Source organism: Pseudoalteromonas sp. S1650 (genome assembly GCF_005887195.1).
GTDB lineage: Bacteria > Pseudomonadota > Gammaproteobacteria > Enterobacterales > Alteromonadaceae > Pseudoalteromonas > Pseudoalteromonas simplex.
Genome location: NZ_PNDF01000049.1, coordinates 1 through 41,160, shown reverse-complemented (window position 1 = coordinate 41,160; position 41,160 = coordinate 1). Strand labels below are relative to the sequence as shown.

At 41.6% G+C, this 41,160-nt stretch carries 33 protein-coding genes and 1 pseudogene; 18 read left to right on the top strand and 16 right to left on the bottom strand.

What is annotated here, in order from left to right; genetic code table 11:
* Positions 1 to 92: 92 nt before the first annotated feature.
* The 4 genes from CWB80_RS15560 to fabR form a co-directional block, all read right to left on the bottom strand.
* Positions 93 to 1,805 carry a T6SS phospholipase effector Tle1-like catalytic domain-containing protein gene (locus CWB80_RS15560; protein ID WP_138600983.1) on the bottom strand — a complete coding sequence of 571 codons (1,713 nt, stop codon included), beginning with the start codon at positions 1,803 to 1,805 and terminating at the stop codon, positions 93 to 95.
* A gap of 3 nt (positions 1,806 to 1,808) precedes the next feature.
* The gene (locus CWB80_RS15555; protein WP_138600981.1) at positions 1,809 to 2,465 is read right to left on the bottom strand and encodes a PGRP and LysM peptidoglycan-binding domain-containing protein; all 657 of its coding nucleotides are present in this window, start codon (positions 2,463 to 2,465) and stop codon (positions 1,809 to 1,811) included.
* Positions 2,466 to 2,484: 19 nt separating this feature from the next.
* Positions 2,485 to 3,633, bottom strand: coding sequence for a hypothetical protein (locus tag CWB80_RS15550; protein WP_138600979.1), 1,149 nt, complete (start codon positions 3,631 to 3,633; stop codon positions 2,485 to 2,487).
* Positions 3,634 to 3,738: 105 nt separating this feature from the next.
* The gene (fabR, locus tag CWB80_RS15545; protein WP_055198593.1) at positions 3,739 to 4,371 is read right to left on the bottom strand and encodes an HTH-type transcriptional repressor FabR; all 633 of its coding nucleotides are present in this window, start codon (positions 4,369 to 4,371) and stop codon (positions 3,739 to 3,741) included.
* A gap of 116 nt (positions 4,372 to 4,487) precedes the next feature.
* Here fabR and CWB80_RS15540 point away from each other — a divergent pair, with 116 nt between their 5' ends.
* Positions 4,488 to 5,621 (top strand): acyl-CoA desaturase, encoded by a 1,134-nt coding sequence (locus tag CWB80_RS15540; protein WP_058586121.1) that lies wholly within the window; start codon positions 4,488 to 4,490, stop codon positions 5,619 to 5,621.
* A 13-nt stretch (positions 5,622 to 5,634) separates the two neighbouring features.
* Entirely contained in the window at positions 5,635 to 7,065 is a 1,431-nt protein-coding gene (gene sthA, locus CWB80_RS15535; protein ID WP_138600977.1) for a Si-specific NAD(P)(+) transhydrogenase, read from the top strand.
* Between the two features lie 46 nt (positions 7,066 to 7,111).
* On the opposite strand, the gene hemE is transcribed toward sthA, so the two are convergent.
* Complete coding sequence (hemE, locus tag CWB80_RS15530) at positions 7,112 to 8,176, bottom strand: uroporphyrinogen decarboxylase (protein ID WP_054554485.1); 1,065 nt, start codon at positions 8,174 to 8,176, stop codon at positions 7,112 to 7,114.
* 612 nt (positions 8,177 to 8,788) lie between these two features.
* On the opposite strand from hemE, the gene CWB80_RS15525 reads away from it, so the two are divergent.
* Both CWB80_RS15525 and CWB80_RS15520 read left to right on the top strand, forming a co-directional pair.
* The gene (locus tag CWB80_RS15525) at positions 8,789 to 9,259 is read left to right on the top strand and encodes an Rsd/AlgQ family anti-sigma factor (protein ID WP_054554486.1); all 471 of its coding nucleotides are present in this window, start codon (positions 8,789 to 8,791) and stop codon (positions 9,257 to 9,259) included.
* Positions 9,260 to 9,405: 146 nt separating this feature from the next.
* Complete coding sequence (locus CWB80_RS15520; protein ID WP_171041544.1) at positions 9,406 to 10,452, top strand: S66 peptidase family protein; 1,047 nt, start codon at positions 9,406 to 9,408, stop codon at positions 10,450 to 10,452.
* A 55-nt stretch (positions 10,453 to 10,507) separates the two neighbouring features.
* Here the strand turns inward: CWB80_RS15520 and fkpA are convergent, their stop codons facing one another.
* The gene (gene fkpA, locus CWB80_RS15515) at positions 10,508 to 11,263 is read right to left on the bottom strand and encodes an FKBP-type peptidyl-prolyl cis-trans isomerase (RefSeq protein ID WP_054554488.1); all 756 of its coding nucleotides are present in this window, start codon (positions 11,261 to 11,263) and stop codon (positions 10,508 to 10,510) included.
* A 200-nt stretch (positions 11,264 to 11,463) separates the two neighbouring features.
* On the opposite strand from fkpA, the gene CWB80_RS15510 reads away from it, so the two are divergent.
* Together CWB80_RS15510 and CWB80_RS15505 are read left to right on the top strand one after the other, a co-directional pair.
* Complete coding sequence (locus CWB80_RS15510; protein WP_054554489.1) at positions 11,464 to 12,462, top strand: WD40 repeat domain-containing protein; 999 nt, start codon at positions 11,464 to 11,466, stop codon at positions 12,460 to 12,462.
* On the top strand, positions 12,449 to 12,661 hold the full coding sequence (locus CWB80_RS15505) for a SlyX family protein (protein ID WP_054554490.1): 213 nt from the start codon (positions 12,449 to 12,451) through the stop codon (positions 12,659 to 12,661). Before CWB80_RS15510 ends, CWB80_RS15505 begins: the two co-directional genes overlap by 14 nt.
* A gap of 23 nt (positions 12,662 to 12,684) precedes the next feature.
* On the opposite strand, the gene CWB80_RS15500 is transcribed toward CWB80_RS15505, so the two are convergent.
* Entirely contained in the window at positions 12,685 to 12,888 is a 204-nt protein-coding gene (locus CWB80_RS15500; RefSeq protein WP_054554491.1) for a YheV family putative zinc ribbon protein, read from the bottom strand.
* Positions 12,889 to 13,017: 129 nt separating this feature from the next.
* On the opposite strand from CWB80_RS15500, the gene CWB80_RS15495 reads away from it, so the two are divergent.
* The 7 genes from CWB80_RS15495 to CWB80_RS15465 all read left to right on the top strand — a co-directional run bounded on the left by CWB80_RS15495 (position 13,018) and on the right by CWB80_RS15465 (position 19,355).
* Positions 13,018 to 14,937, top strand: coding sequence for an ATP-binding cassette domain-containing protein (locus CWB80_RS15495; protein WP_138600975.1), 1,920 nt, complete (start codon positions 13,018 to 13,020; stop codon positions 14,935 to 14,937).
* A complete protein-coding gene (locus CWB80_RS15490) occupies positions 14,924 to 15,349 on the top strand; it encodes a TIGR02444 family protein (RefSeq protein ID WP_138600973.1) in 426 nt (141 codons plus the stop codon). Before CWB80_RS15495 ends, CWB80_RS15490 begins: the two co-directional genes overlap by 14 nt.
* A gap of 220 nt (positions 15,350 to 15,569) precedes the next feature.
* Positions 15,570 to 15,710 (top strand): DUF3149 domain-containing protein, encoded by a 141-nt coding sequence (locus CWB80_RS15485; protein WP_074989877.1) that lies wholly within the window; start codon positions 15,570 to 15,572, stop codon positions 15,708 to 15,710.
* Between the two features lie 142 nt (positions 15,711 to 15,852).
* On the top strand, positions 15,853 to 16,833 hold the full coding sequence (locus CWB80_RS15480) for a hydrolase (RefSeq protein ID WP_138600971.1): 981 nt from the start codon (positions 15,853 to 15,855) through the stop codon (positions 16,831 to 16,833).
* On the top strand, positions 16,830 to 17,087 hold the full coding sequence (locus tag CWB80_RS15475) for a YheU family protein (protein ID WP_138600969.1): 258 nt from the start codon (positions 16,830 to 16,832) through the stop codon (positions 17,085 to 17,087). The genes CWB80_RS15480 and CWB80_RS15475 overlap by 4 nt, the downstream gene beginning before the upstream one ends.
* A 60-nt stretch (positions 17,088 to 17,147) precedes the next feature.
* Entirely contained in the window at positions 17,148 to 18,341 is a 1,194-nt protein-coding gene (locus CWB80_RS15470) for a dipeptidase (RefSeq protein WP_138600967.1), read from the top strand.
* Positions 18,342 to 18,470: 129 nt separating this feature from the next.
* Positions 18,471 to 19,355 (top strand): hypothetical protein, encoded by an 885-nt coding sequence (locus CWB80_RS15465; RefSeq protein ID WP_138600965.1) that lies wholly within the window; start codon positions 18,471 to 18,473, stop codon positions 19,353 to 19,355.
* Between the two features lie 30 nt (positions 19,356 to 19,385).
* Here CWB80_RS15465 and CWB80_RS15460 read toward each other — a convergent pair whose 3' ends face one another.
* Entirely contained in the window at positions 19,386 to 19,598 is a 213-nt protein-coding gene (locus CWB80_RS15460; protein ID WP_054554498.1) for a hypothetical protein, read from the bottom strand.
* A 43-nt stretch (positions 19,599 to 19,641) separates the two neighbouring features.
* The gene (locus CWB80_RS15455; protein ID WP_138600963.1) at positions 19,642 to 20,706 is read right to left on the bottom strand and encodes a potassium channel family protein; all 1,065 of its coding nucleotides are present in this window, start codon (positions 20,704 to 20,706) and stop codon (positions 19,642 to 19,644) included.
* 145 nt (positions 20,707 to 20,851) lie between these two features.
* Between CWB80_RS15455 and CWB80_RS15450 the strand changes: the two genes are divergently transcribed.
* Together CWB80_RS15450 and CWB80_RS15445 are read left to right on the top strand one after the other, a co-directional pair.
* A complete protein-coding gene (locus CWB80_RS15450; RefSeq protein WP_054554500.1) occupies positions 20,852 to 21,805 on the top strand; it encodes a chemotaxis protein CheV in 954 nt (317 codons plus the stop codon).
* 115 nt (positions 21,806 to 21,920) lie between these two features.
* Positions 21,921 to 23,234, top strand: coding sequence for a short-chain fatty acid transporter (locus tag CWB80_RS15445; protein ID WP_054554501.1), 1,314 nt, complete (start codon positions 21,921 to 21,923; stop codon positions 23,232 to 23,234).
* A 50-nt stretch (positions 23,235 to 23,284) separates the two neighbouring features.
* On the opposite strand, the gene CWB80_RS15440 is transcribed toward CWB80_RS15445, so the two are convergent.
* On the bottom strand, positions 23,285 to 24,301 hold the full coding sequence (locus CWB80_RS15440) for a metalloprotease (protein ID WP_138600961.1): 1,017 nt from the start codon (positions 24,299 to 24,301) through the stop codon (positions 23,285 to 23,287).
* 173 nt (positions 24,302 to 24,474) lie between these two features.
* On the opposite strand from CWB80_RS15440, the gene CWB80_RS15435 reads away from it, so the two are divergent.
* Positions 24,475 to 25,695 (top strand): EAL domain-containing response regulator, encoded by a 1,221-nt coding sequence (locus CWB80_RS15435; protein WP_138600959.1) that lies wholly within the window; start codon positions 24,475 to 24,477, stop codon positions 25,693 to 25,695.
* Here CWB80_RS15435 and CWB80_RS15430 read toward each other — a convergent pair.
* On the bottom strand, positions 25,692 to 26,756 hold the full coding sequence (locus tag CWB80_RS15430; RefSeq protein ID WP_138600957.1) for a hemolysin family protein: 1,065 nt from the start codon (positions 26,754 to 26,756) through the stop codon (positions 25,692 to 25,694). The genes CWB80_RS15435 and CWB80_RS15430 overlap by 4 nt on opposite strands.
* Before the next feature lie 144 nt (positions 26,757 to 26,900).
* Here CWB80_RS15430 and CWB80_RS15425 point away from each other — a divergent pair, with 144 nt between their 5' ends.
* The gene (locus CWB80_RS15425) at positions 26,901 to 29,396 is read left to right on the top strand and encodes an alpha/beta hydrolase family protein (RefSeq protein ID WP_138600955.1); all 2,496 of its coding nucleotides are present in this window, start codon (positions 26,901 to 26,903) and stop codon (positions 29,394 to 29,396) included.
* A gap of 165 nt (positions 29,397 to 29,561) precedes the next feature.
* On the top strand, positions 29,562 to 30,266 hold the full coding sequence (locus CWB80_RS15420; RefSeq protein WP_054563933.1) for a response regulator transcription factor: 705 nt from the start codon (positions 29,562 to 29,564) through the stop codon (positions 30,264 to 30,266).
* A 7-nt stretch (positions 30,267 to 30,273) separates the two neighbouring features.
* On the opposite strand, the gene CWB80_RS15415 is transcribed toward CWB80_RS15420, so the two are convergent.
* The 5 genes and pseudogenes from CWB80_RS15415 to CWB80_RS15390 all read right to left on the bottom strand — a co-directional run.
* Positions 30,274 to 31,785 (bottom strand): YifB family Mg chelatase-like AAA ATPase, encoded by a 1,512-nt coding sequence (locus tag CWB80_RS15415; RefSeq protein WP_138600953.1) that lies wholly within the window; start codon positions 31,783 to 31,785, stop codon positions 30,274 to 30,276.
* A gap of 39 nt (positions 31,786 to 31,824) precedes the next feature.
* Positions 31,825 to 32,439 (bottom strand): trimeric intracellular cation channel family protein, encoded by a 615-nt coding sequence (locus CWB80_RS15410; RefSeq protein WP_138600951.1) that lies wholly within the window; start codon positions 32,437 to 32,439, stop codon positions 31,825 to 31,827.
* A gap of 427 nt (positions 32,440 to 32,866) precedes the next feature.
* On the bottom strand, positions 32,867 to 36,364 hold the full coding sequence (locus CWB80_RS15400) for a PKD domain-containing protein (protein ID WP_138600949.1): 3,498 nt from the start codon (positions 36,362 to 36,364) through the stop codon (positions 32,867 to 32,869).
* A 290-nt stretch (positions 36,365 to 36,654) separates the two neighbouring features.
* A complete protein-coding gene (locus CWB80_RS15395) occupies positions 36,655 to 40,644 on the bottom strand; it encodes a hybrid sensor histidine kinase/response regulator transcription factor (protein ID WP_138600947.1) in 3,990 nt (1,329 codons plus the stop codon).
* Positions 40,645 to 41,057: 413 nt separating this feature from the next.
* Positions 41,058 to 41,160, bottom strand: a pseudogene (locus CWB80_RS15390) (EF-Tu C-terminal domain-related protein); the annotation flags it as partial.

Genomic DNA, 41,160 nt, shown 5'->3' with positions numbered 1-41,160 from the left:
GTGAGTGCCTACGCCTGCTACCATGTAATCTATTTTTCCCGTTGACGAGCAACCTACCAGTAACAAAGCACATGCAATTGAGATGAGTGGTTTTATAAACTTGTCCATAGTCGGTATCCATTTATTAGTTGTGATTGCCATTGTATGCTTGTTTCAGCTTGGCTTGGCTGGTTATAAAAAAGCTCGCGCTGTTGGTTTTGAGTGGTAAATTCTGCTTCTTCTTCGGGGCCGTGAGCTATCGCATCAATCGTTGCCGCGTATTTAACACTATGGTGAATGTAGTCTTTGTATAAAGCATGCCAGGCATCACTTTGCGGGCCAAAACTGCGCGCTGTATCTACAAGCGACTTAAGCTCGCTTGGTAAAACATAAGGAAAAGCCTGACCATCGGCTTGTTTACGGTTGGCAAGCTCTGCTAGGTTTTGCAACGGCACCCCTTGATTTACAGCCGTTTCGTGCATAAGCGCTAAACTATAATGCGGTAGAATATTACTTAATTTACGGCGCCAATACGGCCTGTAGCTGGTGTAAATTGTATTTTCTGATTTATTCCAAATTCGCTTTGGTTGCCGGTTTATTCTTGGCCGGCTTGCTTTAAATTGAATATTAATTGTTGGCCAATAATATTTTTGCTCAAGTGACTTTTTAAGCTGTTCGAGCTCTTTGTCGTGCTCTGGCTCACCAGCTTGGCCTGCAATATACTGCCGAGGGTAAAGAATACTCGTTTCGACGGGGCCATAACCGCCACCTATATCTGAGTGCACACCTGGCAGCTCAATTTCTTTGTGGTTTTCTGATAGCAGCTTGTTACTATTGAGTAATGAGCTAAGAGGGAATTTATCGCGCTTTTCATCAAACGCAGCTAAGTGCATCACATACCCGGCACTGCTGCTCGCTAGATTTAAATTAACGGGGTAGTCAAGTTCGTCATCAGCGTAAAACTCACTGTGGTTATTATCGCCATCGCCGCCAATTGATGCAACACTATCAAATAAGCCCACAAAACGAATAACTGGCTTAATGCCACCCCAATAATTTGGCTTGTCTTGATATATTGCATTGACCTGATTAACAAACGCTCGCGCTTGGGCTGCGCCTCGGCTAAAACCAAATACATCAATTAAAGCGATACTAATATGCTCAAAATTACTGTTCCCTATAAAACGGTTTAATGATATTAGAGATTTTTTTATGCGCTCATCAAAACTAAACGCCAAGCCCATATCTAGTGTTGAATCACTTTTATTCGCTTTAGTGCCAATCCCTTCTTCATAATGCCTATTTTGAAAAGTCTTAATCGGATATAACTCAAACAACTTAACAACATTCGTGGGCTCCTTGCTGTCTGTTGAGTCTTGTATGTCGTTAAAACGGTTATTACCTGTGCCATCAAAAAACACCCCAAAGCAAGGCGGTTCGGCAAGTAAGGTGAGTTCTACATGGCCTTTCGGTAAAATTTTATGCTGAAGTAGTTGCGGGCCGCCCTTACTGCCAATATTAAATGACTTTACCGTGTTTGAATTAAAATAGTCTGCAAATTGCTGCTCATTAACAAGAGTAAACTCGGCCTTACCAGCAACAATTGCTTTGAGTGTATAAGGTGTATCTTGCAACAGGTTATTAAAACGGTAGTGCTGCGCTGCTTGTTTTTCAACTACGACCTTGTTGCCTTGTGAAAATAGCTGTATTTCTACATCAACATCGCCCAGTACTTTTACAATAATATGCTTTGTTGTTGCACCCGCACCGGTATTAATAACAAGTGTATTAACAAGATTTACTGCCATTGGCATTGCTTGGCTCATTACTTATGCTCCGTATACGTCAACAAGACGACGTTTAGTAATTGGCCCTGCTATGCCATCAACTTGCAACTGCTGTGCAAGCTGAAAAGCTTTAACACCTGTTTGTGTTTTTGATCCATTAATTCCATCAACCTTCCCACAATCAAATCCAAGTAAATTGCAACGCCCTTGCACTCCTGACAAGGTTTCAATAGGGTCTAAGTGCCCAACTTGAATAGCAAAACTCTTTGTTGGTGTGGTGTCTTCGTCATTGAGATATAAATCTACCTGCCCTGTAAGCGTTTTATTTTCGGTGAGCTCTACTTCAATTAAACCATCTTCTGCTATGACGGTATCAATTGTTTGCCCTGCGATATTCAATACAATGCGCTTTCCCGTAATTTGCTCGCCATTTTCGTAAGCTAGTTTTAAACGAAAGAATTCTTTTTCATCACGCACCATAAAAGAGTTTTTACTACCTGTTTTCAGTGGCATGAATTTTTCAACTTTTGCTGGAATAGCAATTACGTCGCCGGGGTAAATTTGGTTAGGATCAGGCCTTAAAGAACGAAACTCAGCATTAAGCGGATGCAAGTAAAGACCATTAGAGGTTCTAAACCCATATTGACGAGCAATGCGTAGCAAGGTTTCGCCTTGCGACACAGTATGTTGTAAGGTCATAAATTATATCCTTATAAATTTATTCATTACGGGAAGGGCTGGCCACCTGCCAGTCTTTGTCATCTAACTCATGAAAGCTTATTTTAGCGTTTTCAAAGTCAGGGCCTGATACGTGGGCATAACCCTTACTATCTAATACTCCACTGACTACATGCCCATTACGCAAGCGAATTTTATAGCCCATGTTTGCCTGTGGGTTACCTGCTTGATCAAGCAACTCAATTTCATATTCTTGTGTTGGTTGAAGCACTGTAAAAGAGGTGGTTTCCACAAGACCTGACGCAGTCACAGTGACAGCATAAACACCTGGCTTCACAACAAAATAATGCTGCCAAAACGATATTTCATCTGGGCGCTTTTTTTCTAATTGCAATGTAATTTGACCACTTGTAGGCCCTTGCCAAACTATATCTATACTGCGGCAATTACTGCAGGAGCCTTCTATATTTAATTTCCAACCATTGGGAACTATCAATCCAGTACCTGCCGGTGCGGGCTTAGCACGACTAAACCCCAAATTGTAATCATAAATAAGGTTCGCATTTTTATAGCCTGTATATTGTTGAGCTAACATTTCTACCGTTTCAGATGCTTGGAGCACATGGGTTGTAAAATTTTGCCGAACTTGGTGAGATACTTTTAACTCTACCTTACTATTTGCAACAGGCTTATAAAGAGCTAACGTAGGTTGAAATTGTTGAGTTGCTGTTGGGCGGATAACACGACGAGTATAAGTTATGTGTTGATCTATCCTGTTGGGTTGTCCCTCAAAGCCATTGCTATGTAATAGCCTAGCTTGTTGATCTCTCAAATCAGCTGATGTTGCATTGCTAGCAGCCTCTGAGCTATGGATCTTTGAAATAGTGGCGCTTTTTGGGTATAGCGCAATACGGCTATAAACATGGCGAAACTGACTGTAAGGAACTCGCTTCCAACCATTTTGGTTAATCCAAAACTGGCAGCGTTTATCATCTCGAAATTGTGAGACCTGATGAGCGTCTAATATCCCAAGCAGGTTATCTTGAATTTTCTTTTGCACACTTTTCGGTAGCGAGTATAACAAACTGCGACTCAGCTCCCGAAAGCTTGGGCTGTTTTTTACCGTTGTTTCTTCACTCTGTTCTAGAAAATGAGCATGATTATCATTCACCGGATCCTTGGTGAGCATATGCGTCCTCGCTATTTATTTTGTGGCGTAACTGACTATTTAGAATTCAGTCACTAATTTAAACAAAAAACGATACACAAAATGGGAACAAAAATCCACCATGCTTTAGGCTGTTTTTTCTACACTACCTTTACTATCACGCACGTATAAAGTGGCGCCGCGAGCAATATAACGTAATTGCCAGATCAAACGCTCAACTAGCTCTTCGCGTTGTGTCCCTTCAATATCGAGGGCTTCGGCACCGGCATTAAAGACTAAAGTCACCATGGCTTCGGCTTGAATGTATGCATGAGTTGGATCGCATGGTGTTTCGCTTTCAAGGTAATGCGCAAGCTCTAAAATGAAATGTTTAATTTCACGAGCAACCGCAGCACGAAATGCTTTTGAAGTTCCTGAGCGCTCACGCAATAACAATCTAAATTGGTTGCTCGAGTTATCGATGAACTCCATAAAGGTCACGATTGATGTCGTGATCACACTACCGCCGCTCTCAATACGGCGACGCGCTTGGCGCATAAGTTGACGCAGTGTTAAACCAGCTTCATCAACCATGGTCAAACCAAGCTCATTCATGTCTTTAAAGTGGCGGTAAAAAGAGGTGGGGGCAATCCCTGCTTCACGGGCAACTTCACGTAAGCTTAAATTAGAAAAACTATGATCGGCACTCAATTGATTGAATGCAGCCTCGATTAGTGCTTGTCGTGTTTTTTGTTTCTGTTGCGCTCTAACACCCGACATGGAAACTCCCAGCGTGAACTTTTAATGATTTTTCGGTTAATGAGCTAGTCTAATACTTGACGCGGAGAGAATGAAACACTATTTTAGCGTACAACTGTACGCCGAGATTTATTCAGATGAAAAAACCACCGATTATTTGGACCAATGTGCTATTTTTTAGCCTTACATTTTTGGCCGCGATCACCCTTGTTCCTTGGTATGGCTTTAGCTACGGATACACCAGTACACAGTGGATAGCCTTTGTTGGCTGTATGTTCTACGCCGGACTTTCTATTACTGCAGGTTATCACCGCTTGTGGGCACACAAAGCCTATGATGTGCATCCTGTTATTGAAGTAATTTTTGCCTTAGGTGGTGCTTTTGCATTACAAAATAGTGCCTTGCACTGGAGTAGCGATCACCGTATTCACCATGGTCAAGTTGATGATCCAATCAAAGACCCTTACGCCGCTACTAATGGCTTTTGGTATAGCCACATCGGTTGGATGCTGCGCGATTATCAAGGCGAACAATACGGTAACTACAGTAACTGCCGAGACTTACAAAAAAACAAAGTCGTTATGTGGCAACACCGTCACTATATGAAGTTAGTCGTCGCGACTAATTTTGGTATTCCTTTACTACTTGGTTTAATGCTTGGCGATGTATGGGGCATGTTATTATTGGTTGGTTTACTGCGCTTAGTATTGAGCCAGCACTTTACCTTTTTTATCAACTCGCTGGCGCATATCTGGGGCTCACGTCCATACACAGAAAAAAACACCGCCCGTGATAATGGCTTTTTAGCGCTATTCACATACGGTGAAGGCTATCATAACTTCCATCACATTTTTGCTAGCGACTATCGCAATGGCATTAAGTGGTATCACTATGATCCAACTAAGTGGATGATCCGCTCTTTAGCGGCAATCGGTCTTGCTTCAAAATTAAAGCGCACACCGATTGAGCGAATCGAAAAAGCCAAGGCAGAAACCTTGATGAATAAGACTCAAGGTCGCCTTGCAAAATTGCCTTTAGCGCAAGATAAGCTTACATTATTACAATCTGAGTACGATTTACTGCTGAAAAAACTGCAACACTTCTGTGCCTTGCAAAAACGCGTGTTAGAAATCAAACGCAATAAAATGATGAAACAGTGTGAAAAATCAGCATTAATGACACAATATCACGAGCTTGAAGCCGCTTGGGAAAACCAAAAGCAGGCTTGGCTTGCACTAAATGCGAGGTTGTTAAAAGCCTCTTTTAGTTAACATAGGAGCGGCTGTGGCCAAACAACAAGTAAAGCAAAAAGATACTCCATCTTATCAATATGATGCAATCATCATAGGTACAGGTCCTGGCGGTGAAGGTACCGCCATGAACCTATCTAAAAGTAATAAGAAAGTCGCTGTTATTGAGCGTCAAGAAGCAGTAGGCGGCGGTTGTGTGCACTGGGGTACTATCCCGTCAAAAGCATTACGTCACTCTGTAAGTCGTTATATTGAATATAAAGCAAACCCGCTATTTAATATTAGTGAGCGCCCTAACCGCTTAACTTTCCCCGATATTTTGCGCCACGCAAGTAACGTCATTTCAAAGCAATCTAATTTACGCAGCAGCTTTTATGAGCGTAATCGCATTCATATGTATCAAGGTGATGCTGAGTTTATTGATAAACACACTATTAAAGTGACGCACCTAGACGGTTCGTTTGAAACGCTTACTGCACAAACAATCGTTATTGCTACTGGCTCGCGCCCTTACCGTCCACCAGGTGTAGACTTTAAACATCCACGTATTTACGACAGCGATACCATTTTAGGCCTTGAAGATGACCCTCATCGTGTGCTGATTTATGGTGCCGGTGTAATTGGTTGTGAGTATGCCTCTATTTTTAAAGGCTTAGGTGCCAAGGTTGACCTAGTGAATACCCGTGACCGCCTACTTGCCTTTATGGATGCAGAAATTTCAGATGCCCTAAGCTATCACTTTTGGAATAGCGGTATTGTTATTCGTCATAATGAAGAGTTTGATCGCGTAGAAACTCGCGATGATTGTGTGGTGATGCACTTAAAATCAGGCAAGCGCGTAAAAGCTGACTGTATTTTATTTGCCAATGGCCGTACCGGTAACACAGACACATTAAACCTTGAAGCTGTTGGCCTAAAAGCGGATGGTCGTGGCCAGCTTAAGGTGAACGAAACATACCAAACAGAAGTCGACAACATTTATGCTGTGGGTGATGTCATTGGTTACCCAAGCCTTGCCAGTGCAGCATTTGACCAAGGCCGTATTGCAGCCGATGCGATTGCATGTGGTAACTGTGATGAAAAGCTGATCATTGATATTCCAGCAGGTATTTATACAATCCCTGAAATGAGCTCAGTGGGTAAAACCGAGCAAGAGTTAACAGCTGCAAAAGTCCCTTACGAGGTAGGCCGTGCTCAATTTAAGCATTTAGCGCGTGCGCAAATTGCAGGCACTGAGGTGGGTAGCCTAAAGATTTTATTCCATGTTGATACCAAAGAAGTACTGGGTGTGCACTGCTTCGGTGAGCGTGCCTCTGAAATCGTTCACATCGGTCAAGCTATTATGGAACAAAAGAACGGCGGTAATAACATTGATTACTTTGTAAATACCACGTTCAACTACCCGACTATGGCTGAAGCCTATCGCGTAGCTGCATTAAATGGTTTAAATCGTTTGTTTCAGTAAATAAAAAAGCCCGCTTAATGCGGGCTTTTTTACGATTAGCTTTTGCTTATTTGTGGTATTTACCACTGAATTCATGAACAGCGTTGATAAATACACCTGCGTTTTCTGGGTCTACATCTGGTGTAATACCGTGACCAAGGTTGAATACATGGCCAGAGCCTGTACCAAAGTCTTCTAGGATAGTAGCAACTTCTTGGCGAATACGCTCAGGCGTGCCATGCAGCATTGCTGGGTCCATGTTACCTTGCAGCGCGACTTTATCGCCAACACGACGCTTTGCATCACCAATGTTAATAGTCCAGTCTAGACCTACTGCATCACAGCCTGTTGCTGCAATTGCTTCAATCCACTGACCACCATTTTTAGTAAATAACGTCACTGGCACTTTACGGCCATCGTATTCGCGAATTAAGCCATCAACAATCTTGTGCATGTATTGTAATGAAAACTCATTGTAGTCACGTGGGCTTAATACACCGCCCCATGAGTCAAATACCATTAACGATTGCGCGCCCGCTTTAACTTGCGCGTTTAAATAGTCGATTACGGAGTCAGCTAATTTATCAAGTAATAGGTGCAGTGTTTGTGGATCTGCAAAGGCCATTTTCTTGATTTTACCGAATGTTTTGCTGCTACCACCTTCAACCATGTAAGTGGCAAGTGTCCAAGGTGAACCAGAGAAACCAATTAGCGGTACTTCACCTTTTAATTCGCGACGAATCGTACTTACCGCATTCATCACATAACCAAGCTCATCAGTTGGATCGATATTTGGGATTTTTTTAACATCTGCTAATGAAGAAATCGGACGTTCAAATTTTGGACCTTCACCTGTTTCAAAGTAAAGACCTAAGCCCATAGCATCTGGAATAGTTAAAATATCACTGAATAGAATTGCAGCATCAAGCGGATAACGACGTAATGGCTGTAACGTTACTTCACAAGCAAGTTCAGCGTTTTTACATAAACTCATAAAGTCGCCTGCTTGGGCACGTGTAGCACGGTATTCAGGTAAATAACGGCCAGCTTGGCGCATCATCCATACCGGTGTGACATCAACAGGTTGCTTTTGTAGTGCACGTAAATAACGATCGTTTTTTAATTCGCTCATGCGTATAGAATCCTAGAACTGAATGAAATTGAGCAGATTGTATCACCATATTGCGCGTCTCACTATGGATAGATAATCAAGGCTAGATATAGATCATGTTTTTTAAGCCTACCTAAGCCTATAGTGTGTTTTTTGAGCGAAAACAAAATAAATTTAAAACTTTTCATTAATAAATTTGCAACATACAAAAAAGCTTGGTATAACTTATCCCGCGTTAACAAAAACAATAATAAAAATCTTATAACAATAAGAACAACAATCTTCCCATAATAATAAGAACGCTTGTTTTAACAAGTCTTAGAAAAAGAATTAAACCACCAATTTTGGTGGTTTTTTCTTTTCTAAATCAGAAAATTACAACTCATCCACTTAGATAAAAATCGCAAAATTAATACTAGTAGTTTTGAATCAATTCCCATACACTGCAATGAGAGCAAAAAAAGTCCACTCTAAAAAACAAGGAATTTTTTAGCTTATTCAATGCTGAAAACTATGCCTTTAGAATGACTTTTACAATCTGTTGCAATTAGACACTAAGAATTTAGTTGATCTTTGTGTCATATTTCCTTTTTATATATACAAAGGAAAACCTACTCAGCGAGGAGATGAAATATGCTGACGCGTTTGGAAAAAGCTCAACAAAAGTGGGGTGGTAGTCACTCTGTAATCGACAAATGGCTCACAGAACGTCAAGAGCTGCTTGTGTTGTTCTGCCGTATTGCAGGCTTTTCACCGTACGAAAAGAAAGATCACGCCCTTCCTGATCAGCTGCAAATTCAAAACTTTTGCCAAATTCTGATGGATTACCTTTCTGCTGGCCATTTCGAAATTTACGACGACATTGCCAAAGCGTGTAAAGAAAAAGGTCCTGAAAGCCAAAAGCTGGCTAATGCCTTATACCCACGCATTTCTGAAACCACAGATGTGGCACTCGACTTTAACGACAAATACGCAGAAGTTGACAAAGATGACCTGCTTGATGAGTTTGATAAAGATTTATCAACATTAGGTGAAGCGCTTGAACTGCGCTTTGAGCTAGAAGATGAGTTAATCGATAACCTTTATTCTAATCACACCAGCTAACAGCTTAGTTACACAGCAGAGAAACACTCTCTGCTGAAAAACACTTTTTTGCCTGCCTAAAAAGAATCATCTATTCCATTTCGTAACAAATATTTGAAATATTTTCTTCAATGCGATACTCATACTATAAAAACATGAGGCTCGCTATGAATAAACGGTCATTTTTAAAGTCACTTTCAATTCTTGCCGCAGGCGCAAGTCTGACATCAGCTCCTTTAATGGCGGCGCAGAGTGCTAGCACCCAAACATTAAATAAGCCAAAAGCTCTTCCTACAGGCGGCACAATTGGGATATGTAGCCCTTCAGCTGCCACTGCTGCGCACGCTGATATTTTATTAGCACAAGGCGTTATAGAGGCACTGGGTTACAAGGCTAAGCTTGCACCAAACATTCTAGCTAGACGCGGTCATTTAGCTGGCACTGATGCAATGCGAGCTAGCGACTTAAATAGTTTATTCAACGACAAAGAGGTTGATGCCATTTTGTGTTTACGTGGCGGTTCAGGCGCTGCCCGTATTCTACCTTTGCTCGACTACGCAATGATCCGTAACAATCCAAAACCTCTAATGGGCTATTCAGACATTACCGCTCTTCACAATGCATTACTGTCTCAAGCTGGGTTAATCAGCTTTCATGGTCCAAATGCATCAAGTGACTGGAACCCGTTTCATGTCGCGCAATTTAAGAGCATGTTCGAAGCGCGTAAGTTGATGCATTTCCAAAACTTACCAAAAGCCGATGATGAGCTTGTTAACACTCAGTACCTGACCCAAACGATTACATCAGGTAAAACCTCTGGACGATTAATCGGCGGTAATTTAACGGTACTGACAGCCCTTGCAGGCTCGAACTATTTACCTGACTTTAATGGCGCAATTTTATTTTTAGAAGATATCGACGAAGCACCGTATAGAATTGACAGGATGATGAGCACACTAAAACTTATGGGCGCACTTGATAAAATTGCAGGCTTTGTATTTGGCGATTGTAAAGACTGTAAGCCAGGCAGTGGTTATGGCTCATTAACCCTTGATGATATTTTTGCAGATTATATAAAACCGCTGGGGATCCCTGCTTATCGTGGAGCTATGATTGGCCATATTAAGCGCCAATTTATCCTGCCTGTTGGTACTGTGGTTGAGCTTGATGCTGATAGTGGCACATTAAAAATGAAAGAAACGGCATTTAGTTAATAAACTTCGCGCATAAAAAAAGGGCTTTTCAGCCCTTTTTGTATTGAGTTAAATATTACTCAGCTGGAACAGCTTTTTCATCGCTTTGGATTTCAAGTAATTCTACTTCGAAAACAAGCGTTGAATTTGCAGGGATCTTACCAAGATCACGCTCACCGTATGCAAGTTCAGATGGAATAGTGAACTTGTACTTAGAGCCAACAGGCATTAATTGTAAACCTTCAGTCCAACCTGGGATCACACGGTTAAGTGGGAAAGTAGTTGGTTCGTTACGTGAGTAAGAGCTATCGAACTCAGTACCGTCTAATAAAGTGCCTTTGTAGTGTACTTTAACAACGTCAGTAGCTACTGGCTTTTCGCCTTCACCTTCAGTGATCACTTCGTACTGTAAGCCAGACTCAGTTACTGTAACGCCTTCTTTTTTCGCGTTTTCAGCTAGGTATTTTTCGCCTTCAGCTTTGCTCTTTTCAGATTCTACTTTCGCTTTTTCTTGTTGTTTAGTGCGAATGCTTTGGTCAAGTGCAGTTAACACTTCACGAATTTTTTCGTCATCAAGTTTAGCGTTACCCGCTAGTGCGTCTTCAAAACCACGCTTAAGAAGTGCTTCGTCTAATTCAACACCTAGCGCTTTTTTATCAGCAAGGTCTTGGTTTAAGAAGTTACCAACAGATGCACCAATACCGTATGCTTGTTGTTGAGCTTCAGTCTCTAGTTTAACTTCAACTTGCTGTTCTTTTTTTGCTTCCTGATTACAAGCTGTAAGCGCTAAAACTGACGCTGCAATCAATGACAATTTAATCGTCTTTTTCATTTTATATCTCCGACACACTTTGCAGTTGTCAATTATTGTATTATTACTAGTTAAAGATTAACGACCTACATGGTAGGCTGCTTGTCTAATAACTAACGTCATGCCAATGCATGATCAGCGATTAGACTAACAACCTAGGTCTTCAACGAGACCTAGTCTAACCTCTCAATCACTAAGAGTTAAGGGGAAATACTCGTAATATGTCGATATTTCGTACTTTTTTGTATCTGCTCAGCCTTTGCTTAGTTGTAGCTTGCTCTGAGCAACATGAGCAATCAACTGCACGCTATGAGCATGCGGCTAAAGGTGCCTTCGCCTCCGCGCTGTCGCACGATGGTAAATACAGCTTAATCTCATCAATACACCATGGGGTTGCATTGTGGGATAATCAACAGCAGGTATTAAAATACCAATGGTTTCAACAACAAGCCCAAGATAGTCTCGTCCATACTGTTGCTATCTCGTACGACAACAGCCATGCAGTTACCGCTGAGAAGTCCACCTTTGCAGTGTGGAACATTGCCACGGGCAACAACACGGGTTATTACAAAATACACGCCTCAACAATTAGAGATATCGCGATAAGTAACCAAGGGCGCAGTGTATTATATGGTCGCGCCGACGGTGTAGTCGTTTACCTCGACTTAGAGAGTGGCAGGCGCATAGAGTTCCTTGGCCACCAAGAAAAAGTCAATGTTGTTGACCTTTCACCTAACGGTCACTACGCCATTAGCGGCTCAAATGACTATGTTGCTTACTTTTGGGACACTCGCACAGGGCAAGTGATCCATCGCTTTAATCACCCAAGTCGCGTTACTCAAGTCGCCCTTGATCCACAAGGTCGTTATGCATTTACCGCAGACAGTATGAAGCAAGCAAATGTATGGCAACTGACTACAGGTGATCTTGTTAGCAAACTGGCGTATATTGCGCGTCAGAAAATTTTTACCGCCGTACGTTTTAACGATGAAGGCACTTTAATTGCCACAGGTTCACCCAATCGATTGGTTGATTTATGGCAACTAGAGTCAGGTAAAAAATTACAAACGTGGCAAGTGATTCCTCGAGAAGGAAGCCGCCCGAAATCAGCCGTGGTGTTAGATGTTGCGTTTACTGATAACAACCAAGCGTTATTAACCGAAAGCTCCAGCGGATTCGCTGAAAGTTTTAATCTAAGAGAATCAAATGAATACAATTGAAGATCGTCTAATGGAACTTGAAGCGAAAGTCGCTTTTCAAGATGAAACAATTGAAATATTAAACGATGAGCTTAAAGCGCACCAACAGCAGCTGGCTAAAATGAAGCGCCAGACAGAGTTACTTGCAGAAAAGATTAAAGAAGCGCAGCAGCCATCTTTAATGTCACAAATGCAAGAGCCGCCACCGCCGCACTATTAATTTAGTAATGATAGAGCCGGGAATTAATCGCCCGGCTTAAATACACCAATCACTTGCTCAAATTGGCGTGTTGAGGCCTGAACAGCCTGCTCTGGTTGCGTCATTTTGTGGCCACACTGTACGCACTCCACTTTTTCCACATCATGTTCTTTATAAAGCATCATGGTATCCATGGCCTTACACTCAGGGCATGATGCGCCAGCAATAAAGCGTTTTCTTTGTCTCATAGATGATCTCCCGTGGCATGTAGGCGGCTATTTTAGCCTAATAATTCTCTGTTTGATACGATTGCGAAGGCTAATGTGATCCGTGTTATGATAGCGGCAATTTAATCAGTGCTGTGCAAGTAAACATTCATGATCCAAATTTCAGACATCGAACTTCTACGTGGTGGTAACGCCTTACTAAAAGGGGCTTCTGCAACCTTATTCCCAGAGCATAAAGTCGGCCTTGTTGGCGCTAATGGCTGTGGTAAATCAACGCTGTTCGCGCTATTAAAGTCTGAATTGCAACTCGATGCCGGTGAATGCCAAATTCCTAAAGACTGGTCAATTGCCTCTGTAAAACAAGAAACTCCCGCGCTCGAAATCAGCGCTCTGGATTATGTATTACAAGGTCACCCTGAATATTACGCGCTAAGAATTGCACTACGCGAAGCTGAGCAAAATAACGACGGCGATGCGCAGGCAAAAGCACATATTGGCCTAGAACATATTCAAGGCTATAGCATTGAGGCAAAAGCAGGAGAGCTATTACACGGTTTAGGTTTTAGTAATGAGCAAATAGACAACCCAGTAAGCGCCTTTTCTGGTGGCTGGCGTATGCGCTTAAACTTAGCACAAGCACTGATCCGTGATGCCGATTTATTACTGCTAGATGAGCCAACCAACCACTTAGATCTCGATGCGGTTTACTGGTTAGAACGCTTTTTACGTGCCTACACAGGCACTCTAGTGCTTATTTCCCATGACCGAGAATTCTTAGATGCCGTTGTTGACCAAATTTGGCACATAGACGCACAAAAAATAAATGTTTATAAAGGCAATTACTCGCAATTCGAACGCCAAAAAGCAGAGCGCTTATTACAACAACAAGCGATGTTCGAAAAGCAACAAGAACAAATTGCTCATCTAGAAAAATTCATTACGCGCTTCAAAGCAAAAGCCAGTAAGGCTAAGCAAGCACAAAGCCGCGTAAAAGCCCTAGAGCGTATGGAAAAGCTGGCTCCAGCCCATGTTGACTCACCCTTTGATTTTGAATTTGCTGAGCCAACAGCACTACCAAACCCATTAATGACTCTCGACCAAGCCAAAGCAGGCTATGGCGACACCACCATTTTACACAGCATCAAGCTAAACCTTGTGCCGGGTAGCCGTATTGCGCTGCTTGGCCGAAATGGTGCAGGTAAATCAACACTGATTAAATTATTAGCTGGCGATTTACAACCTCAAGCAGGTGAAGTATTTCAGCATCAGGGCTTAAATATTGGTTACTTTGCGCAGCATCAGCTTGAGTCACTTGATTTAAAAGCCAGCGCAGTGACCCATTTACAACGTTTAAACCCGCAAGCTCCTGAGCAATCATTGCGTGACTTTTTAGGTGGCTTTGCGTTCTTTGGCGATAAAGCTCTTGAGCCAGTTGCGCCATTTTCTGGCGGTGAAAAAGCCCGTTTAGTGCTAGCTATGCTGGTTTACCAAAAGCCAAACCTACTGTTACTGGATGAGCCGACTAACCACCTAGATTTAGAAATGCGCCATGCCTTAGTTATGGCGCTGCAAGGCTTTGAAGGTGCTATGGTTACCGTATCGCACGACCGTCATATGCTTAAAAATACCGCTGATGAGTATTACCTCGTTGATAACGGCGAAGTAACACAATTTGGTTATGACCTTGATGCCTATTACCAATGGCTACTCAATGCCAATAAAGAAGCTACTAAAAGCCCTGAAGACAATACCCCTAAAGCCCATTCAAGCGTTAACCGCAAAGAGCAAAAGCGCTTAGAAGCTGAGTTCAGAAAGTCAGTGCAGCCGTTGAAAAAGCAAATCGAAAAGCTTGAAAAGCAACTTGATAAGTACTCTACAGAGCTTGGAGAAATCGAAAACGCACTTGCCGACAATGACTTATACAATGATGAAAATAAAGCCAAACTGACAGAGCTACTCGCTAAGCAAGCAAGTTTAACACCCAAGCTTAATGACGTAGAAGAAGAGCTGCTCATGGCACTTGAAGAGCTTGAAGAAAAAGAGCAGGCCTTTGCCGATGAAACCGCTTAACAGCGAACAGTTTTGGCAGTTTGCATGCAAGCTTTACAGCAAAGACGGCATGCAAACCAAGCTACTAGGCTATCAAGACCAGCAAGGCAAAAATGTGAACCTGTGCCTACTGCTTTATTATCTTGATTCGTTAGAGCTGGCTGTAACCCCCTCTCAACTGAGTGAGCTTGAGTCGTGCATTGCCGAATTTGATCAACAGGCTTTACAGCCCCTACGAGCCACACGCGCCTACCTTAAAACCATTCAAAACGAGGTTTCAGACTACCCTATCATTCGCAAAGAGCTACTTAGCGCAGAATTAAAGCTTGAAAAAAAGCAGCAACAATTACTGATAAACACAGCAAATACCATGATATTCACCCTCCATAAACAGGCTGAAAATGTAAGGCTTTATTTAAGCGACAAGCAGTAAAATCTAGTCGGTAGCAATCTTAATTGAACTGCCCTCAATAAAGGCCCCTTTCTATCTGCTTAAAACTTATAGCTAAAAGCTCCGAACTCCCCTAATAAACTTGATCCAAATCAACAATTAAATCGCCTTATTTAGCATCAGGAAAATAGCTTGATCTGGATCATATCTGCCGTCCTCAAGCCAGCCTATGATTAACCCATAGACATTAGGAGGCACAACCATGAACGTATTCTTTAGAGATTTTTTTAGCGACCCAGTTTTATTTATGTCATTCGGCATTTTGGCAGTTGTTATCGTTTTATGCCTTTTCTATGTTGGTTACTTCATTAAAAAAGTACATGACGCAGAAGTTCCTAAGTAAGAATTAAGCACGACGCACAAAGCCCCTATCCAATTTATTGTTTAGGGGCTTTTTATTTGTGTATAGCTAAAATCTTGTAGCTGTTCTCAAAAAGCAAAAACTTGCTACAATAGGTGCTTATTTTGTTTCGAAAGTGTCAGCTATGTTACCTGAGTTTAAGCCTGCGTGGTGGATGCGCAATCGCCATTTACAAACCATAATGCCGCGCTTTTTTCGCCCTTTTCATAATACCCGGTATGACTTATTGACTATCGATACCCCTGATGGTGACTTTTTAGAACTGGCTTGGGCAACACCTCATAATGAGCAAGCCCCCCTCGCTATTGTATTGCATGGTTTAGAAGGCAATATAAATAGCTTTTATGCTAAAGGCATGATGAAAAAACTTAAGCAACAAGGCTTTGCTGTAGTTTTAATGCATTTTCGAAACTGCTCGCGCGAAGTTAACCGTTTAGCACGTGCTTATCACAGCGGCGAAACAGAAGACCTGCGCTTTTTCATCAATCACCTTAAGAGTAAATTCCCAAAACGCCCGTTATTTGCCGTGGGCTTTTCACTAGGTGGTAATGTACTAGCAAAATATTTAGGTGAGCATGGTACTAAATCGAACTTAACTGGCGCAGCCGTTGTTTCGGCACCATTTGATTTATCTTCATCTTGCGAAGTTATTCGTAAAAGCTTAGGTAAGATTTATCAAAAGTATTTGCTCGACCGTATGAAAAAGTCGATGCAAAGAAAGCTACCACAAATCGAACAGCAAATTAGCCTAACGCCAGAAAAACTGATGGCGATTGATGACTTATGGCAATTCGATAATATGCTCACGGCACCATTGCACGGCTTTGCCGGTGCTGAAGATTACTATCAGCAAGCGAGTGCAAAACCATTTTTAAAAAGCATTGCGACACCTACGCTGATTGTGCACGCCAAAGATGACCCAATGTTATCAATAAAAGCCGTACCAGATAGCTTAGATGTCAGTGAGCATGTTACGCTGCGCATCTCAGAACAAGGTGGCCATGTCGGTTTTATTAGTGGTAAAAACCCTTTTAAGCCCGAATATTGGCTTGAACGAATTGTTCCTGAATATTTTCAACAATTAGTTAAAAAAGAGCAGTTATGATCATTCCCCACGAACGCCTCGATAAAGAGACTCTGTATAATTTAATCGAAAGTTATGTTTTACGTGAAGGCACTGATTACGGCGAGCAAGAATTTAGCATTGAAAGCAAAGTAGCACAGGTTCATCAACAACTAAAAAGTGGTGAAGCCATGGTGTTTTTTTCTGAGTTACATGAGTCGGTTACGATTATATCTAAAGCTGAATTCATTGCTCTACAAGCAGATCCAGAGTACCAAGCGTCGTTTAACGACTAAACTTGTAAGTTATACTGTAACCCTTCACAATGGCTTTTTAACTTAAAGAGCCATTAAAAAATGAAAAAACTAAGCTCACTGGTTGCCGCTGTTTCTTTGGCCTTAATTGGTCAAGCAAATGCAGATCCGGTTACTGCATCAGATAAAGCCATTAAACTGGCAAAAGACACTATTTTAATCGATACCCATATCGATGTGCCTTACCGTATTCATAACAAGTGGGCTGACGTAACCAAAGCTACAAGCGACGGTGATTTTGATTATCCGCGTGCTGTGCAAGGTGGTTTGAACGCTCCTTTCATGTCAATTTACATTCCTGCAAACCTAGAATTTGAAGGCAAAGGTAAAAGCTACCAATTAGCAAATCAGCTAATCGATTCTATGGAAGCGATTGTACAACGCGCGCCAGATAAGTTCGCCATTGCAGACTCGACTGCCGATATTATAGAGCAGTTTAAACAAGGCAAAATGTCGATTGCTATGGGTATGGAAAACGGCTCACCTATCGAAGGCGACATTAAAAACCTTAAGCATTTTTATGAGCGTGGCGTACGTTACATTACGCTCGCTCACTCGCAGAGTAACCACATTTCTGATTCATCTTATGATATTCGTCGTAAGTGGAAAGGCCTGAGCCCATTCGGTAAAGAGCTGGTAAAAGAAATGAACAACATTGGTATGCTGGTTGATGTATCGCATATTTCTGATGATGCGTTTTACCAAGTGATGGAAATTTCGAAAGTACCCGTGATTGCTTCACACTCGTCACTGCGTAAATACACCCCTGGCTTTGAGCGTAATATGAATGACGACATGCTGTTAGCACTCAAAAAGAACGGTGGTGTTATTCAAATTAACTTCGGTTCAAGCTTTGTTACGGCAAAGGCTGGCTCTTGGTACGATCAGCTTAAATCAGCAAAGGCTGAAAAGAAAAAAGACGGTACTAAGCTAAGCAAAGATTTTGATGCTGCTTATCGGGCTAAAAACCCGTTTCCATTTGCAAGCTTAGAACAAGTACTTGATCACATCGATCATGTCGTTGAGCTTATTGGCATCGATTATGTGGGCATTGGCTCAGATTACGATGGTGTCGGCGACTCTCTACCTACTGGCTTAAAAGATGTATCTAGCTATCCTAACCTAGTGCAAGGTCTAATGGACCGTGGGTATAGCGATAAAGACATCAAAAAGATTTTAAGTGGCAATATGCTCCGTGTATGGCAACAAGCTGAAGCATACGCAAAAGCCCATTAATCGACATAAACTCTATTTAAAAGCGCAGCTAACTAGCTGCGCTTTTTGTTTTTATCATCATAAGTAATTGATAATACAAATGGCTTGTTTTAATCTGCTGATATTACAAAGCAACTTGGATGATGTGATATGTCGACTTGGCAAGGGAGTACTGCGCTGGCATTTGCAAGCATTGCACTGGGCTTATCAATTTATAGCTATACAAAAGTAAACTCGACTGACAAGCCTGTAGTTATACAGCAGGCAAAACCTAACTTAAAAGAGTTAACCATTCCAGAGCAAGACAGAGAAAACCTAGTTGCCTTACATGGCTATATTTTAGATCTCGAAACTCGCATTCACGAGCTTGAAAATCAAACCCACACTCTTGACCAAGAGCGACTGACCTCATTGGTAAAACAAGCAATGGCACAGCAAGAAAGTGAGCGACGAGCTGAGATAGAAAAAAGGAACCCAGCAATGGGTTGGCTAGGAAATTTACCTGATGACTACCGCGAACGTATCAAAGCAGACCCACAATATGCAGACAGCTCAATAAATGAAGCTCTTGCTACCTTACTCAATTTGAGTAAGTCCGAAAATGAGCGCTTAGCAGCCTACGGGCAACTAAAAATGACCTTAAGCATGCTCAGACGCGACTTAGATGAAAACCAAGAAAATGCTGTTATCGATGCCATGATAAGCATTAGCGAATACACTAATGATCCTAAGATTCGTGTCAGTACTTTAGAGAATTTATCTCGCCAAAATAACGTCTCGCCTAAGCTCGCTGAGCATTTTCAAAAGCTGTTACAAACAGACGATAATGATTATGTTCGCAATATTTCTGCCACAGCCCTCATCGGCCAATTTTTCCGTGCCACAAGAGACGGCAACAATAGTTATGCCAGTGATTTAGCAGAACGAATTACCACTCTTGAAAATAGTAGCAATACAAAAGTTGCCGAAATCATGGCTGAAAATCTAAAAGGCCCACGCTTAAGAGAAGAACTAGATAAAGCGCTGGGAAAATAAAAAACCGTAAGTTACCACTAGTAAAAAGCTCTAGCTCTTGGGTTTTACTTTACGGTGCTTTTTGACTCGCCCGTGTTTAGGGATAATTGTTAAGTACATTACTAAAGCTAACCACGAAAAGAAGATGATACCGATTAACCAAGCATTCTTTTCGTGGCCTTGCGTGCGTTTACTATTGAGCACAATGACCACAGGTAAAATGTAGGCACTGAGTACGATAATTAAAAACACAACTTCATTCATATATACCAATTCACTTAATTAAAAGTATTATTGCGGATTGGTACTATACCAACGCTGACCAATCAACTTCGTCGCTCAAAACTCGTTCAGCAGCGATATAATGCAAAATATCTCCCTCACTCACCACGTAATCAAGCGGCGGGTTTAAGTCCATATTTTTTGCACTCAAATTATGTGCGACACCCAGTAATATAGCATCGTGACTATATTTAAAGTGATGAAACAGTTTGCCAAATTCCATTGCTTGCACGCCTTTTGGAATTGGTAAACTAAATTGAGTATCACCGTGCAATGTCGATAGTAACTCTTCTTGCACGCGACTTGAACCCGGGTCTTGCATTGAACGCACTAATATCTCGGCTGATTTAGCACTGCTACATTCTACATTGTGGCAATGCTCATGTAGCATTTCGATTTTAGTTTCATCAGTAAAGTGCGCACTAATGTGGCACTGTTCATTTACCAACTTGCTAATACGTAATGCCGTTGTAAACGTTTGGTCATCATCTTGGCCATCAATAATAATTTTATCGGCTCGGCCAATCGCAATTCGGTTCAACTCATCTAGGTCAGTAAAGCTAGTTAAGCGTGCAAAATCAACCATCGGGTTTGCTAAAAATGGATGCTCCATTTGCTCCGTAACAGCCAATAAAATACGACGATCTAAACGTTTATGATCGGCCAAGATATAATCGACCATCTTCTTAGTACGTGTATCATGCCAACCAAAGATAATAATGTGATTGTTTATATGTGCGAAGCTTTTATCACCCGTCATAGCGCGCCTAATTAAATAAGTTACTGTTTGCCCTGTTTTTCCTAACAGAACGCCAAATAATGCTAAACCAAAAGGTATTTGCAGTAATGCGACAATCCAACGGCCAAGCTCAGTGCTCGCACTAAAGTCGCCATAGCCAACTGTTGACGTAGTTACTACATAATAATAAAAATAAGTGCCAAGAGGTGTAAGAGCTTGCTCTCCTGCAAGCATAAGCAGCCACCAAATTAGTAGCATATGCAAAAGCGTGGTAAGCACCACAGCCTGCCAACTTACTTGATCAATATGGCTGCGAATAAGAACTACTATTCGATTAAAAAAATAGTGCATGATCCTTGCAATTTATCGTGGGGGAAATTATCGATACGGTACTGTAATGCAGGATATTTAGCAACAGGCGCTAAATTGAACATACATGTCGATGAAAAATAATAGTAGACTATACTATCTCTGTATTAGGTGTTTAGGGTGAAATATGTCAGGTGTTCTTGCTTCTGTTGATAAGCGTACGCAACTGGTCGGTGAAAACCGCTTAGAGCTTTTGTTATTTTACCTTCACAGCCGTCACTTATTTGCTCTAAATGTGTTTAAAGTCAAAGAAGTAGTAAAGCTGCCACCAATTAGCAAGATCCCTCATGCGCACCCAAAGGTATCGGGGGTAGTCAATATACGCGGTGAATCAATTCCGGTTATTGACTTACGCAAGGCGATTAATATGCCTGAAGCTAAAAACATCGAAGATACAAACCTAGTTATCACTGAATACAACCGCACTGTGCAAGGTTTTTTAATAGGTAAAGTGGATCAGATCATTAATATGACATGGTCAGATATCATGCCACCGCCAACCGCAATTGGTAAAAATCACTACCTAACAGCCTTAACTAAAGTAAAACGCGATGGCCAAGAACATCTAGTTGAAATTATCGATGTAGAAAAAGTGCTCGCCGAAATCGTTGAGTATGAAGTACAAATATCTAATGACATTCTTGATAAAAGTATCGTGAATGAATTTGCAGGCCGCAAAATTCTTCATGCCGATGATTCGCCAACTGCTCGTAAACAAGTAAGCGATACCTTGTCGCAACTTGGCATCGAAATCATACCTGCTCGTAACGGACTTGAAGCACTCGAAATGTTAAAAGGCTGGGCTGATCAAGGCAAAGATGTTGAGAAAGAATTACTCATGGTGATCACCGATGCAGAAATGCCGGCAATGGATGGCTACCGCTTAACACACGAAATTCGTAACGACAGCCGCATGAAAAACCTATATATCGTGCTTAACACATCTTTGAGTGGTAGCTTTAATCAAGCTTTAGTTGAGAAGGTTGGTTGTAATGCGTTTTTATCAAAGTTCCAGCCAATACTGCTAGTCGAAGAAGTTCAGGCTCGCTTAAAAGCGGTGCTTGAGCAAGATTCACAGTAATTAATTTTAGCATTTGTTTTTGAAGGCATAAGCTCAAGCAACGACGTCGCAATTTGCCAATCATCGTTATTCATGATTTATTGGCACTATCGATTCGACGACAACAATAAAAACCATGCTAAATCGCGTTGCTAAACCATTCACTAATCTAGTAGAGCGTTATCTACCCGACCCATTTGTATTTGTTATATTACTCACTTTGCTGAGCTTTATCGTTGCGAGCCTCTTTACGCCATCAACGCCCACGCAAGTGCTCGCGGCTTGGGGTGGTGGTTTTTGGAACCTGCTACAATTCGCCATGCAAATGTTGCTGGTGCTGCTAACGGGCTACATGCTAGCGAGTACCCCGGTGATGCGCAGCATACTCAACAAGCTTGCGACTTTCGCCAACAGCTCTGCCAAAGCGATTATACTCGTTACGCTCGTGTCATTATTGGCTAGCTGGCTAAATTGGGGCTTCGGTTTAGTTATTGGCGCTTTGTTCGCCAAAGCAATTGCGAAACAAACCCGCGTTGATTACCGTTTGTTAGTAGCCAGTGCCTATTCAGGTTTTATTGTTTGGCATGGTGGCTTAGCCGGTTCAGTGCCGCTGACCATCGCAACCGATGGCCACTTTGCACAGCAAAGCATTGGGGTGATAGGTACCGAAAACACAATTTTTTCGGCATTTAATATCGCTATTGTTGTGGGCTTGTTTATTATCATGCCGTTGGTAAATCGCTATATGCTGCCAAGCGAAAAAGACAGTGTTTATGTTGACCCCGCAAAGCTTGATGATGAAACGCAGCAAATAGCAACACCCACCCGCCCTGCTGAAGTCATAGAACATAGTCGTTTGCTTGGTATGGGAGTAGGTGCCGTTGGTCTTGCCTATTTATTTTATTATTTTGTGTTAAACGGAGGCGGCTTAAACTTAAATAGCGTGATCGCAATTTTCTTATTTAGCGCAATTTTACTGCATCAAACACCACATAATTTACTTAGCAGCTTACAGCAAGCAATCCCTAGTGGCGCTGGCATTGTGATTCAATTTCCATTTTATGCCGGGATCATGGCGATTATGGTAAAAACGGGACTTGCTCAACAAATTTCTGAAGGATTTATTGCCATTGCAACAGCCGAAACGCTGCCTTTTTGGAGTTTTTTAAGTGCAGGGTTTGTGAATATCTTTGTGCCGTCAGGCGGCGGCCAATGGGCGGTGCAAGCGCCGATTGTCATTCCTGCAGCACAAACACTTGGCGCGGATATGCCACGGGTTGCTATGGCTGTCGCATGGGGCGATGCTTGGACTAACCTTATTCAGCCGTTCTGGGCACTCCCCGTACTTGCTATTGCCGGCTTAAAAGCAAAAGACATCATGGGCTTTTGTCTTGTGCAGCTGATCATCACCGGCGTATTTATATCGTTAATGCTGAGTTTTTATCCTTAACACCAAATTAGGAAGTGATAAAGACACTTCCTAATATCTGGCAATACGAGTTAACTTGCTAAGATCTTCATTGGTAAGCTTAGGATTGGGCTTTCTGAGTCGGCAAAGTGCATCATCACCGCAACGTGACCTGCAACAACCAGTGCGTACATTACTGCTGAAAAACCCTGCCCGTAAGTATCAAGAGGAATGAGGTGTGAGTAGTGACGTCCGCGCCACTCAAAGATAATCTCAAGTGCCCCTACAAATAAGAAAAACACCAGTAGCATCAAGCCAAAGGTGTAACTCAGCCACAAGCCAAATAACACACCTAATAAACATACACTTAGGCCTATCCATGAACGCATCGAAAAACTAATGCTTTTAAGTACATGGCCACCATCCAAGGGCAGAATAGGTAACAAGTTAAATAGGTTTAACAGTGCACTGAGTACCGCCACACCGGCGAATATTTCCATTTCAGTGGCGTAGTAAAGCACCACTCCTAGCACTGAGGTAATTAAGCCAAAAGCGGGCCCCATGAGTGAGATCACCACGTCTTGCCATCGAGTGGTAATTTTATCATCAGAAACAGCCAAACCACCGACAAAAGGAATAAGGTAAATACCTTTCGTTTTAATGCCAAAATATTTCATTGCGCGCACATGACCGTATTCATGCACAACCAAGCAAGCGATTAACATTAAGGCAAATTCAATGGAAAATAGCCAAGCGTAGCCAGCCACCGAGGCACCCGCTAACGCAGCTTTCACGACTTTTGCACTTTTGAATAATTTAAAACCTAATGCCAGCAAACCAATAATGCCGCGTTTTGGTTCGGCTTCTTGCAACTCAGGTAAAGCAAGTTGACTTACCTGCTGCTGATTAACAAAAATCACTAAGCTTTTTTCGTGCACTTTACTGGTATCAAGGCCAATACGCTGCCCCTGAAAATCAAACTCATAAAGTTTTGGCTCTGGATTATCGAAGGCAATTGCTTGTTGTTGATGAAAAAGCTGAATTAACTGTGAGCCGTTTAAATGCAAAATAAAGATTTCATCTGCGAGACTCAACTGAAGTCTGACCATAGTTCTTATAAATACGAATAAAAAGTGCGGCTATTATACTTCGCACAGATAAAATTACGAGTTTCAACCCCTTAAGTGATTGTGTATTTATTATACAAAAAGAAATCAATAAACATGACTTAATGCAATTTTTCTACTACTTTTATAATAGTATTCTCATTCAAGGAATGAATATGGTTAAGTCAAATAGGCACATTCTTGTCGTAGATGATTCGAAAGCAATTTTAATTGTCATGCATGCTATTTTGAATGAGCTCGAAGTCCCTCATATCACCACCAGCCTAAGTGCTGAGGAAGCACTAGAAAAAATAAAAAAAGCCCCGAAATACTTTGATGCTGTTTTTACTGATCTCAATATGCCAGACATGGATGGCATGGAACTTATCCGCCATTTAGGCGCCATGAAATACCAAGGTGCAATTGCCATTATTTCTGAGATGGACCCTAAGGTTATAGACCTAGCTGCTGACTTAGCTCGCAAGCATAACGCTCACTTAATTGGTAATGTTTCTAAGCCAGTACAATTAAATCAAGTTTACTTACTACTTCAAAAGTTGGAACACTTTGCTATTCATGTTGAACGAACTCAGGCGCCTATTTCTGAATCATTACTACTGCATGCTATCAGCCACAATGAAGTGATCCCGTTTTATCAGCCTAAAATTAATCGTCATGACAACCGGGTTGAAAGTATTGAGGTGCTTGCCCGTATCAACACAAGCCAAGCAGATGAAATTATCTTACCTGATCGCTTTATCTGTATTGCTGAAGACCTAGATTTAATAAACCTTATTACTTTTCAATTATTTGAAAAAGCCACTAGCGATTTTATTGAAATAAAGGAAAACTTTGATCAAAACTTAAAGCTCGCTTTCAATTTATCACCCTCGCAACTAGAAGATTTAAGCTGCCCAGATAAACTTGCGTTAATCTTACACTTAAATAATTTAACTCCAAGTGAAATTATCCTCGAAATCACTGAGCAGTATGCACTTAGAAGTGCGGCACAGCTCGAAACACTCAACCGTTTACGAATGCGCGGTTTTGGTATTTCGCTCGATGACTTTGGTACTGGCTTTACTAATGTTCAACAACTCAAAACATTACCGTTTACCGAAATTAAGATTGATCGCACCCTGATTAGCAATATTGAAACCGATCAGTTTTCCCAAGTGATTGTTAGTAGCTTAGTGAATATAGCGATACAAGAAGATCTCGCTATTGTAGCCGAGGGCATTGAGCGAGTGGAAGAACTCGAATACCTCGACCGCTACAAAGAGTTTATTCTTATGCAGGGCTTTTTGCTGTGCCGCCCGAAAGCCAAAGAAGACTTTTTAAATTGGTCACTCTCATGGCGACAAATGGTAAAAACCGCAGCAGGACATCGCCGCTAAGGTTGACGCTTATCGTCACTGACGATGGTATTACTCGATGCTAAACGTTGTCGCCAACGCTGTTTGGCGACTTTTTGCATATTAGCTGATTGATCATGCTCATCAACAATCTCGAGCCCCATTAATGCTTCAATTAAATCTTCAAGGGTGACAATACCTTGCACATCACCGTATTCATCCACGACTAAACAAATATGCGTGCGCTCAGACAGTAAGGTTTCAAGTAAGGTCGGCACATGTAAGGTTTCTGGTACGGTGTAAATAGGCTTAACGAGCTTGCTAATTTTATAGTCTTCACCTAGACGATGATAAGCCAGCATAATGTCATTTTTATGCACAAAACCAATAATATCATCACCATTTTTGTCATAAACCAACACTCGAGAGAACGAAGAAGAACCATGCTCCGCCAAGTATTGGTTTACAGTTAAATCTTTATGTACTTTAAAAAGCACCGTACGTGGTGTCATTAAGGTATCGAGTTTGGCATGACGAAAATGCAGCAGGCTGCGTATGATTTCAGATTCATCTTGCCCAAGGGCTCCTGATTCAGTACCAATATCAGCCATGGCTTCAATTTCTTGGCGAATATAATAGGCTTCATCGTAATTACGCCCCAAAAAGCGCGTTAGAATATCTGCAAACCACACAAAGGGTTTTAGAATAAACACTAACCAAATCAGGCTCATACTAACAATGGGTGTTAATCCTCGCCAATAATTAGCCCCTAATGTTTTCGGAATAATTTCAGAAAGCACTAGAACCAATAGCGTCATAATTGCAGAGGCAACACCAACCGCAGCATCTGAAAACACCACTGCAGCTTGTGCGCCAACACCAGCTGCGCCTGCCGTGTGCGCTATGGTATTTAACGTAAGTATTGCTGCCAGCGGTTGGTCTATATTGTCTTTAAGCTTACCAACACGTTTTGCCAGTTGTGGTTGTTGCTTTCTGAGCATGGCAACATAACTTGGCGTAATACTTAACAGTACCGCTTCCATCACTGAGCACAAAAACGAAACCGTAATGGCAACAAACATATAAACAAGTAACAATGTCACTGTAAGCCCTCTTAAAAAGTTAACCTGCTCACCATAGCAATTGAAAACCACAAGCTCAAACCCGACTGCAATCTAACGCAGAGCACTTTTTGGCTAATTTGCAGCGTGCTATATTGGTTTAAATTACCTTCAACAGGCGAAACTATGACACTTTCAACTACTTGGCTAAGCCAATCAGCCAAGCTAAAAACAACATTTAGTGCATTAGCGTTATGTGCGTTAAGCAATACTGCGATGGCCGCTGCCATTGATAAATCAGCGGTGCAATTTATTGGCCCTCTTGGCGAAGATATGCAACTTAAGCCATATCAAACGGATCATCGCGATGCCATTATTGCTAACCTATTACCAAGCTTGCAAAACAGCAGCGATAGCATGCGTGTTTTTGGTAATGAACTTGACTGGCAATCATTCGATAAAGTGAGTGCGCTAACACTTGGTGGTTTACAGGCACTCAAATTTACCGCCTCAACTGAACGTTTTAGCCAAGGCTCATTAACACTTAAAGGCATTGAAAACGCGCAGCTATTTATTGATGGTGAAAAGCAAACAGAAAAAAATAAAAGCTATGAGCTAGCTTTAAGCCAAGGCGATCATCAGTTTATTATCATCACTGAGCAAGTAGCCAACTGGAATGAGGTTGAGCTTGATTTTACGGCTAAGTCAGAACTAGATGCTGTGCAATTTAGTGCTAAACAACAACACGGTTTGTCGGCTAAGCAATTATTCGATGCGCCAACGGTTAGTTATATTTCAATGGCACCAAATGGCGATTACTTCATAACTAGCCAACGTCATTACGAAGATGCAACCGCTAATCAAGCGCAATATGTTACTGAGCTTAAAGACGCAAAAAACAATACACTTTATCGCTTTGAGTCAGCCCAGCCGAGTAACATAACTTGGAGCCCAGATAGCAAAAGCTTAGTGTATTTATTAAATGGCGAGCTTAAGCGTTTAAACCTAAAAACCATGCAACTTAGCGTCATTGCTAAAAACCTCGCGGGTGCAAGTGGCTTTCAGTTTTTCGATAACAACAGCTTAATTTTTAGTTGGTCGAAGTCTCCAACAGACAATGGCAGGCTCACTAAACATTACCAAGGCCTGCAAGATCGTTGGTCTTATGCTCGTACCACGTCGCAAGTCTATTTACTCGATATCGCAACAGGTCTAAGCAAAACCTTAAGCCAAGGCCCACTTAGCCATTCACTTGAAGATTTTGACGCTAAAAGCGGTCACGTCTTAATGAGCCGCTCAGCACAAGCAATGCAGCTATCACCACAGCCAGCAACAGAGCTTGTTGAGCTAAACCTAGCTACATCGGCTCTTACGGTACTTGGTCAATACAATACATTTAATCAGGCCAAATATACTGACGACGGAATTTATGTCACTGCCGGACCAGATTTTAATAATGGCTTAGGTCGTAATCTTCCTGAAGGGATGCTTGCGAATAACTATGACGGTCAACTTTATTTGCTAAGCCGTGACGGTAAAAAAGCCAGCGCTCTGAGTAAGGCTTTTAACCCAGCTATCGGCCAGTTAAATGTGCTTGAAAACGGTGATGCGCTTATTAAAGTTACCGAGCAAGATACCGTACAACTTTATCAATTCGACTTGAGCAAAAAGCGTTTTAATAAAGTGAATACGGGCTTTGATGTTGTGGAGCAATTTAGCTACTCAAACGAGCGTACCCCACGTATTTTGGTTACCGGCACCACAGCGTCAACACCTCAGCAGTTAAAACAACTCAGCTTAGGTAAGAGCCGCGCTAAAGTAGTCTGGGATTCTAAACCAATTGGCTATGAAAATACGCAAGTAGCCTCACTGGAAGAGTTTAACTTTACTAATAAAGATGGCATTGAAATTAAGGGCCGCGTTTATTTACCCCATGATTTAGATAGCAATAAACAATACCCTGCACTGGTTTATTATTATGGTGGTACATCGCCAGTAACCCGTGGTTTTACCGGTCGCTACCCATTTAACCTATGGGCTGAGCATGGCTATGTTGTTTACGTTGTACAACCTACGGGCGCAACAGGCTTTGGCCAAGAGTTCTCGGCTAAACACGTCAACGCATGGGGTGAATACACCGCCAACGATATCATCGACGGTACTAAAGCCTTTTTAGATAAATATAACTTTGTAGATAGTAAACGTGTGGGTAATTTAGGGGCCTCTTACGGCGGCTTTATGACCATGCTACTCGCAACTAAAACAGATATGTTCAGTGCATCGATTGCTCATGCTGGAATTTCAAACATCACCTCGTATTGGGGCCAAGGCTGGTGGGGTTACTTATACTCAGCTGAAGCATCTAAAAATAGCTATCCGTGGAACAATCCTACACTTTACAGCCAACACAGCCCGGTTTTTCATGCTGACAAAGTAACAACGCCGTTATTACTCCTTCATGGTGATTCAGATACCAACGTACCGGTTGGTGAAAGCCACAATATGTACACGGCATTAAAATTATTAGGTAAAGATGTTGACCTGATTGAGTACAAAGGTGCAGATCACCAAATTTTTGCTCGTGATAAACGCTTCGACTGGTGGAATACCATGTTGGCTTATTTCGATAAAAACTTAAAAGATCAGCCACAATGGTGGCAACACCTTTATCCTGAAAAGTAGTTTAATCACTTGGCTGAGCACTGTGCGAGTGCTCAGCTTTCATCCTTTGCAACTATCGCTAAGCCATTAAATTGTAAGAAATAGTTATAAACCTTATCATGACTCTTCTCAGCCTTTGCCATACAGTGCTAACATTACAACAAATCAAGTGTGAAATTAAAGCGAATGACTATTCAAGTTTTATTGGTTGAAGACGACGAACTACTCGTTAAGCGCATTCTTAATCATTTTAAAGAAACTGAGTTTAATATTGAGGTAGATTCAACGGGGGCCGATGCATTAAGCATTGTGCAATCGCGTGCGTCATCAAAAGAAGCAATTTCTTTAGCCGTTATCGACATTGTGTTACCAAAACGCGATGGGCTTTTGCTTGCCAAAGAGCTTAATGCACTAACAGACATTGGCGTTATTGTGCTGTCTAGTCGTGACTCGCAAGCTGACCGTATTGCAGGTCTTGCACAAGGTGCGGATGACTACATTTGCAAACCAGTTGATTTACTTGAACTTGAACTAAGAATGCGCGCCCTGTTTAAACGCATAAAAGGCTCTCAGCAAGATGATGAGAGCGAAGAGTTTATTGAATATGCCGACTTTAAACTGCACCCTGATAACCGCACATTAGTCACCCCTAATGGTGAAGAGTCTCGACTTACTGAAGCAGAACACAAGGTACTTATTTGCCTTATTGCAAATGCGGGTAAAGCGACATCACGTGAAAAAATTTCCGAAGAAATTGGTCAGCCTGACTGGAGCCCAAGCGATCGTACCGTTGATGTACTTATTGGCCGCTTACGTAAAAAACTCAGCGATGAAAAAGACCAAAAGCGTATCGTAACCGTTCGCGGTAAAGGCTACATGCTATCAATTTAAAAGCTCACTAAAACTGCGTTAATTGACTTATTAGCCGTTCAAACGCACGATAATTCAACGCCTCTTTTAATTCGTTTAAAGTAATTGCTGGCTGTGCTTTCAAGTCGCTAATGGTACGCGCCACTTTAATAACACGATGATATGAGCGTGGTGATAACGCCAGTTTTTCGCTGGCTTTTGCTAAAAACTGCAGCTCAGCAGCTGCCAACTCACAATGAATGCTCATTTCTTTATTATTCAAGCGCGCATTCACTTTGCCTTGTCGGTTGAGTTGAATTGCATAAGCTCTTTCGACTCTGGCTCTTACTTGTTCACTGCTTTCTTCTACTTGCGTGCTCTGCAATTGACTACTGGTGAGTCGCGGCAGCTCAATTTGTAAATCAATCCTATCGATAAATGGCCCAGATACCCGAGATAAATACCGCAATACTTGATCTGGCGTTGCACGCTTATCGGTATGACTTCCCGTTGGGCTAGGGTTTAACGCAGCAATTAACTGAAACAGTGACGGGAACTCCATTTGTCGTGCCGCACGCGATATGGTCACCACACCTGTTTCCATTGGTTCACGCAATGAGTCGAGCACTTTTCTTTCAAATTCGGGTAACTCATCTAAAAACAGAACGCCATTATGAGCGAGAGAGATTTCACCCGGTTTAGGATTTGAGGAACCACCAACAAGGGCAACAGCAGAGCAAGTATGATGTGGATTTCTGAAGGGGCGTTCACGCCAATTAGATAAATCAACCGACTGACCAATTATCGAATATAATGCGGCAGTGCTTATTGCTTCATCATCTGACATGGTTGGCATAATCGTAGGCATACGCTGAGCAAGCATTGACTTGCCAGTACCTGGAGGGCCAAGAAATAGTAAATTATGACCACCAGCCGCAGCAATTTCGAGCACTCGTTTAGCCCCAGGTTGACCTTTCACATCACTTAAATCGAGTAGCGAGTCACGCTGCGGCTGTTGCTCTGGATAACAAATATTAAGTGGCAGGGGTTGCTGGTTTAATAAGTCATTCCAAACATCTTGTAAAGAGTAAACGGCCTTTCGAGAAACGCCCGAAACAAGGCTTGCAAGATTATCGTTTTCGGCGGGTAAGAAACAACAGCGACCCTGCTCTTTCGCTCCTAACACCGAAGGCAAAATAGCATTCACCCCTCTTACCTCACCATTTAAAGCCAGTTCTCCGTAGAACTCATAACGATGAATATCGGGGCAGTTTATTTGCCCAGAGGCGACCAAGATACCCACTGCAATAGCCAAGTCAAAACGGCCACCCTCTTTAGGTAAATCAGCAGGCGCAAGGTTGACGGTTATTCGTTGGTCAGGAAAGCCAAACTGTGAGTTTTCGAGTGCGCTACGCACTCTATCTTTTGATTCTTTGACTGACGCTTCAGGCAAGCCAACGATATGAAAAGCTGGCAAGCCATTTCCTAAGTGTACTTCTACAATCACTTCAGGAGCTTGCACACCTACTTGTGCACGAGAAAATATTCTAGCTAAAGACACGATCCATGATGTCCCTATCATTCATTCTTAATACTAATCTTAGTCGGGATATTTAAAAACGTGTAATGTAAGGTGCCATTTCATTGCAGCTAAACGCAGTGATAAGGTCATAAGCATAGCCAACACCATGGCCATTTCGGTCACTAAACCCAGTGAGATACTTAATGTGTAAACAATCCCACCTGCGATGCAAGTAATAGCATAGAGCTCACCTTTTAACAGCATCGGCATATTTCCAGCCAACACATCACGGATAACGCCACCAAAACACCCTGTGATCACACCCATAATAATCGCCGTGGTATCAGGCATACCGGCAAGCATGGCTTTTTGCGCCCCCATCACCGCAAAAAATGCTAAACCAAAAGCATCTGCCACTTGCAATGCATTAAGTGAAATCGAACGCTGTTTATTGATTAAACGAGTGGTAACAAATACAGAAAGTAATATAGCCCAGAAGTAGCTTTGATCATGTAACCAAAATACGGGCACATCTAAAATAACGTCGCGCACAGTTCCACCGCCAATAGCAGTGACTGTGGCTAACACAACAACCCCAAAGCCATCCATTTTTTTGTCGTACGCTAATAGCGTTCCAGAAACAGCAAACACGGCTACGCCGATTAAATCAAACCAATGGTAAAGTTCAGTCATGTTTGTAACTAAAAAGTAATGTTAGTGCCGTTGTAACATAAACTTTTCAATCTTTTAAGCGAAGATTAGATCTAAGTAGATTAGCTGGTGTGTATTTTGATTTACTACGACTATCAATCCTAAAAAAACAGCCCAGTACTTCATACTGTGCTGGGCTTTATATACCCAAACCATTTCAAGGTGCGAGTTTCAGTTGGAATTAAAAGTGATTTAGGCAAGGCATTGATTGCAAGTAATAGTGGTTCTATTGTTAAAATCAATAACGCAGTATAAATCGCTTTTAAACCAACCCTTTGGGCGCTTCGCAGGCACTTACTCTCATCGTTGTTACTTCTTAAAAGGGACTGCCATTCTTGCAAAGTAACGCCTTGATTTTAAGCACCTGTGAAACGCTGAATTCTGCATCTTGAGGTGGTTTGGGTATAAATTACTGCTTAATTAAGCTGCCTGACAAAAATATATGTAATGCAGGGTCATCATCGTCGTTATAGCTTTCTGGTACTTCAAAACCTAAAGTTTCAACGCTAAATCCTCCATCAACGGTTGTGATAGGAGTCATTAACACGCCATAACCATAATTCTGACTCTCGGTAGCCTCACTAAACATCATTAAAGATCCTAAATGCAGCTCCCAAGACGCACTACGAACTTCACCATCTAATTCGAATGAAGCGCTGCCATCTTCAGCAATGACAATATTTGATGTTTCAACACCACCACTCTCGGCCATATAGGTGAAAATATGTGTACCAATTAAGTCGACTTCGGTAAAAGAATCTTGCTCAATAACTCGCGTAATTCTTTGCATTACACCGAAGTCATCGCCATCTTTAAATTGTAAAAAGTTGCCTTGTGCTTTGACAATAAAGTGCGGGTCAGCTTCTTCTATTGGGCTACCGTATGTTTTTTCATAGAAATCGACAAACACTTTTTGATTCTCAATATCATAATTATAGTAACCTCCAGATATACCCAGCTCATCATTTTCAGTGTCATGAGCAAGCTCTAAGAAAGTACCGTCTTCTTTAAATATGCCCATAAAGAAGTCACCATCAAGCGACCCATCGAAATAAGCACCTACTAGTGGATTTCCCAGACTATAAATACGTGTTAGTACAACATCACCTTCCCCTTCAATTTCAAGAGTAAGTGTATCTGCAGAGACAGACGCTATAATGCTGCCAGCATCGTCAATCCCAAAACTTCCATTGGTATCTTCGCTTAGTTCAACAGCAAACTCACCTGTACTCTCATTCCAAGTAAAATCGCCTAACTCAAATCCCGGATGAGCATCATCAACGCCTTCATCTGCCATTGCTTGAATCTGAATCCACTTCCCATCACGTAAAACCACTGCAACATCAGGTTCATCGGCAAGTTGCCAGGCGCCATCTAACGGGTGCTCTGTTGCAGGGCGATCAATATCAACCTGCGCTTCCGCCATCGCTTTATCAAAGAACCAAGCTTGCTTATCACCTTCAGTACAACTCGCTGACTGCGCATAAACACAAACCGTTAAGAAATACCTATCAAAGTCACTAACCTCTGCTTGCGATGTATTAAACATCAATTTGCCGGAGGCTAAGCTGTAGTCATATTCAGTTAAAACTCCAAGATATGAAAAGCTAATTCTACGTTTATATTCATCTAATTCATCGTTATAGATTGTCTCAACTTTAATAGTTTCAACACCACGTTCCCTTGGCGAATAAAGCTCAATAAAACCAACGTTTATCGGATAACCATTTTCATCATAGCTAGCGTTTTCTTCTAACCAGTAGGGAGCAAATTTAGATACGCCATATTCCTTAGAAACTGAGAAGTTACGAAGATGTGATGAGTAATCCTCTGGGCGTTCGGTTCCGTCATAATTAAAAAAGCGATACTTACGGTAAGTAAAGTTTTGCCCGTTATTGGTTGCTAGCAGACGTTGAGAAAACTCACTATATACTTGGCAAACATCATCTTCAGGGCAGATTGGCTGAATGCCATTACTTGTAAAATAGTTATAACGTAAGAATTCTCCATCACTACTTACTTGCCAAGAACGAAAGTTTTGATTCAAATTAAAATTCATTAAACCATCGTCATAAACGTCGTAATGAAGGTCTGTTTGTGGTGAGTTATAACCTTGGTACACAGTCCATTTACCAAGTAGATCTGCTTCAGTAAATGAAAGCTGGTTATCTTTCACCATTAAACCAGTAACTGTTCGCGAGCTATCATCTGTTTTAGCTTCGAGTGATGCAGCAAATTGATAACCAACTTGTACATTTTTAACTAACCAAATTGCGATGTCATAATTGATACTTTCTGCGCTATTACTTATAAGCAGTTGATTCTCATCGACTTGCCAAGTAACACTGACAGGCGTTTTATCGTTATCAGTGAGCGTCCCAGTTCCACCAGAAAGTAGCTCAATACTTACAGCACTACTATACCCACCAAACTCGCTCAAATTATCAATAACCCAAGTACCAATAAGCTCATCTGCTGTCACTGCAAGTGTTTGTCGTTGTTCAATAAGGGTGGCGTTATAATTAGATTCAGAGCTGTTATACACTTCACCGCTGTTACTGAAACGAGTTTCAGTTTTGCGAGAAAACTCTACAGTTCTATTAGCATCATTTTCCAAGAGAATAATTAGATCTAACTCAACTAAATACTCACATACCTCCTGCTGCTGATCATTTTCATCATTGCTAAATGAGCAGTTTATAAGTACAGGCTCAGCTAAATTAATTGTAATATCCTGCTCTTGCTGAGACCAATTAAAGCTTGTATCGACATCAATCAAACTAGCATAGCCAGTTCCATCAGCCTTAAACTCTAACTGCGCAGTTGATGCTCTATAGTATTGCGGCTGCATTAAAATATACTCACCCACAATACTAGTAACGGTCTGATCTACAAGTTCATCATCTTCTTTAATTTCTTCTTTTGTCGATTCAATTAGACCCGGTTCTTGGCTTTCTACGGTATTAACAAAGTTATCAATATCCTCAGAATTTGATACAAGGTCTAAGGTTGATTCGACGCCTTCAGGAAGTTCATAGTTTTCGTTATCAACAATAATTTTAATTAATGATGCTAAAAGTAACTTCTCATCCGCATCAACAGCTAACAATGCATCATCGAGTGCTTCTTCGGAGTTGATATCAGCACCATCACGAGTCAATAATGCAAACTCTGCGGTAGTAACATTAGTTACATTTACGCCAAAATTATCCTCTTTACTAAGTTTTCCATCAGCTCCTGCTTGCGCCAGCAAAGTTGAAATTGATTTTAGCTGTGAGACAAACTCTACACCGGGATTGATTGAATTATTACCATATGCGACTAGCTTCACTAATTCATTTGCATCAGAGTCATCCACTTCAATATCTACGCTAAAACGACCCTGGGCATCCGCGGTTACTTCAAACTGTTCATCACCAATTTGAACTACAACACTAGAATTAACAATCGGCTCATCAGTTACAATGCCTTCAAATGTTATTTTTAGTGCCTTGCGCTTCAGAGCTATATTAACTTCTGCACTTGCAGTTGCATCGTCATCATCTGTTACAGTCAAAGCAAGAACAATATCTGCATCTTCTTCAACTGCAGGTGCTGTAATTGTTAAGGTGCTTGTATCGCTACCAGAAAGATCAAGGGTAGGACCAGATACTTGTGTCCAAGCATATTGACTAATACTTCCGTCACTATCAGTCGCTGTCGCCTGTAAAACTAGCTCCTCTCCCTCTAATAACTCTGTGTCACTGTTAATTGATACTGTTGGACTTTTATTCTCTTCAGCAACAGGAGGGGTATCATCTTCGTTATTGCTATTATTCCCACCACAAGCTGTTAAGCTAATAATACTGGCTGCGAAAAGTAATTGTTTTATAAAATTCATAGACCTGAAATTTGGAGGGCTCATCATGTTAATCCTTACATTGATTGCGGTATAGCTCACTAAAAAGAGGCAACTGCAGAGCAGTTGCCAATCTCAAAGGAAGCAAATCTTAATAAACATATGAACAAGGTCAGCGCTCGATCACTCTTTTAACCATAAATTAGACTTTATGTTTGCCCGTCAATTTGAGTACTTCGAAGCATGTTTTCCCGTTCATTTTTCATTAAGGTTTTATGGTAGATGAGTTATTCAAATTGTGTGTACTGAATGCCGACAAAAATGTACTCAAATACGACATGTAATTAAAAAACAGTAGGTTAAAGTTTTTGACATTGATATTCTTTTGCCGTCACACCATATTTTTCTTTGAAAAACTTAGAAAAATACGAACGTGAGGAAAAACCAACATCATCTATAACTAGACTTACTTGGCGACCCTGCTGTAACAACTCAGCAGCTCTTTGCAATCTATATTCGCGAAGATATTCACTTGGTGTGATATTTAACAATACTTTTAACTTTCTTTGGAATTGACGCTCACTCAATGCTAAGTGCTTCGCACATTCAAGCATAGAAAAGCCCTGCTGATGAAAATGCTCAGCAACATATTCAGCTAACTTTTCAAGCAGCTTTTTGTCTCTCGGATCGAGTGAAAAGGCCGTTTTTTGCTGAGCTTTATGTGGCGACTTTTCAGATTTCGATTGTTGTGCATATTGAGCTACCCAGCCTAGCCAGTTCTCAATTTTTAAAAATAGCTCTTCTCTATCGAATGGTTTAGTGATCACATCTAGCGCGTGTTGCTGCAAACTACTCACTCGAGTTTCATAATCGCCCTTTGCGGTCAAAATAATTACTGGGATATGGCATGTAACGGGCGAGTTATGTAATGAATCTAACACAGTAAAGCCATCAACTTTAGGCATCATTAAATCAGTGATGATTAAATCTGGCACTTGGCTCAAAGCTATTTGCAATCCAACTTGACCATCTTGCGCTAATAAAACTTGGTAGCGGTGTTGTAACTCAGATTTAAGGTAATGGCGTAACTCATCGTTGTCTTCAATAATTAATACACTGGCTTTATTCTGCACTTCATTTGATTTTGAACTGATTCTTGCAGCAGAAGCTTGAGCGGCAAATTGCGTTGCTTGAAATGAAAGTTTAAAACTAGTTCCTTCCCCTAAGCGACTTGCCAGCACAAGCGTGCCTTTGTACTTATCAACCAAACGCTTAACGATGGCTAGGCCAACGCCACTACCTTCTACATTTGCATGACTACTCACTCTGTAGAAAGTATCAAATACTTTGCCTTTTTCAGCGTCTGCAATACCTTTACCTGTGTCTGTTACTTCTATGTTGGCAAGCTCACCTGATACGCTTACGGTTAAGCCGACTTGACCTTGCTGAGTATATTTAAATGCATTGCTTAAAAGGTTGGTAAGAATCGTGATCACCCCTTCTCGGGTGCTTTCGATAAATACGGCTTCTTCAATATCGACCTTAAAGTCGATAGGCTTTTCACCTAACACAGCAAACTGCCCTGCGACCTCTCTGGCAATTGCCGATAGTGACACAACTTTTATAATCTCTTCATGGCGCTCATCATAACGAGTCAGCGTTAATAGCTTATCAACCAAATTTTCTAAACGCCGGCTATTTCGCAATACCAAATTCAGCTGCTCACGCTTTTCAGTAATTCGCTCATCAGCTATTAGCTTTTGCAACGGCGCAATCAACAAACTCAAAGGAGTACGTAATTCATGAGATGCATGCGTGAAGAAGCGTACTTTATTTTCGAGTGAATCACTCAGAGCTTCAGCTTGATGTTCGATGAGCGTTTTTTGCTCTGCGATTTCGTCGGTACGCTCACTAACAATTTGCTCCAGATAATATTTTTGTTTGCGTATCCGGCGAGTCCAAAGCACTGTGAATAGCCAGACCATCGCCAAAATCAGCATAGCCGCTAACAGATAAAACTCACTAGTTTGCCACCAAGGAGCAAGAACGGTTATGTTTAACAGTAATGGAGTGAGCACATTTGCCCCGCTTTCACTACTAGCATTAACTTTCAACTGATATTTACCAGCAGGAAGGTTAGTATAATCAACAGATAAAAAAGGCCCTGTAGCTTTACGCCATTGCTGTTCAAAGCCCGCTAACTGATAAGAGTACAGGTTAGTCTGTGGCTCAGAGTAGTGTAGGTAACTAATCTGAAAGTGAACCCGTTTGATGCCCGCAGGAATAGTCACTGAACGGCTTTTTTCTATTTGGTATAAACTGCCTAAACGACTGACTCCTTCGTTTACCACATCCTCATCATCAAATTGCAAACTAGTAAGTGCCAATTGCCCGCCAATAGTATTAACTTCAAGGTCAGCAGGATTAATGACACTCACCCCCTGTGTGCCACCAAACATCAAGCGGCCATCACGGGCTTTTAAATAAGCACCGGCATTAAATTCATTACCTTGTAAGCCATGTCGAGCTTTATAATTTTTAATGCTCATGGTTGCTGGGTCTATTTTAGCGAGGCCATTGTTGGTACTAAGCCAAACCCAATCGTCGTTATCTTTTAACAACGCATAAACGACTTGATTAGGGAGGCCTTGATTGACATTAAATTGATGCACGTGCTGGTTGCTCAAATCAATAATATTTAAGCCGTTCGACGTTGCGAGCCACATTTGCTGGTCAATTTCTAAAAACGCACGCACTGTATTATCAGATAAAGCCAAGTCGCCTTTGCGATAATTAGTGAGAGTATCGGTTGCAGCGTTGTAATGATAAGCCCCATCACCATCTGTGCCTATCCACAGATCTGCTTGCGAGCTTTTATATAAACTCGTCACCCGTGCCGTTGGAATTATAAGTTGTGTATTCGCTACAGGCTGTGCAAAACTAATAAATTTGCTGCGCTGCCTATCAAAACAAAACAGCCCTCCACCATTCGTGCCAACCCAGACATTATTTTTCTCATCGACTAAAAGAGCATATGTACTGTTCTCAGTTAAGCCATGCTCGCCTTCACCTGCTCGAAAGTGACTGATGCTGCCATCGGTATGCAAAACATCAATCCCTTGCTGCCAGCTGCCAATCCATATATCGCCATTACGATCTTCGGCAATGGCTTTAATTGCATTGCTACTAATTGAATACGGTGAACTTTCGGTGGTTATGCGCTCTAAACGATTTAATTGCTGATCAAGAATATCGATACCGCCACCCCAGCTGCCATACCAAATACGTTGCTTTGAGTCTTCAAATAGCGCCCACGCATCGTTACTTGAAAGTGGCGCTGGCTTTTTTAACTTACTAAATTGCAATGATGCTGGGTCGAGCTTACTGATCCCATTTGCAGTACCGAACCACATAATGTCGCTACTGTCTCGGTAGATACTATAAACCCGGTTATGAGCAAGACTATATTTATCAAATGGGTCATGTGCTAAAACGGTGAAGCTTGCATTAATTGGATCGTAAACATTAATCCCGCCACCTCGCGTTGCCAGCCAAACTTGGCCTTGGCTATCAAACTCAATATCACGAATTTCATTACTGCTAAGCCCAACACCGCCATCATTAGAGGTAAGCCACTGCGTCATTGTTTTAGTGCTTAACTCAATCTTGTATAAGCCACCACCCTGACTTGCCAACCAAATACTGCCATCAGCTGCCTGTTTGATAGCAAAGATACTGGCATGAATATCTACTGGCTCAGCAAAGCCAGAAAAAATAGTATTAATTTGTTGTTTATTAATAAGATCATAATGAAGTAACCCTGCTCCATGGGTACCAATCCAAAGGATGTCGGCAATTTTTGATAGCGCATAAATAGGCTTTTTTAAGTCTGTTATTAACCTTTCAAGTTGCTGTGTTCGCTTATCGTATCGAAACAGGCTGCCGTCGTAAGTACCAATATAAACATGCTGTTGCGCTACCAATAAACTGGTGATGCGACGCTCTTTTAAGAGTGGCTCAGAAAATTGATAATTATGTAATGCAAGTTGGTTTACACCACTATTTCGCGTACCTATAAACAGCTGTGATTCGCTATCAAGTGCCAATGGATAGATATAGTTATTTGCTAGGCTATTTGTCTCATCAGAGGCTGTGAATACGGTAAACTTATTGCCATCATAACGGTTTAAACCTGCCTGCGTCGAAAACCACATAAAACCTTGCTGATCTTGCACAATATCGAACACAACACTTTGCGATAATCCATCCTCAATATCGTAATTATGAAATGCAGACCAAGCTGAAGGTAAGAACAGAAGTGCTAACAGCGCTATTAAAAAACGGATCATCCCTAAATCTACACATTTATTATTAGTTATTAATCAAGCGTAGTTCAGTTCAGCTAACATTCATAATCATTTCCCAATTTAGGGATGAATGACCAAGATAGATATCAAGGGGTTGGATTTAGATGCGAGTTAGCGAGGGTAAAAGTTCTAGCTTCTAGGTCAAGCATAACCTTGGGAGTGCTTTAATGTGGTTTGGCTTTACCAAAGAAAAGGTTTACATGGATTGTGTTGGGTTTCGCTGCGATCAAACCAACCTACCCGAAGAATGAACAGGCAGAATGCTGAGTGAGATACCACACTAAACAACTCCATCGTTCTAATCTGACAGCTGATAGCTGATAGTTTTTCTACAGGCATTAAAAAAGGCCGCCTAGGCGACCTTTTTATAAGCTGTGAAGCTCTATCTGTTGATATTACTCAACGATAGTTGCAACAACACCAGCCCCAACTGTACGGCCACCTTCACGGATAGCGAAGCGTAAACCTTAGTCCATAGCGATTGTGCAGATTAGTTCT

Coding starts and splice junctions, on each gene's coding strand:
- CWB80_RS15560 (WP_138600983.1), bottom strand. CDS start 1,805: ATGAGCCAAGCAATGCCAATGGCAGTAAATCTTGTTAATACACTTGTT.
- CWB80_RS15555 (WP_138600981.1), bottom strand. CDS start 2,465: ATGACCTTACAACATACTGTGTCGCAAGGCGAAACCTTGCTACGCATT.
- CWB80_RS15550 (WP_138600979.1), bottom strand. CDS start 3,633: ATGCTCACCAAGGATCCGGTGAATGATAATCATGCTCATTTTCTAGAA.
- fabR (WP_055198593.1), bottom strand. CDS start 4,371: ATGTCGGGTGTTAGAGCGCAACAGAAACAAAAAACACGACAAGCACTA.
- CWB80_RS15540 (WP_058586121.1), top strand. CDS start 4,488: ATGAAAAAACCACCGATTATTTGGACCAATGTGCTATTTTTTAGCCTT.
- hemE (WP_054554485.1), bottom strand. CDS start 8,176: ATGAGCGAATTAAAAAACGATCGTTATTTACGTGCACTACAAAAGCAA.
- CWB80_RS15525 (WP_054554486.1), top strand. CDS start 8,789: ATGCTGACGCGTTTGGAAAAAGCTCAACAAAAGTGGGGTGGTAGTCAC.
- CWB80_RS15520 (WP_171041544.1), top strand. CDS start 9,406: ATGAATAAACGGTCATTTTTAAAGTCACTTTCAATTCTTGCCGCAGGC.
- fkpA (WP_054554488.1), bottom strand. CDS start 11,263: ATGAAAAAGACGATTAAATTGTCATTGATTGCAGCGTCAGTTTTAGCG.
- CWB80_RS15510 (WP_054554489.1), top strand. CDS start 11,464: ATGTCGATATTTCGTACTTTTTTGTATCTGCTCAGCCTTTGCTTAGTT.
- CWB80_RS15505 (WP_054554490.1), top strand. CDS start 12,449: ATGAATACAATTGAAGATCGTCTAATGGAACTTGAAGCGAAAGTCGCT.
- CWB80_RS15500 (WP_054554491.1), bottom strand. CDS start 12,888: ATGAGACAAAGAAAACGCTTTATTGCTGGCGCATCATGCCCTGAGTGT.
- CWB80_RS15495 (WP_138600975.1), top strand. CDS start 13,018: ATGATCCAAATTTCAGACATCGAACTTCTACGTGGTGGTAACGCCTTA.
- CWB80_RS15490 (WP_138600973.1), top strand. CDS start 14,924: ATGAAACCGCTTAACAGCGAACAGTTTTGGCAGTTTGCATGCAAGCTT.
- CWB80_RS15485 (WP_074989877.1), top strand. CDS start 15,570: ATGAACGTATTCTTTAGAGATTTTTTTAGCGACCCAGTTTTATTTATG.
- CWB80_RS15480 (WP_138600971.1), top strand. CDS start 15,853: ATGTTACCTGAGTTTAAGCCTGCGTGGTGGATGCGCAATCGCCATTTA.
- CWB80_RS15475 (WP_138600969.1), top strand. CDS start 16,830: ATGATCATTCCCCACGAACGCCTCGATAAAGAGACTCTGTATAATTTA.
- CWB80_RS15470 (WP_138600967.1), top strand. CDS start 17,148: ATGAAAAAACTAAGCTCACTGGTTGCCGCTGTTTCTTTGGCCTTAATT.
- CWB80_RS15465 (WP_138600965.1), top strand. CDS start 18,471: ATGTCGACTTGGCAAGGGAGTACTGCGCTGGCATTTGCAAGCATTGCA.
- CWB80_RS15460 (WP_054554498.1), bottom strand. CDS start 19,598: ATGAATGAAGTTGTGTTTTTAATTATCGTACTCAGTGCCTACATTTTA.
- CWB80_RS15455 (WP_138600963.1), bottom strand. CDS start 20,706: ATGCACTATTTTTTTAATCGAATAGTAGTTCTTATTCGCAGCCATATT.
- CWB80_RS15450 (WP_054554500.1), top strand. CDS start 20,852: ATGTCAGGTGTTCTTGCTTCTGTTGATAAGCGTACGCAACTGGTCGGT.
- CWB80_RS15445 (WP_054554501.1), top strand. CDS start 21,921: ATGCTAAATCGCGTTGCTAAACCATTCACTAATCTAGTAGAGCGTTAT.
- CWB80_RS15440 (WP_138600961.1), bottom strand. CDS start 24,301: ATGGTCAGACTTCAGTTGAGTCTCGCAGATGAAATCTTTATTTTGCAT.
- CWB80_RS15435 (WP_138600959.1), top strand. CDS start 24,475: ATGGTTAAGTCAAATAGGCACATTCTTGTCGTAGATGATTCGAAAGCA.
- CWB80_RS15425 (WP_138600955.1), top strand. CDS start 26,901: ATGACACTTTCAACTACTTGGCTAAGCCAATCAGCCAAGCTAAAAACA.
- CWB80_RS15420 (WP_054563933.1), top strand. CDS start 29,562: ATGACTATTCAAGTTTTATTGGTTGAAGACGACGAACTACTCGTTAAG.
- CWB80_RS15410 (WP_138600951.1), bottom strand. CDS start 32,439: ATGACTGAACTTTACCATTGGTTTGATTTAATCGGCGTAGCCGTGTTT.
- CWB80_RS15400 (WP_138600949.1), bottom strand. CDS start 36,364: ATGATGAGCCCTCCAAATTTCAGGTCTATGAATTTTATAAAACAATTA.
- CWB80_RS15395 (WP_138600947.1), bottom strand. CDS start 40,644: ATGATCCGTTTTTTAATAGCGCTGTTAGCACTTCTGTTCTTACCTTCA.